Raw genomic sequence first — 56,051 nt, 5'->3', positions numbered from 1 at the left:
GATGGAGTCGAGGTCGATGGTGTCGATGACACGCTCGTAGTCGACGATCGCTGCACCGGCGATATCAATGCCCAGGTTCTTCTGCGCCTTCATCACCGCGATCCACAGGCGGCGCTCCATGAGGATCTTGTCCTCAGGGCTCCAGATAGCAGTGAGTTCAGCGGAGGCGTAGCGGTTCGCCAGGACATTCGAGATCTTCTTTTTGTCAGCCACGGCAACCAGTATCCCATAACCAATTCCCACAGTGACTACTGTGCGGAAGTGGTGCCCGACCCCGGTAATCACGACTGGTTCGCGATCATCGGTGACAACGTCGGAGACCTCGACCGATTCAGCACGCACCGGCAGGGAAAGCCACGCTATCCTTACCTCATGAAAGTCCTTCGCGCACTTGGCGCGATCCTGGTTCCGGCGGTCGCCGTCGGCTTGTCCCTCAGCTCCTGCTCTTCTGATTCCGGAGACGACTCGACCTCCGGTTCACCGGACTCAACAACCTCGTCACAGGCATTTCCCCTGACGGTGGACCACTTCCGCGGGGCCACCGAGATCCCCGAAGCGCCCCAGCGCATAATCGCCCTCGACAACGCCTACCTGGACTACGTGGTGGACCTGGGCGGCACGGTGGTCGGTGTCTCCGATATCGGTGCCGAGCTGGTCCCGACCTACCTTGACGACGACCAGGCAGAACGCGCCGCGGATGTCGAATCTGTGGGGAACATCGCGGAACCGCAGCTGGAGAAGATCGCGGCTCTGCAACCTGATCTGATCCTGTCCTCCGACGTGCGGCACAAGGAGTACTACGACCAGCTCACGGAGATCGCCCCCACCGTGTTCAGCGAAGACACCGGAGACACCTGGCAGGAGAACTACCTGTTGACCGGCGAGGCACTGGGGAAGAAGGAGCAGGCCGAACAACGACTGACCGAGATCCGTGATCGCGCCAGCCGTATCGGCGACCGGATCCGGGACGAGGGCACGGACGATGTACCGGAAGTCAGCGTCGTGCGGATCAAGGACGAGAACACGATCAGGCTGTACGGCGAAGACACGTTCTCCGGCTCAGTGCTCGCGATGGCCGGTCTGCCGCGTCCCGAGAACCAGGAGTCCGGGTACCCGGGGCAGGATTTCGGAATGTACGTGGTCTCACGGGAGAACCTCGATGAGGCGGACGCCGACCTGATCCTCGTGTCTGTTCCGGAAGAAGGCACAGCGAAGGCAAAGGAGTGGTCGGCGATCTCTGACGCCGTTCTCCAGACATCCACCTGGACATCCTTCGACGGACGCAAGGTCGACGTGGATGAAGGGACCTGGATGACCTCGGTCAGCCCGATCGGGGCAGATCACATCCTCACCGATGTGGCTGACATCTTCGACGTCGACGGTGAGTGACTGTTCTCGGGGCAACCCGCCGGGTCACTCGCGGATGAAACCGTCGTACTGACTGACCCTGGTGACCTCTTCACCGTTACGTAGCACGAGCTGTAGGCCGTGTTCCGGTTCCCACTCACACTCGTTTTCGGTGATGACGAACCATTCATCCGTCTCGTCGTCCAGTTCGACGGTCGCCGAGGTCCCGAGCGTCACGAAGTTCCAGACATCATCCGGATCGGCAATCTCCGGGATGCCGTAGTCCGCACGCTCCTCGGCAGAGAACTCCTCCGCCATCTCACGGTAATTCGCGAAAACCTCTGGAGTGGAACCTTTCAGGGCAGACTCCGGCAGCGACCGGTAGTTCGACAGGCACGTCGCGACGTCGTCGAGGTCGACGTCCTCGTCGTCGTGGATGACGGTGAACTCGACATCGTCGCCCACCACGTCAACGCTCAGCGTCGCAGTCCACTCGTCGTCACTGTCGCTGAACTGGCCGTGTCCCGGAATCTCGATCGTCATGCCGCAACCCTAACGTGTCTCACCGTCCCGCCTGACACACCGGGCACCAGTAGATCTTGCGCGCAGCCATCTCCCCCAGTTCAACGGGAGTCCCGCACACGAGGCAGGGCAGCCCGGCGCGTCGGTACACGTACACTTCTCCGCCGTGGTCATCTTTACGCGGTTCGCGCCCCATCGCTTCGGGGGTGTGCTCGTCACGCACCGTGTCGATCCGTCCGTGTTCCAGGCCGTAGTCCATGAGCACGACCATGTCCTGCCAGATGTCCTCCAGCTCTCCCTCTGTCACCGACGTTCCGGGAAGGTTCGGATTGATACCGGCACGGAACAACGCCTCAGTGCGGTAGATGCTGCCGACGCCGGCGTACATCGACTGGTCCATCAACAACGCGCCGATCGGTTTCGATGACCGTCGGGTACGGGTGAACGCCCGCTCCCGCTTCTCCTCGTTGAGGGCCCCGTCCTCCGACGGTCCGCCGACGGGACGCAGGGGGTCGACGCCCAACTTCCCCAACGCCGTGTCCTCCTCGGATGGCCCGATGATGACACAGCGCTGCGGACCCCGCAGATCTGCCGCGACAGATCCGTTGTCGATCCGCAGACGCACCTGACCGCGGGGTTCCGCGAACGGCTCCAGCACGAACGTACCGATGAGACCGAGATGGATGTGGATGATCCGTGCATCCGGCGCTGTCGTGTCACCGAAGTGCAGGAAGAGGTGCTTTCCCCACGCCTCCGCGCCCGAGAAAGCCGCACCGTCGAGGGACGCCGCTTCTGTCGCGAAGCGCCCCTGCGGTGACGAAACGTTGACCGGCGCTCCGGCGAACTGCGCGTTCAGCTCGCGGGCGAGACGGTGGATCACATGACCTTCAGGCATCAGTCCTCATCCGGGTCATTACCGCGGATCCTGTCGACCTGACGGTCAACGAGGTCGAGCAAGATATTAGGTTCTTCGACGCCACTGGCGTTGACCCGGAACACCACGTCGTCTACTCGACCCACGACGACAGACGCAGGATTGTCACCGCTCGGTGAATCGGAATCATTGACCACAGTGATGACGTGGACGTCTTCCGCACCGAGGACGTCAGCATCAGAGACGTCGGTTTGATAGGTCACTTCGGGGCTGTCCGGGTCCAGGTCAGAACTCTGCGTGAAGGACGCGCATTCGGCCAGGTCGTCCGGCAGGGCCATACCAGTGTTCTCCGGATCAGTGGAGATCATCGCATTGATCACGCCCGGATCATTCTCGTCCTGAGGCAGGAACTCGACCGCAGCCGCGGTGTCGGGATTGTCCTGGAGTGTCGCGAGGATACTCACGGCACGGGGAGCCAGTGCACCACATTGTTCAGGTTCGGTTCTGGTCGACCCTGCGATATTCCGGAGTTCATCGGCGGTCGCATCTTCGCCGTTTTCGAGGACGTCGGCGACATTGTTCCACTCGTAACCGGCGGGTGTGTCGGAGTCCGTCAGAATCATGTCCCTGGGGTCATCCGACACCGCGCTACCCGAGGTGTCTCCACTGCCGTCACTACTGGTGGTGTCCTCCGAGCCTGCATCGTCCGAGGAGCAGGCGGCCGCTCCGAGAAGAAGTCCTGCAGCAGTGAGCGCGGCACATGTACGGCGGAGAGTCTTGTCAGTCATTCATCCAGCCTATCCGGTTCAGTGCGCCGGAAACGCGATACGTCCCTCGACCGCTGCCAGACCGATGTCGGTACGAAAGTGTCCACCCGGCAACGAGATCCTGCCCAACTCGTCGTAGGCGGCAGCCCGGGCGTCCTCCAGTGTGACGCCCTTACCGATCACGTTGAGCACCCGTCCGCCGGCGGACACCAGCGCCCCGTCCTTCTCCGCGACGCCGGCAGCACGGATCCCGCGGGCTTCATCCCCGGCGGCGGCACCGGAAATCTCCACCCCGGTGACCGGAGACGCCGGGTAGTTCTCCGCAGCGAGCACCACCGTGACCGCGTACCCGTCCTGCCATTCGAGCGGCGCGAGCTCATCCAGTGTCCCGGTGGCCACCGCCTCGAGCACCCCGCCCAGCGGCGTCGTCAGAAGATCGAGGACAGCCTGCGTCTCGGGGTCCCCGAAACGACAGTTGAACTCCACGACGGCAGGACCGTCCGCACCCCAGGCCAACCCCGCGTACAACAGACCGGAGAACGGGCAGCCCTCCTTCACCATCTGGGCGGCAACCGGCGCAACCACGTCGTCGACGATGGTCTGCACACCGTTCTCCGGCAACCACGGCAGCGGGGTGTAGGCACCCATGCCTCCGGTGTTCGGGCCTTCGTCATTGTCACCGACACGCTTATGGTCCTGGGCGGGGAGCAACGGAACCACGGTTTCGCCGTCCACCAGGCAGAACAGTGAGACTTCAGGACCGTCAAGGAAGCTCTCCAGCAGCACCGGATTCCCGGCCGCATGGACGTGGTGGACGTGCTCGAGAGCTGCGTCGCGGTCCGGAGTGACGACGACGCCCTTACCACCGGCCAGTCCGTCGTCCTTCACGACCCAGATGGGGCCGAATCGGTCGATGGCAGCGCTGATGTCGTCCTCCGTGGCACCGGGGAGCAGCGACTCGGCGTGCGCGGTCTTCACACCCGCTGCCGCCATGATCTCCTTGGCGAATGCCTTGGACCCCTCGATCCGGGCTGCAGAGGCCGACGGGCCGAACACGGCGAAACCTGCGTCACGCAGGGCATCAGCCACACCGGCGACCAAGGGGATCTCCGGGCCGATGACGACCAGGTCGGCAGAAAGCTCCCGGGCGAGGGCGACGACGGCGTCGGGGTCGTCCCCCTTCGTCCCGGGGTGAAGTGCCGCTACCCCGGCAAGGCCGGGATTACCGGGTGCGACGTGCACCTCGCTGACCTCCGGGTCAGTGGACAGTGAGTAGGCCAGGGCGTGTTCGCGGGCTCCGTTGCCGATGACGAGTGTGCGCATGGCTGAACAGTTTAGCCGCTACCATCGACAGCATGGCTTCCGTATTCAGCAGTATCATCTCCGGCGACCTCCCGGGCCGCTTCGTCTACCGGGACGAGACCGTCGCCGCGTTCCTCACCATCGAACCTGTGGCCTACGGGCACACACTGGTCGTGCCGGTGGAGGAGGTCGACAAGTGGACCGACCTGGACCCTGCACTGTGGGCGCATCTCAATGAGATCGCCCAGCATGTCGGTGCGGCGATCGTGGAGGAGTTCGACGTCCCCCGCGCCGGCTACCTGATCGCCGGTTTCGAGGTCCCACACGCCCATATCCACGTCTTCCCCGCCTCGGACATGTCGGGCTACGACCTGTCCAACGCTCTCGGCATGAACGACACCGACCCGGAGAAGATGGACGACGCTGCCGAGAAGATCCGGTCGGGTCTACGGTCCCGTGGAGTCGACGTTAGCGACAGCTGATGGAGGAGGAGATCGAATCCATCGCCAAGGCCATCGCCGAGGCGGAGTCCGAGGCACAGCAGGTGCAGCAGGAGCAGTTCCAGGAAGCTCCCGGCAAGATGATCCTCAACCAGCTGTCGCAGTTCACCGACGGTGTGCGAAACACCCTGGAATTCCCGTCTCGACTCTTGCCCCGGACGCCGCAGCTGCCGGGAGGAACAACCACGCTGCCGATCGGAGCCCGCCAGTACACGGTCGGCTTCGTCGACGACCTGTGGCACGCGCGCCCCACCGACGAGCGGCCGTACCCGGTCGTGCTGCTGCATGGCACGATCTCCTCGAAGAACGCGTGGCAGAACCTGGTGGTATCGCTCAGGGACAGGGGGTGGGTGGTGTTCGCCCCCGACTACGGTATCCACGGCACGCAGGACGTCCTGACCTCCGCACGGGACATCGCCGCGTACCTCGACCAGGTTTTCGCGGCAACCGGGGCAGAGAAGATCGACATCGTCGGGCACTCCCAGGGTGGACTGCTCGCGCGGTACTGGATCAACGAGATGGGCGGCGCCGACCGGATCCACCACCTGGTGTCGCTGTCCGCCCCTCACCACGGGACGACAGTCCGGGGGCTGCTGGCGTCGGTGATCACTGCCAGCGAGACGACGGTCCGGGTGGCGGAGGCGGTGGTCAGCAAGATGATGGGCCCGGCAGGCATGCAGCAGGTCGTCGGAGCGCCACTGATCGAGACGATGACGACCGGCCCTGAGACCCGGCCGGGGATCCGGTACTCATGCCTGGCGACGCGCAATGACACCACCGTCGTCCCGTTCGAGACCGCGTTCCTCACGCCGGATTCGGGGGACGGCCCCGGGGGACCTGCGCGGGTGTGGAACGCTTTCCTGCAGGATCACGGGGTGAGCCGGGTGCGGCACGACGAGATGCCTGCTCACCCGGAAGTGCAGGATCTTGTGGTGAAGATCCTCGAGGAAGGGCTGCGGGACTGAACACCACGTCGGGACGAAGTTCCCGGAACCCCGGACTTGTGTTGATCTGACACCCTTCGACCGACACAAGCGTGGGGCCTCAAGAGGTGAAGCACTCCTCGGCGGTCCGTAACGTCTCGATCTCTCCTTACCCCCTTGCTTACTGAGTAAGTTACCGAGTAATGTTCGATGAACTTACCGAGTAAGCAACACCTTCTCAGCCGAGGAAGACACCATGTCCATCAAGTTCGCCCTGCTCTGCCTCTTAGCCGAGCAACCCCGGAGTGTGGGGAAGCTGAAGTCCGACTTCGAGGTCCGCACGCGGGAGACCTGGCCCGTCAACGTCGGGCAGGTCTATCAGACGATCCAACGTCTCGCCCGGGACGGCCTCATCGAGGTGACCGGGTCCGACACCGGTGCGTCCGGACGCCACACAGAGATCTACGCCGTCACCGACACGGGCCGCTCCGAACTCGCCACGTGGTGGCGCTCCCCCGTCCTGCCTCCCCCCAACGACCGGGATGACCTGGTGATCAAGACAGCCATGGCAGCGTCCACGTCCGGCCCCCTGCCGGACGGCATGGACTTCGCGTCGGTCCTGCACAACCAGCGACTGGCCGTCCTCGACGAACTGCGCACGCTCACCAGGAAGAAATCAGAGGTCCCACCGTCCACTGCGGCCGACAGGCTGCAGCTCGAGCGCCGGATCTTCGATCTCGAATCCCAGATCCGCTGGCTCGACCAGATAGAAGCTCTGCCACCCGCCACAGAAACCGAGGAGAACTGAGACCATGACCCGCCCCAACAACACCTCTCCCCTGTCTCCCCGGCGTCTGTCCGGCAATGAGTCCGTGGACGCGACAACGTCCGCCGCGGCTCTGCACCTCGACCAGGTCAGCCGGATCCACCAGGACGGCCCCACCACCGTCACCGCACTCGACCGCGTCACGCTGACCATCGAACCTGGTGAGCTGGTTGCGGTGATGGGCCCGTCGGGATCCGGAAAATCGACGTTGCTCAACGTCGCCGGCACGCTGGACACCGCCAGCGATGGACGCGTCCTTGTCGCCGGGGTGGATGTCTCGCACCTCTCCGCGCAGGCCCGTGCGGAGGTACGACGAACCCATGTGGGCTACGTCTTCCAGGACTACAACCTGATCCCGACACTTACCGTGGCGGAGAACGTCTCACTGCCGATGGAGCTCAACGGCACGAAGAGGAAGGACGCCCGGGCCGCGGCGCTCAATGCTCTGGAAGAAATCGACCTCAGCGACCTTGCCGACCGGTTCCCGTCGGAGGTCTCGGGCGGTCAACAGCAGCGCGTCGCCGTAGCACGGGCCTTGATCGGCGACAGGCACCTTTTCCTCGCCGACGAACCCACCGGCGCCCTGGACTCGGTGACTGCCGAATCCGTCATGTCGCTGCTACGAAACCGGGTTACCGACGGCGCCGCAGGGCTGCTGGTCACCCATGAGCCCCGCTTCGCCGCGTGGGCTGACCGCACCGTGCACCTGCGCGACGGCCGGATCATGGAGTGATCATCATGTTGAACACCTTTTCCCGACTCCGGGTCGCCCTACGTCTCGCCCGGCGCGACCTGGCCGCCCACAAGATCCGCACCGTCGTGGCCTTGCTGCTCTTCGCTCTGCCGGTGTCGTTGGTCGTGGGTTTTGTCTCCTTCACTCTGGGGTACGACCAGGCACTCCAGAACTCCCCCTTGAACTCCGTGGGGAGTGTCTCCCTTGATTCCGACAGGGGCCGCCCCTCCGAAGATCCCCTGACCCAGGAGACGGTCTCTTCTCAGAATGACGACCTCACCGAAGCCATCGGTGACCTGGCACACTCGCTGTCCCCCGGTGTCCTGCAACGGTCGTCGATGACCAACGGCGACCGTAGCGTCGACCTCAACGTCATCACGCTCAGTGATTCAAAAGACAGGACGGGGCCGAGCATCGAACCTGGCACGGTCCTTCTCAACGACGACGCCGCCTACCTGTTGGGCGTCGATGACGGCGACACGATCTCCGTCGACGGCACCGAGCTGACGGTGAGAGCGGGCGGCGACTACCGGGGTTCCGTGGTCAGCAGCGACGACGTGCCAGTGAACCAGTGGGCGATGGATATCACCTGGTACTTCCCGGCGGACAAGGACGCTGCACAGAGCATCGTCGACGCAATCCGCGATGTCGACGGTGAGCGTATCAACACAACCAGCATCTACGACCCCCGCTATTCGGGGTCAACCTACTTCGGCGGTGACACGGTGATCGCCTTCTTCAGCTTCCTTGTTCTGGGCATCGTCCTGGTCTCCGCGGTGATCACCCCCGTGTTCGCGGTCGCAGCCCGTCGTCAACGCCGTGCGATGGGACTGCTCAGCGCCACCGGCGCGGCACCGCGCGACCTGCGGCTGATCATGCTCGCAGAAGGTCTCCTCGTCGGTCTCCTCGGCACCTGTCTCGGACTTATTCTGTCTACCGGTGTCGCCGCAGCATTCTTCGCTGTGACCGGTCTGAACGGCTTCCACTGGTCGTGGATTGCAGCTGTCTCCGTCGCACTCGTCGCCCTGATCTGCGGGGTGACGTCCGCCCTGGTGCCCGCGGTCAGGGCCGGACGGGAAGATCCCGTCCAGGCGCTCGCCGACGGTGGAAGCGAACGCATGACCGGATTCCGGTGGCGCATGCTCATCGGCCTGCTGTTCCTCATTCCCGGTGTCCTCCTCGCCCTAACCTCAGAACGGGACACGATGACTCTGGGGATCACCCTGTGCGGGATCGGCGTGGTGCTCAGCAGCAGTTTGATCGTGTGGTTGTTGTCCAGGCTCGGTAATGTACTTCCAACCGCCGGACGCCTGGCCGTGCGCGACAGTCTCCGTAACAATCACCGGACCATCCCGGCCGTCGCCGCCATCGCCGGCGCGACGTTCCTGGCTACCGTTGTGCTGGCACACCCGTACAACGTCGGCACTGAATCGTCCTTCCGCGACAACGTCGTAGTGATGAGTACAACTCGGGGAGGTGACGAGACATCCTACGCACCTGAGATCGAGCAAATGTCCAGCCGGTTGAACGCAGAATCACACCACCCTCTCACAGAAGTTCAGGACGTTACTTCGGACGGCAGTACCTACAATGCGAGCCTGCACACTCCGCCACATCCTGCGCCCGGGCTCGTCCATACTGAGTGGGCCACTCTGCGAGTGACCGATGGTGACATCTTCACCGCCTATGACGGCGCGGATGACAGCGCTGTCATGCAGGCTTCGAACGCGCTGGCTGACGGCAAAGTCGTAGTTTCAGACCCGGAACTCGTCGACGACGGGGAGGTGCTCATCGAGCTACGGGAGTACGACCCCTACTACGGGTACGCGCCCGATCACACCGGCGAAGATCCTGGACCCGCCGACGAAACACTTCGTATCCCGGCGGTCGTCATTCCGGGACTGGCAGGAACCGGGGCACTCGACGGAGCTGCGCTGGCCCCCGACACAGCCGAATCGCTCGGCCTGGACGTGAGCTACCGCGGAACTGTGTTCCTTCTCGATTCACCGGTCACCATGTTCGAAGCCGCCGCCGTGGCAACGAATCTTTGGCCCGTGGTCGCAAACTATTTCTCGGTGGATACGCCAGCGGTCGACGGTGACCGTGCGCTGTTGGTATCCACGACCATCGTCCTGAGTTGGGTGCTGACTCTGGGGACAGTCCTACTCGTCGTACTACTCGCCGCCACGGAATCCCGCCGGGACATGGCGACGATCACCGCCGTGGGAGCACCGCCGGGGCTACTCCGCCGTTTCGCCGCCACCCAGGCGGTATTCATCGCGACAGCAGGCACGGTCGTGGGGGTGGTGATCGGAATCCTCCCGAGATTCAGCCAGACGGTGAGCACCATGACCAGCACCTCGTTCAGCACCGGCTTCCTCACCCCCTCCCAGTGGCTCGCACTCGGCCTGACTGCTGTGGTCGGTCCGGTTCTGGCCTGGATTGCCGGATCTGTCATCGGTGCGGTCACTTCCCGCGACCGCTCACCGGTCCGTCGGCGCTGACACGTGCGTTCCAGGTTGGTCCTGGAGCCCAGAACCAACCAGGAGTGCACGTCCCAGCAGATCGGTGCGAAAATAGGACCATGCGACAGACACGTCCACCACTCGTCGGCCGTCTTCTGGACCGGCTCCCGCAGCCAGCCTCGCCCTGGAGAGACACCGAGCACACCGAGCACACCAGCACGACGGACGGACACACCAGGACCCGGCCGATCGTCCTGGTGCACGGAACCGCCGGCAGCCGGGACAACTTCGAGAAGATTGTGCCCGTGCTCCGTGAGACCGGGCGCCCGGTCTTGTCCGTCTCCTACGGGCACCGCGGTACCCGGGGGCTGCGCGACTCGCTCGGTGAGGTCGTCGACCAACTCGCCGAGATCACCGGGCGTGTCGGAGCAGTGGATCTGGTGGGACATTCCCAGGGCGGGCTCCTCGCACTCGCCGCAACCGGGTTTCTCGAGGACCGTACGAGTGGCGGCAACGACCACAACGACGACAACACCGTGGTACGCCACGTCGTCGGTCTCGCAGCGGACTTCCGCGGAGTGGGGCGGCCGTGGTTCCGTCCACCGGAGTCGCGGATACTCCACCGCATCGACCAGGCTTTTCTCCCGGCACTCGCAGACCAGCTCACCGGGTCCCCCGCCCTGGACGACGTCCTCCGTCATACGGTGCACACGGACGTGCCGGTCACCCAGATCATCACCCGGGGAGACCGGATCGTCCCGGAGACACGTGCCCGCGCACTCGTGACCTCTGATCCGTTGACCGGCCTTCCTGCCCACCCGGGGCCAGTGCAGGTCGTCACGATCCAGGACCGTTTTCCGGACGCCCGGATCAGCCATGCGGTGATCCCCCACCACCGCGTGGTCGGCACCCTCATCGCCGAAGCCCTCGCCGCGAATGTCACCCGCCCCAGGAATCGCGACCAGACTTCCGTCCGTCGTCCCCAGGATCCGTAGCCTCCCCGGGTATATCGGGTGCATCGGCCGCCTCGGCTGCATCGCTGTCCGACGCGCCGACGTCACCGGACTCGAACTCCGCGTCCGATTCCGCGTCCGATTCCTCGTCGAGTTCCTCGTCCTGCTCCTCGTCATCCCGCCACACCGGCAGCAGGATCCGGAAGGTCGTGCCTTCGCCCAGTTCGCTCTCCACGGTGATCGTGCCGTTGTGCAGCTCGATCAGACGCTTGACGATAGACAGGCCCAGACCCGAGCCGCCCGAGGCCCGGGACCGTGACACGTCCGCCCGGTAGAACCGTTCGAAGAGATGCGGGACATCGTCGGCGGAGATACCGTCGCCGTCGTCGATGACCTCGACGGCGACCATGTCGTCGTCCGGCCGGCTCAACCGGACAGTGACCGTGGCGTCCTCCCCGGCGTGCCGCATCGCATTGGTCACGAGGTTGCCGACGACCTGGTGCAGGCGGGCGCTGTCACCGACGGTCACGGGCACCGACCGGGTCTCGTTACGCACGCTCACCGACCGTCCCGGGAAACCGACCCGGGCGTTCTCCGCAGCGGACAGGCAGATCTCCAGCATGTCCACCGGATCCTCACGCATGGGCCGCCCCTCGTCCATGCGCACGAGGGTGAGCAGGTCCTCCACCAGCAGACTCATCCGTCCTGCTTCGGCGGAGATCCTGTCGATGACCATGTCCGGGTTGTCGGTGGCACCGGACCGGTACAGGTCGGCGTAGCCGCGCACACTGGTCAGCGGGGTCCGTAGCTCGTGGGAGGCGTCGCCGATGAAACGGCGCATCGACGCCTCGGCCTCCCGGGCCTGCCGCTCCGAATCATTGACCGCGATGAACGCCCCCTGGATCTGGGCGAGCATCCGGTTCAGCGCGACGGACAGACGCCCCACCTCCGTCTTCGGCGACCAGTTCGGGACGCGCTGGTCCAGATGACCGCGGGCGATCCGTCCTGCTGTCTGCTCCACCTGGTACAGCGGTTGCAGGGCGCGTCGGACCAGGAAGAGACTGGCCGCGGTGACCGAGGCGAGGATCAGCAGACTGATGATGATGAGCATCGTCGTCATGCCGCTCATGATCTTCGACTCGCCGTCCATCGGCAGCGCGAAGACGGTGACCCCGCCGTCCTCGTTGGTCACCGCCGCCGCGCGCCACGGCGCCGGCGAGGCGGAGTACGTCGCCGCCGGGACAGTGACCGGACGAGTCGGCTCGGTGATCGACGAGACGTCCGGCAGGGAGTCGTTGACGCTGTTCGGACCGGTGGTCTGGCACGCGTCGCCCGGCAGACCCCAGTACATCTTGGACGGAGGACGCTGCAGGCGCAGGTCATGGGACTGGTAGGTGTTGCGGCACGGGGACTCGGTGACACTCGCCGCCCAGGTCGCACTGTCCTTGAGCTGTTCATCGACCCGCTCGGTAAGGAACCGCTGCATCATGCCGGTCACCACCGTGCCTGACACGGTGAGCCCCAGCGCCGTGAGCACCGCGATCACCAGCACCAGGGACACCCGGAGCGGGTAATGGGACAGAAAAACCCCCGGGTACTGTCGGCTCGCCCGCCGGGCGCCGGCTGTCATCCTGCCCGAACCCGCCATCAGCTACGCGGCAGCCTCAGGACGTACCCCACACCGCGCACGGTGTGGATCAACCGCGGATCCTGGGTGTCGATCTTGCGGCGCAGGTAGGAGACGTAGGATTCGACGACATTGCCGTCACCGCCGAAATCGTACTCCCACACGGCGTCGAGGATCCGGGACTTCGGCACCACGACCTCGGAGTTGACGAGCAGGTAGCGCAGCAACTTGAACTCGGTCGGAGACAGGTCCACGACCTTGCCCGCCTTGGTGACCTCGTGCATGTCGTCGTTGAGGGTGATGTCGGCGTAGGTGATCAGCGAGGAGTCGTCGTCCTCCGCGGGCTGTACCCGACGCAGGATCACCCGCAGCCGGGTGATCACCTCCTCCAGGGCGAAAGGTTTGGTGACGTAGTCGTCCGCCCCGATCGTCAGGCCGTGGATCCGGTCGTCCACGCCGTCCTTGGCGGTGAGGAACAGCACGGGTGCCTCATGCCCGTCCTCCCGCAGCTTGTTGAGCAGCGTGAAACCGTCCATGCCGGGCATCATCACATCGAGGATGAACGCGTCGGGACGGAAGGTCTTGGCGATCTCGCGGGCCGTCGCACCGTCTGCGGCGGTCTTGACCTCGAAGTCCTGGAACTCCAGACGAGCCTTGATCAGGTCGGCGATATTGGCCTCGTCGTCGACGACGAGGACCTTCACCGGCTGTGCGGCGTGCGCACCGTGCGCACCATGGGCGCTGTGGGCACCGTGACCGGAGTTACTGGAATTGTTCGACAGAGGCACGTTCATATCTCCCTAGTCTGCCCCGGAAAACCGGGTTTTTCATGCTGGGCACATCCAGAGTACCTGTGACTTCAGTAGGCTTTCGATGATCACCACCCGACACGCACCCGAATACACGCCCGGGTAAAAGTGGCTCGACAACGTTGCCAGGGGATAGGATAGCTCCCGTGAACATTCGGAGAACACCTGCACACCACAGCGGCCCCACCCGCACCATCCGTCGTCGGGTCGCCGCGCTCGGCATCGCAGCGGTCGCAGCCGTCGGCATCGGCGGAGCGGGCATCGCCCCGGCCACCGCCGCGCCGAGCATCCCCAACCTGCCCGCCGCCGGCGACATCGCCCTGCCCGGACCGGACGAGATCAACGACATGGTCCGCGACGGTGTCCTTGACGCGCACGACGCAGCACTGCTGCAGGCCGGCAAGGTTCCTGAGCAGTTCCGCGACGCCTATGAAAAGGGCGTCCGGGACCTGGCCGACCTCGTCGCCCCCGGCGCGGTCCAGGACCGTCAGGATGAGCGCGACGCCGCCGACCGTGCTGCCGCTGCCGCCCGTGCCGAGCGCGAGGCACGCGCCGCCGCCGAGCAGCGTCGGGCCAGCACCAGCAACACCCCGTGCCCGGCATCCGCCCGCGTGTGCGTCGACATCGACGGCAAGCGCACCTGGCTGCAGCAGAACGGCGACACCTCCTACGGTCCGGTGAGCATGTCCCCGGGCAAGCCGGGCCAGGACACCCCACGTGGCAACTTCACCGTGCAGTACAAGGTGAAGGACGAGATCAGCCGCGAGTTCAACAACGCTCCGATGCCCTACGCCGTCTACTTCACCAACAACGGCCACGCCTTCCACCAGGGCACCCTGGACACCCAGTCCGCCGGTTGCGTCCGGATGAACAACCAGGACGCGATCACCTACTTCAACGCCCTCAACCCGGGCGACCAGGTGTTCATCTACTGATGACCGGTTCCGTGTCCCCGGAACAGTCCCCGGAACTGCGCTACCGTCCTGCCGTCGACGGCGACCGGGACTTCCTGCGGGCCCTCTACATCCTCACCGACCAGTGGGGTGACGAGGAGCAGCCCGTCAGCGAGGGGATCGACGAGGAACTCGAGGCGTATGTGGACCGGTGGACTCCGGACCAGCCGGCGGTCATCCTCGACGACCTCAGCAGCGGGACGCCGACGCCGGTCGGCGGCGCCTGGCTGCGTACCTTCACCTCTGACGCGCCGGGGGCGGGTTTCGTCTCCGACGACATCCCGGAGGTCGCCATCGCGCTGCGTCCGGAGTTCTCCGGGCACGGACGTGGCACGGCCCTGATGTCCGAGATGCTGGAGACCGCCCGCGCCGCAGGCTTCCCCGGTGTCTCCCTCGCCGTGGACCTGGGCAATGACCGCGCCCGCCACGTCTACGCCAAGCTCGGCTTCGTCGACAGCACCGTCAACGGTGGTCTCGACCCGAGCGGGCACTGCCACGTGATGGTCCACCGCTTCGACTGATCCTGGTCACTGCGTTCTCCGCACTGATCAGGCACATCGGCACCCCTACCCCGGGCGTGGTCGTCGACCCCGCGTAGTACAGGTTCGACACCGCCCGCGACCGGTTGGTCCCGCGCATGAACGCCGACTGCGTCAGCGTGTGTGCCAGACCCAACGCCCACCCGCGCCAGGAGTTGTAGCGTTCGGCGAAGTCCGCCGGGCCCAGCGTCCTGCGGACGACCACCCGGTCAACCAGATCGGGCACCCCCGCCCGCTGCGCGATCATGTCCAGCGTCGCATCGGCGATGGCGTCGATGTCGCTGCTGTCCATCGACGGGTCACAGGCTGCCGGGATAAGGACGAAGAGATTCTCGTGCCCCGCCGGTGCCGCGTCCGGGTCGGTCGCCGAGGTCCGGGAGACGTACACCGACCGCGACGCTCTGCGCCCGGGCCCACCCGGGACAGTGTCGAACACCGCGGCGAAGTCGGGCGTCCAGTCCTCACTGAAGATCAGGGTGTGGTGCGCGAGCTCGGGGAGTTCGCCCTCCACCCCGAGCATCACCACCACCGCGCCGACACCGGGATCCGCACCACGCCAGCGCCGTTCCGGGTAGGTCCGCAGCCCGCGCGGGAGCAGTCCGGTCTCGGTGTGATGCAGGTCAGCGGCACTGACGACCACGTCCGCAGGATGAACGCCTCGCCGTCAGACGTTCTGACATTCACCCCCCGAGCCTGCGCGGAGGACACCGCGGCGACGGCGCGGCCCACCCCCGGTATCTGCCGCACGGGGTTCGCCCGGTCACGGTCGGTGACGATTCCGGTGACGTCCGCGCCGGTCCGTACATCCACCCCGTTGTCGACGGCCAACCGACGCAGTGACTCCACCACCGCAGCGAAACCGCCCGTGGGGTACTTGACCCCCTGGACCAGGTCGGTGAAACTCATCAGCTGGTACAGGGCGGGAGTCTGCGACGGCCGCGACGAAAGGAACACCGCCGGGTAGCTGAGGATCTGGCGCAGACGACGGTCCTGGAACCTCCGGTTGACCAGGCCTTCCAGCGAGCCCGCGAGGAGCCGGACCAACCGCGGCGCGCGCCGCGCCACCTCGGGCCCGAGGAACGGGGCAGGTGAGGTGAAGTCGGTGTAGAGGAACCGGTCCACGGCAATGCGGTAGGTGTCTCCGGCTTCCGCGAGATAACGCCTGATCTCCTCACCTGCCCCGGGTTCCAGCGACTCGAAGAGTTCGGCGACCGCGTCCTCCCCCACCGGCACATCCACCGGGTCCAGTCCCTCGGCAAGCAGCCGGTACCCCGGCGACAGCTCCTTGAGGTCCAACTGCTCCCCGGTGGAGGTACCCATCAACGAGAAGAAACGGTCGAAGGCTTCGGGCATCAGGTACCAACTGGGACCGGTGTCCCACCGGAACCCCGGCGCGTCGTCGACGGTGAGGGTGCCCGCACGTCCTCCCACCGTGGTCCCACGTTCCAGCAGAGTGACCTCATAACCACGCCGCGCCAGCAGCCCGGCAGTGGACAGACCCGCGACGCCGGCGCCGATGACCACGGCCCGTCGCCCGCCGGTCATCGTCGACCCCTGGTGATCTCCCGCACGGTCAGCGCCGCCTTGACCGGGGCGGGGACCCGGACCCGGGTGTGTCGGAGCTGGTGCGGTGGAGTGCGACGCAACCGTGCGGACAGTTCCTCGTAGAGTGCCGCCGCGGCTGCCACCCCCACCCGGCAGCCCGCCGGCAGTGACGGGACGCGGAGACGCCCAGCGGCGATGCCCGCGTCCACCTCGTCCAGGACGCGGTCGCGGATCTCCGCCGTCAGCGGACCGTCCTGCAGGTCCGGCAGGTAGCAGCGCCCCAGCTCATCCCGGTCGTCGCCGAGGTCCCGCAGGAAGTTGACCTTCTGGAACGCCGCACCCAACGCCGCGGCACCCTCCGCCAGCCAGGCACGCTGTGCGGCGGGCACCGGGTCCGCGTGGGCGAGGAAGATGTCGAGGCACATCAGGCCGATGACCTCCGCCGAGCCGTGGATGTAGCGGGCCAGGCTCTCCTCGTCGTGGACGTCCCGGACGATGTCGCTGCGCATCGAGGCGAAGAAGTCCCTCATGTGCGACGGGTCGATCCGGCACCGCACCGACGTGGCCGCCCACGCGTGCAGCACCAGGTCGGTGTGGAACCCTTTCTCCGGTGCCGCGAGCACCTGAGCCTCGTAGGCGTCCAGGACCGCGCGGAGGTCGGCGTGTCCCGCGGCTGCGCCGTCGACGATTTCATCGGCGATACGCACCACGGCGTAGAGGTTGCGGACATCCTCCCGGACGCCGTCCGGCAGCAGGCGCGTGGCCAGGGAGAACGACGTGGAGTAACGGCCGATCACGGTGGCGGAGACGCGCTCGGCGAGATCCGCGTACATCCCGGCGGGGGTACTGCGGCGGCGAGGACTGCGAGTGTTCATCGACAGACAGCGTACCCGTACACACCCGTGTGCCCGGTATGTTCACCGAGGCAATAGTCTGTGGGGTATGGCCACCACGACACGGGACGACACCGCCCGACTCACCGGCATCTACCGCGGCCCCACCCTCGCCTGGGCGTTCTGGGACTGGGGATCCGCCGCCTTCAACGCGGTGCTGGTGACCTTCATCTTCTCCGTCTACCTCACCGACTCGGTGGGGGACTCCATCGACGGCGGCTTCGGCGACGGCATCAGCCCGGCAACCTGGTACGGCTGGGCGATGGCCCTCGGCGGGGTGACGATCGCGCTGATCGCGCCGGTGATGGGACGCCGCTCCGACGCGCGCGGGACACGCCGCAGGTCGGTGACGCTGTGGACCCTGGTCACCGTCGGGCTGATGCTCAGCCTGGTCGGCATCGGCGACGACGCGCCCGGGTACTTCTGGGCCGGCATCGTCATCATGGGTGTGGCGTCGGTGACCTTCGAGTTCGCCGAGGTCAGCTACTTCGCCATGCTCTCGCAGGTCTCCACCCGGGAGAACGTCGGACGGGTGTCCGGCTTCGGGTGGTCGATGGGGTACTTCGGCGGCATCGTCCTGCTGCTGGTCTGCTACCTCGGCTTCATCGCCGGGGAGGGAGACACCCGCGGGCTGCTCGGCGTCCCGGTGGAGGACGGGTGGAACGTGCGCATCGTCGCCGTCATCGCCGCGGTCTGGTTCCTGGTCTCGGCGATCCCGGTGATGCGCAGGGTCCCGGAGAACACCCCGGACCCCAGTGCCGCGACGTCGTCGGTGAAGGAGTCCTACCTCGGACTGTTCCGTGACATCGCCTCCCTGTGGCGTACCGACCGGTCGGCGGTGTGGTTCCTCATCGCCTCGGCGGTGTTCCGCGACGGGTTGGCCGGGGTGTTCACCTTCGGTGCCGTACTGGCGGTCTCGGTGTACGGGCTGAGCCCGGCCGATGTGCTCCTCTTCGGCGTGGCCGCCAATGTCGTCTCCGCGATCGGCGCACTGGCCTGCGGTTACCTCGACGACAGGATCGGCCCGAAACCGGTGATCATGGTGTCGCTGATCCTGCTGGTGGTCGATGCGTTCGTCCTGTTCTTCGTGGACGGTCCGGCCATGTTCTGGATCTTCGGCCTGTTGCTGTGCATGTTCGTCGGGCCCGCACAGAGCGCCTCGCGCTCGTACCTGACGCGGATCTGCCCGGAAGGTCGTGAAGGCCAGATGTTCGGCCTGTACGCCACCACCGGACGCAGTGTGAGCTGGATGGCCCCGGCGGCTTCGCGGTGTTCACCGGCCTGACCGGTGATGACCGCTTCGGGATCATCGGCATCGCCGTGGTGCTGCTCGCCGGACTGCTGCTGCTCACCAGGTCGAGGGGTACCAATACCCCCACCCGGTAATGTACGGTAAGCCTCAACTTACTTCTAGGAGGCTTACCGTGAGCAAGGGGTTCCAAGGCGCCGTCCTGCACGGCCTCGGCGCGAAAGACCACGTCCTGACCGTGACAGACACCGAATGGCGTACCAGCAACATGCTGCGCGTCACCTTCCGGTCCGACACGATCCTCTCCTCCGACGGGGAGCGCCCGCGGCATGGATGAGGGCCTGGTTCCCCGACCCGGACGGCGGCTCCAAACAGTTCCAGCGCGGGTACACCTTCGCCGAGACCGACCCCGCCACCGGACGCCTGGCCGTCGACTTCGTGATCCACCACCCGATGGGGCCCGCGTCCTGGTGGGCCCAGAACTGCCGTCCCGGTGACACCATAGAGGCGACCCGTTACGGAGAGACGGACTTCGCCCTCCTCGATCCCCCACCCGCCGGCTACCTCCTGCTCGGCGACCTCGCGTCCTACCCGGCGATCACCCAGCTGGCCGCGGCCGTCCCTGCCGAAGTACCCGTGGTGGTCTACCTCGAGAAGCACAGCGACGCCGACGAGGAGGCGCCCCTGCCCGAGGGCCCGAACATCACCTCGGCCTGGGTGGAATCCTTCCCGGACGGCCAGGGCCTCGCCCAGGCCATCAGCGGCGGAGACTGGGAAGGCTGGTACGCGTGGGTCACCGGCGAGGTCACCGCCACCCGGCACGCCAAGACCGTGCTGCAACGCGACGCCCACCTGAACCGCGGCACCCTGCACGCCCAGGGGTACTGGGTGGCCGGGCGAGCCATGGGAAAGTCCCGCGTGCTCCAGGAGGCGGCCGAAGCAGCTGCCCCGGCAGCCGCTGACACCCCGGACGTTCCGGCGGCAGCGGAGACAGCGGCGGCAGCGACGGCAGCAACGTCCGGCCCGACACCGCAGAAGAAGCCCTCCGCCGGTGTCCTCGCCCCGGCGAAGGTGCCGATGATCATCGCCGGGGTGTTCCAGACCCTGCTGTCGGTCCTGGGCATCGTCCCCTTCATCCTCTTCGCCGAACTCTGCCGCCAGCTCCTCGACGGCGCCGACCGTGACACCGTGCTGGGCACCGGGATAGCCGCCCTGGTGGTCATGGCCGCCTCCGCGCTGGGAACCACGCTGCTGATGCTGGCGATGCACCTCTACGACGCCAGCTACTCCGCAGCACTACGCCGACGACTGATGGACAAGCTCGCCAGACTGCCCCTGGGGTGGTTCACCGGCAGACGGAGCTCCGACGTCCGCACCCTCGTCGCCGACGACGTCGCCGGAATGCACTACATCGTCACCCACGCCGTCCCCGATCTCGTCGCCGCCGTCGTCACACCGCTGGCCGCACTGATCTACCTCTTCACCGTCGACTGGCGCCTGGCGCTGGTCCTTCTCCTGCCGATCGCGGCGTTCATCGCCGTCATGGTGACGATCCAGAGCCGGGAACGCGACCGGGTGGTCATCTCCCAGCGCAACATCTCCACCGTCACCGGACAGTCGCAGGCCTTTCTCGCGAACCGCGACATCTCCCGGGTGTTCGGCGAGAAGAGCATCGTCGACCTGCCCGGCACCCTGCGCCAGGTCGGCGCCTTCGTCGACAAGCTCCAGAAGGACACCGGCGCAGCGAAGATCATCGCCGTGATGATCAACCGGCCCACCACCGTGCTCGGGCTCCTGGTCGTCGCCACCTGGTTGCTCATGATCCCCGGGTGGGTCAGCGTGTCCGACGCGATCCCCTTCCTGGTTCTCGGCCCGTCCTTCGGCGCCCAGCTGGTGGCGATCAGCGGCGGGATCGGAAATCTCCTGGTGTCACTGGACGGACGCGCCGGCCTCGACCTGGCCTTGACCACCCCGGAGCTGCCGGGACCGGCCAACCGTCCCGCCCCGGCCGGCCATGTCGTCTTCGACCGCGTCCGCTTCGGCTACTCCCCCGACCGTGAGGTCCTCCCGTCCTTCTCCCTCACCCTCGAACGCGGGACGGTCACCGCCGTGGTCGGCCCGTCGGGGGCCGGAAAGTCGACGGTCGGCGCGCTCCTCGCCAGACTGTGGGACCCCCAGAGCGGTTCCGTCAGCATCGACGGCACCGACGTCCGCGACATGACCCAGGACGAGCTCTACGCCACCGTCACCATCCTGCTGCAGGACGTGCAGCTGATCCACACCACGATCCGCGACAACATCGCGCTCACCGCACCCGACGCCACCGACGAACAGGTGGTCGCCGCGGCACGTGCGGCGAACATCCACGACACGATCCTGGAACTGCCCGAGGGCTACGACACCGTCGTCAGCGGCGACAGGCTCTCCGGTGGGGAGCGCCAACGCATCGGCATCGCCCGGGCGCTGCTCGCCGACACACCCGTCGTCGTCCTGGACGAAGCCACCGCCCCCGCCGACCCCGACAGTGAATGGGCCATCCTGACCGCCCTGGACACCCTGCTGAAGGGACGCACCGTCCTGATGATCGCGCACCGGCTGCACACCGTCGCCGACGCCGACCGCATCGTCGTGATGGACCATGGACGCATCACCGAGAGCGGTCGCCACGACGAACTCATCGCCGCCGACGGCGCCTACGCCGCGCTGTGGGACGCCCACCAGACCAGCACACACCCAACACCGGAGGCCCGCTGATGCTCACCAGGATCCGTACGATCAGCGGCGGCGGCCGCGACTTCCGCCTGTTCGTCCTGCTCACCGTCCTGTCCGCCGTCATTCAGGCGGCCGCGGTACTCGTCCTGTTCCCCCTGCTCGACGACCTGTTCGGTGGCACACCGCTCGACGCGTGGCCGTGGGTACTGGCCATGGTCGCACTGATCGGTGTGGCCTGGGCCCTCGACATCCTCGCCGCGCACAAGGGGTTGGCCGTCGGCCTGTCCCTGATGCACGCCATCCAACGCCACACCCCCGCCGCCATCCTGTCCTGGCCCACGCCGGCGATCCCCCGGTCGAAGGCTGCACGGCTACGCACCCTGCTGGCCACCGGGGCCGTCGAGGTGACCTCGGCACCGGTCCTCATGGTCGGCCCCGTGGTCACCGCCGTGGTGTTCACCGTCGCCCTCGGCGTCGGACTGCTCTTCTTCGCCGTTCCCCCTGCTGTGGTGACCCTGGTCGGCGGGGTGCTGATGATGCTCGCCCTGGTGCTGTCGAGCCGACTCGTCACCCGGGCCGACGAGGAGTTCGCCGCCGCCAACGAGAACCTCGACGACCGTCTCATCGACTACGCCCGGGCCCAGCCGTCGCTACGGACCGCGCGCCGGGTCTCTGCGGGGGCACGCCTGGTTGACGAGGCGCTGGCGTCCGCACGTCGGCGGACGTTGCGCCTGCTGTTCTGGCAGGTGCCCGGCGAGATCCTGTTCAGTGTGGTGCTCCAGGCCGTCCTCATCGGCTACGGACTCACCGTGTGGCTGGCCTTCGACAACGGCACCCTCAGCGCGGCCTCCGCGGCCGTGACCGTGATCGTGATGCTGCGCGTCGTCGAACAGGTCACCGGCCTCTCCCGACTGTCGGTCGGGATCCAGTCGCTGAACCGGACGCTGGCCGAGGCCGCAGAGGTGGTGACCACCCCGGTGTCCACCCCGTCTGCCGCGTCCCCGACCCCGCCGCAGGTCGACGTGACCGACGTGGACGTGCACTTCCCCGACGGCACCTGTGGGCTCGACGGTGTGAACCTTGACCTGCGCCCCGGGACCGTGACCGTGGTCGTCGGACGGTCCGGTTCCGGGAAGTCGACGCTGCTGCGCACCCTCGCGGGGCTGGCGACCCCCTCGTCCGGGTCAGTGTCACTGGACGGGGCCGCGGCGGGGAGTCCCGAGCTGCGCGGCAATGCCACGGTCGTGTTCCAGCAGACTGCGTTGGGTGCGGGGACGGTGAAAGACAACCTGCTGGCCGTCAACCCCGACCTGACTCAGGCGGACCTGGAGCGGTTGGCCGACGCATCCGGACTGCGCGGTGTCCTCGAGGAGATCCCCACCGGCTGGGACACCCCCGTCGGGGAGCTGGGCGACCACCTCTCCGGTGGGGAACGCCAGCGGGTCGGCATCGCCCGTGCCCTGGCGAAACCGTCCCATCTGCTGTTGGTGGACGAGGCGACCTCCGCGCTCGACGCCCACAACGAGGCCGCGGTGGTCGAGTCCATCCGCGCGATCCGTGAGGACTACACCACCGTCATCGTGACGCACCGGCCGTCGACGCTGTCGATCGCCGACACCGTCGTCGTGCTCGACAACGGCCGGATCATAGAACAGGGCACGCCCGCCGAGCTCGAGGCGGCGGGAGGCAGCTTCGCCCACCTCCTCGAGGAGTGGCGGAACTCGGCGTCCTGGCGGGTCGGCGGGCGCTGAAAGGACGCTGAAGGGGCTTGAGGGGAGGACCGACATGCGAGCGTGCCGGATTCCCCCGGACGGTGGCAGCATCGGGTCGATTCCGGCATGCTCCCACGCACCGACACCTATGATGGAGCCTGGAGACGGCAGGGGGTCGTCTCCGGAACCACAGGGGGGACACGCATGGCGCCGACCATCGCACGCTTCTGGACGACGCGGGACCTCCGCGCCGTCGGAAAGACGCACAATGACATCGCCGGGGCGGTACGCAGGGGCGAGATATTCCGCGTCACCCGCGACCTCTACTCCACCGAAGAACCCGATGACCTGGTCAAGCTCAAGGCACTTTCCTGGGCACGCCCGGGACTGGTCTACACAGGGGACACCGCCGCCTTCCTGCACGGTCTCGCGCCGATGCGCTGGCCCGCCCACGGGCGCGTGCCGAGAACCAGAAGCCGCGACGGCGGTGAACTGCTCACATTGACCGGTGCGGTGACCCGACGCACGTGCCGACGGTGGGGTGTGACAACCCTGACGCCACTGGAAACCGCGGCAACCGCCGGCTCCGTGGCTTTAGCGGCGCGACGGGCGCTGCTGGAACGCGCCTACTCCGGTGTGAAGGGAAATGACCGACTCGCCGTCGACATCGCAGCCCTCCCACCGTCGGTACGGGCGAAAGCTACCGCCCTGACGGACGGCCTCATCACCGGAGCTGCCAGCGAACTGGAACTGAAGGCCGTCCGCGCCATCGTCACCGCACTCGACGGACTGGATGTCGAGGTACAGGTCAACGGGATGATCCGTGGTTACCGTTTCGACATCGTCATTCCGGAGGCACGGGTATGCATCGAGATCGACAGCCATCGCTATCACTCTGCCCTCAGGGCACGACAGGAGGACTTCATCAAGGACCGCTGGAAAGGCAATGCCGCGGCCCGGTGGGGGTGGACGCTGCTGCGGTATCCGGATGCGAGCATCGACCATGCGCTGGATGAAGTCACGGAGGAGGTCAGGGACACCGTCGTATTCAACCTGGATAACCCGAGGACAAGAAAGATGCGGCAGCATGAGTTACCCACGGATCGGGAGGTGTGGCTGTGGCACCGGCTCTTACGCGCACGGGTCGAAGATGGCTGAGGCTGGAGCTGACTAGAGCATCAGCTGCATCAGCGTCATGTCGAGCCACCGGCCGAACTTCGTGCCGACCTGGCGGACCGTCCCGCACTCCTCGAACCCGACCTTGGCGTGCAGGCGGATCGAGGCTGTGTTGCCGCCTTCAATCGCGGCGACCATCACATGCTTGCCGTCGTCCCTGGCATGCTCGATGAGCGCCTGCATCAGTGCGGTGCCCACTCCCCCGGCGCGTCGGGTGCCGTCGACGTAGATCGAGTTCTCCACGGTGTGCCGGAAGCCGTCGTAGTGCCGGAACTCACCGTAGGTCGCGTAGCCGAGCAGCGCCCCGTCAGCGTCCTCGGCGACGAGGGCGCAGGTCCCGGGGACCTGGTAGCCCTGCAGCCAGGAACGGCGGTTCTCCTCGTCGACGATGTCGTCGTTCCACACCGCGACGGTGTTCGCCACGGCGTCATTGTAGATGGCGGTGATCGCGGGGATGTCGGCGTCGGACGCCGCACGGATGTTGATCTCAGTCACACAGGAGAGACTACTTCTTCGGCGCGGCAATCAGCGCGCCGGCGATCGCCGCGATGAAGAGGTCCTTCGACAGACCGGTCCCGGCCTCGGACGGACGGATCCCGTCCTTCCTGGTCATCTGGTCATTGCGGAAGTAGATGGAGAGGAAGCCCGCGTTGATCGCTCCCAGTGCCAGGCCGGCCAGACGGTTCGAGACGACCGGGGTCAGCAGGGATGCGCCGACGCCGATCTCCGAGTAGGAGACGACCTTGCTGAACGTGTCCGGGTCGAGCTTGGTCACCTGGGGAACACCGGTGGCGGCGAACTGCTGCAGGCCTGCGGCTGCCTCGGTGGGCATCTTCAGCTTGCCGATACCGGACTGCAGGAAGTAGGCACCGCTGATGCCGCGGAGGAGAGTGGTCGAGAGGCTCATGGAAATCCTTTGGAAGGCTGATTGATCATGTAGTTGATATGACAACTTCTTGCCCGGTTGACTGTACTCCTCCCCGGCATCGCTCGCACGACCACCGGACGTCCCTGCACACCACACCACACATACCCCCGAACAGGTGGAACGTTCATATTCGGCGCGATGTTCCCCTGAAAAACAGCTATCTTCGTGACAAGCAGGGGCACAGATTCCCCTGCACTGACACCATTCCGGAGGAACCCCATGTCATTCATCGTCCAGATCCAGGAAATCGTGTGGGGCCCGATCCGGGACCTCTACGTGGAATTCACCGCCGGACTTCCCGTCTTCAACGTCCCGCCGCTGGGTTCCTCCTTCGGTGACATCAGCGTTGACCTCGGATCCTCCGGGCTCGGCTCCACGTTCGGGGACGCCAACCTGGGTTCCTCCTTCGGGGACGCCAACCTGGGTTCCACTGACTTCGGCCCCAGCTTCGGTTCCAGCAACGGTGACCAGAACCTCGGTTCCTCAGGACTCCAGCTGCCGCCCCTCGGTTCCTGAGAAGCTCCGGTGGTGACAGGTGACGTCAGGTGATGTCAGGTGATGTCGCCGGGTGTCACTCCCCGGTGACATCACTGACTTTTCCTGAACCACCGAAGATCCAGGAGACGAGAATCGCTCCCGGGTCCACGACACCCTGGGACGCCGCACCGACGTAGCTGGCACGGCCTTTCTTCGCGACCATCTCGCGTGTCCCCTTGGCACCCTCGGCCGCTGCGGCGTGGCAGGCCTCCAGCGCATCGCTGAAATCGGTGTGCTCCGCGTCGAATTTCGCGGCAGCGTCTGCGGCGGGGATCAGGGCGTCGATCAGCGTATTGTCCCCCTGCTCCGCTCCGCCGAGATCCGTGATGGCCCGGTGTGCAGCCTCGAGCCCGGAGGCAAGCCCGGCAACCGGGGAATCCGCCTGCCCCATGGCGGTACCGAGCTCACGGAACAGTGTGCCGAGCACCGCACCCGAGGTACCTCCCGCGCGGATCAGCAGACGGTGTCCGAGAGCCTCCAGTACCTCGGCGTCCGTCCCCCGCAACGGGAGGGAGAGTCCGCCGAAAGCGGCGTCCATGTTCTGACCGAAGTCCCCGTCACCGGCGAGACGGTCGAGCTCGGTGAGGTCGTCGGTGGCACCCTGCACACGCCCGACGAAGTCGCTGAGCCACCGGTTCTCCTCACCGGAGTCCGGCAGATCATCATCGAAGTCCGTCGCTGCCGGGACATACTCCAGGGGCGCGCCGTGACCGCCGAGAACGCGGGGCCATCCCGGCGCTTCCGTCGGGGCGTCAAGGAGTTCCACCAGTTCGTCCATGGCGTCGCCCACCGAGGTCAGCGTGAGGGACACTCCCGCCATGTTCACCGACGTGGTGTACGTCCCCACCATCGCTCGGCGGACCGTCACGCCTCTATCGGCGAGTTGCCGTAGGACGGAGCCGAAGACCAGGGACAGTTCCAGCGGAGTCGTCCCGCCGAGGCCGTTGACGAGGCAGACCACCTCGGAACCGTCATGCAGTGCCAGGGCCTCACCGATGCCGTCCAGGAGCCGGGCGACGACCTCGTCGGCGGTCTCCACATCGACACGGTCGACACCGCGCTCACCGTGAATCCCTACGCCGACCTCCATCTTCCCGTCCGGAAGATCGAAGGTGTCGCGCCCGCTCGTCGGAAGGTGCCCGGGGGCCAGGGCCACCGCCATGCTGCGCGAGCTGTCCGCCACCCACTGACCGATGTCGGCGACCCGGTCGATGCTGTCGCCACGGTGCGCCGCGGCGCCGGTGGCTTTCTCCACGAGGATCGTGGCGCCGGTCCCCCGTCGCCCCGGACCGTCCCCACCGTTGCCGTCGTCACCATCAGCGAGGTCGGTCGCCACGTCGTCGTCGACGAGCACCGCCCTGGTGGCGACGTCGTCGAGCGCCTGCCTGGCGACGGTGAAGTTCATGACGTCGCCGGTGTAGTTCTTCACCACATGCACCACCCCCGCGCCCTGGTCGGCCCAGCGCGTCGCCTCGGCGATCTGCACGGCATTCGGCGAGGTGAACAACAGTCCCGGGCAGACCGCCGCGAGCATGCCGGCGCCGATGAACCCGGCGTGCATCGGTTCATGTCCGGAACCGCCACCGGAGATGACGGACACCGCCGGTTCACCGGACGCGGTGGTCACCGCGGAAGCCCGACCGATGAAGCCGCTGTCGTGCCATTCTGCGTCCGGATGGGAGGCGATAAACCCGCCAAGGGCCTCCGAGAGGAAGTCTGAGGGGTTGTTGCGGAAGGAGCGGAGAGGAATCTGCTGGGAGTCAGAGTCAGACATGTCCGCCGAGTGTAGCCGTGTATCACCGGAGCCTCCGGCCGTGACTGACGTCGTCACGATCGCCGGAAGACGCCTAGGGTGGAGGCCGCTCATCGACCCTCACCAAAGGATGGACGCATGACTGACAAATTGTTCACCAGCCCCGCCCGCTATGTCCAGGGCATCGACCTCATCGACCGGGCCGCCGGGTATCTCCGCCCCCTCGGCACGTCACCGCTGATCATCGCCGACGACGTCGTGTGGGGGATCGCCGGGGAGAAGCTGCAGGAGTCGCTCAGCTCGGACGGGCTCGACCCGGCACACGAGATCTTCGGCGGTGAAGCCTCCATGACCGAGATCGACCGGATCACGGAGAAGGCACGGTCCGGCGGGAACGACATCATCATCGGTCTGGGCGGGGGAAAGACCATCGACACCGCCCGCGCGGTGGCCGACCACGCGTCCCTGCCCGTCGCGGTGTTCCCCACGGCGGTCTCCGCGGACGCCCCCACCGCCCGGGTGTCAGTGATCTACACCGACGACGGTGTCTTCGACTCCTACCTGTTCTACGACCGCAACCCGGACCTCATCGCCATCGACACCCGCGTGATCGCGAACGCTCCGGTCCGGACGCTGCGTTCCGGCATCGGTGACGCTCTCGCCACCTCCGTCGAGGCATGCGCGGTCAACCGGGCGAACTCCCGTCGGATGGACGACACCGCACGTCCCACCCTGGCCGGACTGGCACTGGCCGAGAAATGCGAGGAGACGCTGTTCGCCTTTGCGCACCAGGCGCTCCGGGACAATGAGGCGCACGTGGTCAGCCGCGCGCTGGAGAACATCTGTGAGGCCAACACACTCCTGTCGGGCCTGGGCTTCGAGAACGGTGGCCTGGCTGCGGTGCACGCCATCCACAACGGCTTCACGGCACTGGACGGCGACATCCACCACATGACCCACGGCGAGAAGGTCGCCTTCGGTATCGGGGTGCAGCTCATGCTGGAAGGAGCGTCCGAGAGTGAGGCCGACCGGTACATCGGGTTCCTGCAGTCCGTCGGCCTCCCGACGACCTTGGCGGAGATCCACTTGACGGACGCCAGTGACGATGACCTGCGTCGGATCGCCGAGCTGGCCTGCTCCGACGGCGAGACGCTAAAGCAGATGCCCGGCGAGTACACCACCACCGATGTCGTCGAGGCGATCAAGGCCGCCGATCTCTACGCCCGCGGGCTGAAGGAGCGCACGGGGCTCTCCTGACGCGCCGGTCCGTCCTTCTTCCGGGCGGGGACGAGTTCCCACCGGGTCGCGCACCGCCAGACCCACTCGACGGGCCCGTACCGGAAGAAGTGCAGCCACACGGCGCTGGCGAGGACCTGTACGACCAGGATCCCGACAGTTGCCACCGGCAGCCACCAGAGATTGGTCAACTGTGTGTCCGGGACGACGTGGAGAAGGATCTGCACGACTGCGGAAGCGGCGAGGTAGTTGGTCAGTGCCGTGCGTCCCAGGACGGAGAACGGGGTGCTGACCACGGTGTCCCTGCTACCACAGGCCCGCCAGAGCAGTGACAGCCCGGTGACGACAGCCACTGCGGTGAACAACCCGGCGAAACCTCCCACACGGTCGAGGGCGTCCGGGTCCGGGAGGACGTCAGCGTTCATCATCGAGTTCTGGAGGATGCTGAGCACCACCCCTGCCACGGCCGACGCCGCGGACACGACGGCGGCGGTGACGACGTCCCGCCGTCGCGTCGATTCGAACCACTGCGGGAGCCCGAACTGGGCGGCGCCGAAACCGGTGACCATCAGTGTCGCCGCGATCAGGGGGCTGTTGCCCCACATCCAGTAGGCCACCAGTGTCCCGACGACGCCGAACGCCAGCACCGGGCCCCTGGGGAGGAACAGGGCCGGCACGACCAGAACCAGTGCGATGACCGCGTACATCGTGAGAATGTCCCCGCTGTACAGCAGGAACAGGTTCAACAGCCCGATGGGTAACAGGGTCGCGAAGCGGCGGACCATCAGCCAGCGGGCCGCACGGACCGGCATCCTGCGCTGCGTGGAGCTGTAGAGCAGCCACGCGCTGACCCCGAAAAGAAGGGCGAAGATCGGCACGAAGCGGCCCTGGATCACCACATCGTAGAAGCGTAGGACGGGGTGATGCAGGTCAGCGTTCTCCGTCCAGCGGTAGAGCAGGTCGCGGAGGTTGACGAAGAGAATGCCACACAGTGCGACGCCACGCAGGACGTCAAGGAAACCGTAGCGTCCGACGGTGATGGCAGGCCCGCTGTCCTGTCCTGCGCGTGGACCGGTCCGGGGTGAGGTTGCTGCCGTGGTCACAGAAGTCTCCTGACGGGGATGAAGTGGCTGAATCATCCAGAAGACTATTGCTCGCCGACCCCTCCGGCATCGGTCTACGGACTGATCCTCGCCGGATCTCTGTCTCCACCCGGGGTATGACCACAGGGCCCGGCAACCAGGGCAGTCGCCGTCGAGGAAAACTCCCCACCGAGGTTTCCTGTCACGACAGCCCGACTACCCTGACGTACATGGACACGTTACGCAGACACCACATCGCCGCATTCGCTGCCCTCGGTTGTACTGCCGTCCTGCTGACCGGGTGCACACAGCAGGACGAGACGCCGGCCGAGACCGAGACGGTGATGAACACCGTGACGAACACCGTCGAAAACACCCAGGCACAGGACGACGGCGCATCGTCGGAGGCGCCTGCCGACCCCTCCGGTGACGCCACGACCGATGCCTGCGAGGACGAATCAGTGGATAACCCGCTGACCGGGGAGGAACCTATTCCGGCGCATTTCGCGGAGTCACCGGAGAGCACGGGCTACTTCCACTACGAGGCGCCGTCCGAAGCACCCGACGCCTGTATGCCGCTGTCCTGGGTGGTGCTGAACGGCGGCAACGGTACAGCCGAGAGCTCGAACGGCACCGCCGGAAGTAGCCGTCAGACCATTGCGCTCTTTGCAGAGGGCGAGCTCGTCACCGATCCTGCCCCGATTCTCGCCCGGCGTATCGAGTCAGTCGATCGTATCGACGACAGCACAGTGCGGGTGAACTACGCCTTCTTCGGTGACGCACCTGCAGCGGCGGACAAGAACATCCCAGGTTCGGCGACTTTCCATTGGGACGGCAGCAGCGTAGAGGTCAGTGACAATACGATTCCCGTTGAACTCAATGAATCTGCGGAGACGCTGGACCTCGGGGCTGTGACATAGGAGCTCAGAAAGAGGCGCCATCGGCCCGGGCGGTACAGCGATAATGACGAATAGAGCAGGAAGGAAGACATGCCTAGAATCCTGATTGTCGTCGCTGAGCTCGTCATCGCTGTAACGCTCATCGTGCTGTTGAATGTCAGGGACGGATCAGCCACCACAGATGACGTGACGCGGTGGCTGGATCGCGGCGCAACTTGGTCCGTCTATGCTTTTCTTGTCACCTTGGGGCTGATCTTCATACGGAGAAGATACGTGTGGATCGAGACGATAATTGTCGTCATCACCGTGCCTGTCACAGTATGGGCGTTGACGCCTACACCGGGCCCCGACTTCGGCAGGGGGTTCGTGCTGATGCTCATCCCCGGGATCATGATCGGGTCAGCAGTGTCGCTGCTCTACAAGACCGGTTCTCTTGCGCTGTCGTGGGCCGATAGAGGGCGGGCGTCTTAGCGCGACCCGAGGAGTCAGCTCTGTGGCTCGATGCTCGGCTCCCCGTACGACATGAGGGCCAACAGAACGAAAAGGCCAAAGAGCACTGGGAGCGCGATGAGCACGCACAGCACTGTCCGCTTGAACGGCGTATCTGGATGTGCGACGGACGCTGCGATCAAAGACAGGACGTACAGCCCCAACGCCCACCAACCATGCCCGGTAAACAGCGCAACAATGCTGGCAATGAACGGCACGCAGAACCACAACGGATTCTTCGACTGCCACTGATTCACCGGAGTTGCGTTGGCCATCATACCTTGCACGCTACATGAACCCGCAGATTATTCTTCAAACTCACCGCGCTGGTATAGCGCGTACCACATCACCAGCATCACGCCATACCCCACCACAGCAGCGGCCACGGCAAGCAAGAGGGCAGCAATAATCGGCCCATCGAACAGGACAGCCACGACTGCCCCAATCATGATTCCGAGTACTCCCGACATCCGAGAATGGAGCCGGGCGAACTTCGCACGGCGTGGGTCGGGGTCATTGGGCCGCAGTTTGAAGAATTCCCGGAATGTCATAGTTCCGACGATACAGGTCGCACACCGCAAGCCTTCGAAAGAGGGATGTCACGCCTCGACCAGAAGCATGTAGCCAGCCATGAACAACAGCATGACCCCGCCCACGGCTTTGATGACTGCAAGACCCCGGGGTGCCCGCATAATCCAACCACGTGCCGCAGAAGCACACATCACCCAGAATGAATCCACTACCGGACCAATCGCCAGCGGGATCAACGCCAACCAGATCAGTGCCGGGTACGCTGCCGCATCCGCAGGAAGAAATCCGGGCACGATGGTGCCGAACAAGATCGGACCCTTGGGTTCGTGACTCCGACAACGAAACCACTGAAAAAGGCACGTCGGTACCTCGTGGAGACCATCACCGTTTCCTGATCCTGCTCTGCACCGGACCATTCACGACGCGCCTCCCGCAGGTACACGGCGGCGAGGATGGCAAGGACTGTCACACCAACGAGGACAAGCGTGGCCTGAAGCCAGTCCGTGCGCTGGAGCAGTTCACCCAGGACCAGTACCACGGCTGCTCCAATAGCCGCGAAGCCGAGGGTGTTGCCGATTACGCTGAGAAAAGCGGCACGGCGACCCGAGGCGAGTGTTTGGCCGACGATGTACAGGTTGCTGGGGCCGGGTACGGCTATCAGGACAAAGACGGTCACGGCGAGTGAAAGCGCAGCGCTGGTCATGCGGGAGATCTCCGAAAATCAGGGAGCTACATGGCGCAAGGGGTTGTTACACGCGCCATCGCCACGCACCCGACAGGCCAACGTCTGAGGCAGGGGTGTAGGAGTCCCGGAAGTCCATGACAGTCAGCGTAACCGATCACACTTTCTCGTGTTCCTCGAATCGCTGAAGCGAGTCCCTCTACCAATGTGGATTTTACCTGCACTTTCGTTAGGGGTGAGGTCATCTCGGCCGGTAAAATTCAAGGCATCAGAGCACCCGAATAAGGAGCGATCATCATGCCCGAAGTCCTCTAATTCAATCCCGAAAGTCAGTACAAGCTCCGCCTCACGGACGGCGGTGATTGGGCACCCGCCGAGATCACCAGCGGTGCCGTTCACCAGGCGAAAAGTCTCCGGTACTCGGTGACCCCTGAATGGCACGGAGAGGCCCCGGAAACGGCCGAGGGCGTGACCGTCGAGCCGCTTTCCGATGGGAGCTGGGGAGTCTTCAAGGGCGGTGAGCAGATCGGCGCGATGTCGGACAAGGACGTAAAGCCGCTGGAGCCCGGGAGCGTAGATATGCCTCCCTTGATCAGCGGTCGGAACATCGACAAGGCGCTGAAAGATTTCGATCCAAAGGAGCCCGGCGTGGGGCCCCACCAGCTCGGCGGGACCGAATTCTTCCCGCGAACCGGGGATTTCGAGGCGGACGAGCAGATCCGATCCTATGAGGACAGCCACCTGAAGAACGTCAACCAGCTCCTCGATGCACCCGCCTCTTCTTTCATGGAGGGGCCGATCCTTCACAACTTGGCGGCCACTGAAGACGCGGGGGAAAAGGCTGCGGAGGGGCTCTCCGACGTGCGCAGCTCGCTCGAAAAGCTCTACGGTGAGGGCATCGGTGACCCCACGATGGACCAGCGCATGACAGAGGTCGCAGGCACGCTCTCTACCCTCACCGAAACGGGCGAGGCGGTGCAGCGCCTCGGGCAGGGTCTCGCACGCAACGGCGATGCCTACAACTCGATTTCCAGCAGCCTGGCGGCGGGCGTCCAGGATGGTTTCTCCCAGATCAAGGCGTACGCCGAAAAGCATGATCGGTGGGAGTCCTCGGGAAGCTCCGCCGCCGAGCCGCGCCCGAATTTCGATTTCATCACGAGCGAGCTGGAGGAGGCGGTGGGCGACGTCCGGGACACGCTGGAGGGGACCATCTCGGCCGAAACCATGCTGGCGAGCGCCACGCTGGACCCGCCACCGGTGACTACGACGCAAGTTGGAATGAAGGCGGTTCACCCCGGCGGCTCCGCCTGCCGGTGGCGAGACACCCGCTCCCGCCCCCCGCACCTGCTGGCGGATCCACCCCGCAGCAGGGCGGCAGCACCCCCGCCGCTTCCTCCCCGGCATCCGGGTCCACTGAGGAGAGCAGCAGCAAGAGCGGTGGCCCCTCCCGCGAGGCCGCGGAGAAGCTGGCAGGTCTGATCAGCGGGAGCAGCGGAGGGGCGGCCCCGCAGATGCCGAGCTTCCAGCACGCCCCGCAGCAGCAGCCTTTCCCCATGCCGAATCTCGACCCCGGCGCGGCGGCTCAGGCGATGCCGGCCGGGCCGGTGAGCACTCCGAGCGCTGGGCTCATTGAGACGACGGATCCTTATGAAGCTCTCCTGAATCCCGCGACCCACCTCACGAGAGATTTCGAAGCGGGCGACATGTCGCAGACCCGGGAGGGCAACGCCTCCGGCCGCGACGCAGCGATGATCCGTCCTTACACGGCCGAGGCAAGGTCTGCTGATGCCATGCTTACCTCCCCGCCCGCCGCGGGACCGTGCGCTGCGACGCCGCGGCCCACGGCTCTGGGTGCGGACATGAAACCTCTCGACAAGGACGGCGACGGCAAGGTGGATCCCGACTCGGTGCCTGCCACGGCGTAAAATCAGGAGGAAGTGGACACCGCAGTGATGATCGATGGTGAAGAGCACCAGGTGAAGATTTCGGATCCCCGCTTGTTGGAGATGATGAACCTGGTGGGAGAAGCAACCGAAGAAGAGCCGCTGGAAATCCTCGACGCGGCGGCCGAGGCCGGCATCGAGCTGGAGAGCTACGGCGAGATGCTGGAGGAACCTACGCAGGCGCGCGCCGGGGATGCGGTGATCAGCACCAAGGGCAGCGGGTTCTACCTGGGCAAGGGTGAGGTTCTTCTGGAAAGCGGCGAGGTCGTGCCCCTGAGCGAGGTTCTGGAACTGCGGCCCCCGCAGAGCGGGATCTTCCGCCTGGAGCTGCCCGAGCTGCCCGACGACGTGGACCACAGTGACGGCGGGGACCAGGAGCCCGAGGACACCGCCGAGCCGTCCGAGGGTGGTGAAGCACCGCCCGCTGAGGATGGTGCGTCGGCGGAGGGTGAGCCTGCTGAGCCCGCAGCCCCGGCGGAGGGCGGCGCGGCACGGGAGCCTGCACCGGAGGTGGCCCCGGAGGTGCTGCCCGACGCTGGTTTCGAGGCGGGCGCGATGCCGAATCCGGCTATCGCGCCGGAGTTCGAGGACCTCGACGGTGATGCCGTTCCCGACGACAACAACGCGAACGGCATGGTCGATGAGCTGGAACCACTGCCCGAGGCCCCGGTAGCGGAGGAACCTGCACCCGCGCCGGAGGCTCCCGAGCCGGTGGAGGAAGCACCGGCCCCTGCTCCTGAGGACCAGGAGCCCGAGCCCGAGCAGTCTCCCGAGCCCATCTTCGAGGGGAGCGCGAGCCTGGACCTCGATTCGGCTGGCCTCCGGGCCACGGGCGAGGCCACCGCACGGATCTCCGACGTGCCTTTTGAGGGCGAGGCTCTGGGCAGCCAGGAACGGCGCTAACCGTCCCGCAGCGGGGCGGCGTCAGATACGCTGACACTTCCCGCCCCGCCCTGCTAGGAAAGGACCGAGATGGAAGCGTTGCCTGGCGCTGGCCTCGGAGGCGTTTACCTGTTCGCGATGCTCATGGCGACCGTCTTTCTGCGCCTCCTAAGCCGCGCGAACTTCTTCACGGTCACCATCACCGCGAAGACGTACCTGCGCGGCAGCATCCTTGTGACGCTGGCCCTCTGCATCGTCGTGCCCCTTATCGATGACACTTTCGTGGCGACGGGTTCCTGGTTGATCTTCTTCCTGACAGGTTTCCATGCCGTCGTGTTTGCGACGTCGTACCTGGAGCCGTTCAACCGGCGAACTCCGGACGGAGAACACCGCGACTGACCCCCCTCCCAACCCCCGCCATGTCCGTTGGAACCTGGAGGGGGTTTCGCATTCGCTACAGAACGGCTAGAAGGGAGCCATGATAGAGGAGACCCCCGATGTGAACCTGGCGAACACCCGCGCGATCATCTCTGCCAAGCTCGAACTGATTCAGGACGAACATGCCGAATTCGAGCTCACCCCTGTTGCCTTATGGCTGGGCGAGGGCTGTATTTTCCACGTCGTCCTCCGCGCAGTACACGCCGCGGGCGAGGCGCTCATCGGGTACGAAGTGGGCGCCCGCCCGCTGCTCGATCATGACCGCCTAACCGAGGCAGAGCTGGCGATGATGCTGGTGTGGGACTACATGGCCGGGGACAACATCCCGGGCCAGGTGCACGAAGCAGCCGCGGGCCAGATCCGCTGGACAGCGCCCCGGTTCACAGACAATCAACCGCGCACCCTCGCTGAGGTGGGCGAGATTCCGGGTGCCTGGGTCAGCACGGACTGACCCCTCACCCAGGGGGACACGGAAACCTCGTTCGTTAGCGCCCAACCATCGACGTTCGCGCGCTGATCGTCCCGCTGCTCTTTTTTGCGGTCACCGGCGGCGACTGTTCTTGAGGAACTCTCGAACGGGAACCGACAGCGCCAAGAGGCTGGCACCCCAGGCGCCCATCGCGAGCAACCACACCGGCAACCGGCGCCACGAGCGGCTGCCCAGGCTATCGGTCCAGCTGTATCCACCGGCCAGTAACACCAGAGGCGCCGCGCACCAGAGCCCCATACCCGCGATGAGAAGAAGCCACCTTGGGATGTTCGGGATAGCTGAGGTTGTCGACGTGTCCCACCGATCAAACACCGGCAGCGCTGTAAGCCCCATAAGAGCCATACCCCCGGACAGCAGCATTCCAACGCCTGCCTCTGAGGCAAATGGGGAGTGCCCCGTCAAAAACCCGACCAGCGAATACAAGAAGATCGCAGCACAGAATAACCACGCACATATGATTCCCCAGGAAATCTTTCCCCCATCTTTGCTGTGCCTGCTGCGCGCCATAGGAATCATAGTAGCGACTGGATTTCTTCGTGATCCAAGTTAGTGAGGTTGTGCACCTCATCTTCTTACCCAGTGGTGGCGCTGGTGACCCAGATCGCCGCGCTTACGACCCTGCTGAGGCGCCACTAACGGGAGGACGTCCGGATGGTTCACCGGATTCCCGGCGACGGGCGCCCCGTTGCCGTGGCCTTGGGTGCTTTCACGGGTAGTGGAGAGGGGTTTCAGGGCCGGAAAATGGCGTACAGGAGCGGCGTAGTGGGATTCGATGGTGGGGTGCCCACCGCCGAGAGCGGCGGGTTGGATGCGTGTTCCCGCTTTGCCGGACACCGCCGCGGCGGGGTAACAGAGCGCTTCTACATACTTCCCGAGCTGGTGGACGTGGCGTCGATTCTGTAATGCCGCTGGGCGGCAGGAGCGAAGCAAAACCAGCGGTAAATTAGCGACCCCGGCGATCAAGTCTCCGGGACCTTGTGCATCTATGCAGGTAGTTGAGCTGGAGACGAGACTTGAACTCGCAACCTACGGTTTACAAGACCGTTGCGCTACCGATTGCGCCACTCCAGCGGAAACCGACGGCATCAGCGCCGCCCACGGTGTCGCCACCGGGTTTCAGCCGACGACTCTATCAGCAGCGCAGCCCCCTGATCGAATCAGGATCATCTACCGTAGAGTGTGGCCGGGAAGAACGACCGACAGCACCAGGCTGGTGAGAGAACGGGGAGTCGAGTGAGCGGTGAGTACAGCGGCGACGACCGGGGCGACAACAAGCGCCTCACGTCACTGAGGAACAAGGTGTCCGCCATGCTGTTCAGCGGAAACAGGTCGACCATCGACACGATCCGCACCGCTCCGCCTCCCTCCCCACTGGCCCCGGTCGACCTCACCGACACCGCCCAGGTCCATCTGGTGATGGACACCGCCGCACGCATCGGGGACCTCCTCCTGTCCGCCGGGACGGGCAACACGGACGCCAAGGCCCAGGTCAAGGCGGTCACCTCGGCTTACGGCCTCTACGGCTGCCACGTCGACATCACCCTGAACACCATCACCATCTACTCGTCGTCGACGGATTCGACGACCCCGATCAGCACCTTCCGGGTGGTGCACGCGCTCAACAGCGACTTCTCGCGTCTCACCGAAGTCGACCGCCTGATCCGGTCCATCGTCAACGGCGCCACCGAACTCGAACTCACCCGCAAGATCCTCACCGACATCGAGACCAGTCCCCCGCCCTACCGCATCCGGTGGGCGACGCTGGCGTGGGGCGGGTTCGCCGGCGCGGTGGCACTGATGCTCGGCGGCGAGCCTCTCGTCGCCCTCATCGCCACGATCACGTCGATCATCATCATGGCCACGAACGTGTGGCTGGCGTCGAAGTCCCTGCCGTTGTTCTTCCAGAACCTCACCGGCGGCATCATCGCGACCATCCCCGCCGCCCTCACGTTCAGCTTCGCCCGGGCGCTGGACCACTACCTGTCACCGTCACTGGTGATCGCGTCCTGCATCGTCGCCATGCTCGCCGGGTTGACCCTGGTCCAGGCCCTGCAGGACGGTGTCACCGGCGCACCGGTCACGTCCTCGGCACGGTTCTTCGAGACGGTGCTGATGACCGGAGGCATCATCTCCGGCATCGCCATGGGCCTGATGCTGACCAGCCGGTTGGGCATCACCCTGCCGCCGATCGACACCTCCAGCACCCAGGGGACGTTCGGCGGTGCCGCCGTACAGATCCTCGGCGGGGTCGGGGCGGCGATGTTCTTCGCCATCGCCTCGTTCTGCGAGCGCCGGGCGCTGGTGGTCGCCACGTTCACCGCGCTGGTGGCCTACTCGTTGTACCGGTTCCTGCAGGTCCAGCTGGACACCGGGGATGTGACCGCCGCGGGCATCACGGCCACCTTCGTCGGTCTGGCCGGTGGCCTGCTGTCCCGCCGCTACCTGATTCCGCCGCAGATCACCGCAATCGTCGGCATCACCCCCCTGCTGCCCGGCCTCGCCCTGTACCGCGGGATGTACTCGATGCTGACCGACCAGTTCGTCGTCGGAATCTCGAACCTGGGTATCGCACTGGCCACGGCCACCGCCCTGGCGGCCGGCGTGGTCCTCGGCGAGTGGATCGCCCGTCGCCTGCGTCGCCCCCGGATCCTGTATCGGTACAACGACCTGCGCCGTCCTCCGGCACGTCGGTCCCGCGGACGCCGCCCGGGCGGATCGGTCACGCCGCCGATGCACTGGAATGTCCTGCGCCAGCGACGTGGGGGAACACCATGGCTCCCCGACCCCCGCCGTTCCCACCAGAGACAGCGGGACCGGGAAAGTGCGCGGGACGGTTCGGGGAGTTAGACTGAACTCTTACGCCGTATCGTCTTGTAAGGGAGCAATCAGTGCCGCCGAAGGTCAGCGACAACCACACCACCAGCGCAGAATCCCTGCACACCGTGGAAGAGGAGACCGCGAAGGCCGCGCAGCGGATCGTCGCCACCTACGCCGATGATTTCCTCGACGCCGCCACGCTGATGTGCATGCTCGGCGTCGAGCCGGAGGGGCTCATCCACCGCAAGGTCGCCGCGGACGCCGCCGCCGAAGAAGAGGCGAAGAACCCCAAGGCTGCGAAGAAGGCCACGAAGAAGGCCGCAGCCAAGAAAACGACCAAGAAGGCACCGGCGAAGAAGGCCGCAGCCAAGAAAACCACGGCGACGAAGAGCACGAAGTCTGCAGCCGCGAAGAAGACCACCGGCGAGTAGTCTGGCGACCACATACCCGAGAACACCGACCCTCGAGCACCCTAAGGGGAGACGACGCCGTGACTGCCGGAGATGACCGAACATACGACGCCCACGGAGAGTCGTCGGCGGGGACTGTTCCCACAAGTGACATGGTCGTGGTCGCCAACCGGCTGCCGGTGGACCGGTCCGTCGACCGGGAGGGGAGGGTGACCTGGTCGCCCAGCCCCGGCGGGTTGGTCACCGCCCTGCGTCCCGTCCTGGAGAGCAGCCAGGGCAGCTGGGTCGGGTGGCCCGGTGCCACGGCGGACTCCCCGGAGGAGGAAGTCCACGTCTCGGATCTCCCGGAGATGGACGGCGGCATCTCGCTGGTGCCGGTCAACATCACGACCTCGGAGTTCCAGACCTACTACGAGGGGTTCTCGAACGACACACTATGGCCGCTCTACCATGACCTGATCGTCCACCCGGAGTTCCACCGGTCGTGGTGGCGCGCCTACCGCACCGTCAACGAACGTTTCGCCCGGGCCGCCGCAGAGGCCGCCGCGCCCGGTGCCACGGTCTGGGTGCAGGACTACCAGCTCCACCTGGTCCCCGGTCTGCTCCGCGAACTGCGACCGGACCTGAAGATCGGTTTCTTCCTGCACATCCCCTTCCCCGCCCCGGAACTGTTCCGTCAGCTCCCGTGGCGTTGGGACGTCCTGCAGGGCACGCTCGGCGCCGACCTCATCGGACTGCACACCCCCGATTCAGCCTGGAACTTCCTCTACACGCTGCGCGCACTCGGCGGGGACGTGACCTTCGCCAAGGTCGGCGAAGGTGACGCCTGCGGCGCGGACGGCGAGGGGACGTTCACCGACGACGGTGCAGCCGGCACCGACGAGTCCGGCGTGTCCTACATCCGCGGTGCCCGCCTGCCACGGCGGGATGCCGTCGCCGGAACCGTGCGCACCGAGGACGGCCGCGAGGTCAAGGTCGGTGTGTTCCCGATCTCCATCGACACCGAGGGCGTCCAGTCCAAGGCCACGGCCCCGGAGACGGTGTCTGCGGCGAGTGCCCTGCGTCGACGCGTGGGCTCGCCGAAGATCCTCCTCGCCGGGGTGGACCGGCTGGACTACACCAAGGGCATCCATCAGCGGCTCAAGGCTCTGGAGCAGCTGCTCAGCCAGGGGCTGCTTAATCCGGACGAGGTCTGTCTCATCCAGGTCGCGACCCCGTCCCGGGAACGCCTCGACTCCTACGCCCGGACCCGCGAAGACGTGGAGCGCACGGTGTCGCGTATCAACGGCGCCTACGGCAGTCTGGGGCACACCGTGGTGCACTACTCCCACGCGAGCATGCCGTTCGCCCAGCTGGTCTCCCTCTACGCCGCAGCGGACGTGATGCTGGTGACCGCGTTGAAGGACGGGATGAACCTCGTCGCCAAGGAGTACGTGGCCAGTCATTCCGACGGCTCCGGGGCCCTGGTGCTCAGTGAGTTCACCGGTGCGGCGACCCAGCTCCCCAACGCCTACCTGTGCAACCCCTACGACGTGGAGTCCACCGCCGCCGCGATCATGAAGGCCATCGATTCGCCGGACGACGACAAACAGGCCCGCATGCAGGAGATGTGGGAGGAGGTCCGGTCCCACGACGTGCATGGTTGGGCCCGTCGCTTCCTCGCCGTGCTGGACCCCGGCGTGCTCGACGGCGCCGACCCAGACACCGGCGTAGGCACCGACTCCGACCCCGACTCCGACGCAGGCACGGTGGACGAGTGAGCCAGCGCCTGACACGCGGGGCCCTACGGACAGCACTCGGTGGCGTCGTCCTGACCGGAAGCGTCCTGCTCGCCTCCTGCGGGTCCGACATCCCCGGCGAGCTGGCGGACATACGCTGGCAGGTCGGCCGTGTGGAGGACGCCGATCTCGCCGACTCCGGCACCGCGGTGGCCTCCTCGCTGTCCCAGACCGACCAGGCCCGTACGTGGCTTGCGCTGGGCGGAAGTACGGTCACCGGGGCGGCTGGATGCATGTCGCTGAGCGGCGACGTCGAGTGGCTCGACAACGACCGGGTCCGTTTCCCCGGATTCAGCGCCCGTGACATCAGTGGTGAATCCGGTGGCACCGAGTGCCTGCCGAATGACTCCTCGCTGGCCGAGCGTCTCGTGGCCCTTCTGGGCGAGGGTGCCGCTGATCGCGAAGGTGGCGAAGGTGGCGAAGGTGACGGGGAGGCTCCCACGCTGCGGTGGAGCACCCCCAGCGAGGACGAACTCCGGCTGACCCGCACCGATGACGACCCGTCGAACTGGCAGACCGGGCGATTCGTCGAGTTCCTCGCGACGCCCTGACGTGGCGCCGCTACGCTGGACGGCATGACCGACGACTCCGTCACCACCGGCCCCCTGCCCACCGTCTCCACCGACGACGTCCAGTACCTCGCTGAGGTCCCGCACCTGCTCGTCGCCCTCGACTTCGACGGCACCCTCGCCGGATTCTCCACCGACCCGCTGTCCGTCCGGATGGTTCCCGGGGCGCGCGATGCCCTCGACCGACTCGCCACCTGTGCGGGCACCACCGTGATGCTGCTCTCCGGACGCAACCTCGAGATCCTCGAACCCGTCGCCGAGGTCACCGCCGTGGCCTCTCCTTCCCCCGGTGACATCCTGCTGGTCGGGAGCCACGGTGCCGAACCGGCCGACGCCACCAGCTCCGGTCTCGACGATGACCAACGTGCCCTGCTCTCCACACTCGCGGGGATGGCCGATGACTTCGCCACCCGGGATTCCGGGATGTGGGTGGAGCGTAAACCGTTCGCGGTCGGTCTGCATATCCGTGGAGCCGCAGACCGGCGGACCGGTCTGACCGCCTACGAGGAGTTCCGCCTCGCCGCCCAGAAACTCGACGGTGTCACCGTGACCCCGGGCAAGGACATCGTCGAGGTGTCCGTGTCACCGGTCACCAAAGGCAGCTACCTCGAGGCGTACATCGACCGGACGCAGCCGGACGCCGTCGTCTTCGCCGGGGACGACGTCACCGACGAGACAGCCCTGCGCGTTCTCGACCAGCAGGGGCTCACACCTGCCGGGGACGGGGGGCACCCGGGCCGTCCCGACGTAGGCATCCGGATCGGCGACGGCGAGACCGCCGCCCACCGACGTCTCTCTGACCCGGAAGCGATGGCTGAGACCCTCGCACGTCTCGCCGAGGCCCGGCTTCTCCGCCAGGGAGACCGCGAGGGCGGGGTCGTCGACGCCGCGTCGGTGGCCGCGGTCAGCGAGCTGCGGGAGGACCGACAGTCCGCCCCGGAAGGAAACGCGTCGGGAGAATGATCCGTGACTCCGGCTCCGCCCATTCGGTCGCGGGTTCCCGGCGCGTGGCTTCGGTGTTCCGGCCGATCAGTGCGGCGAGTACGTTGCCACTGGTGAACCCCTTCTCACGGTTGGGCTGTTCCACGGTCGCGAGACCGCGGAACCGCGCACGCGCGATGCCGTCGAACCCGACCACCGACAGATCACCGGGTACGTCGATACCCGCGTCGTCGGCGTAGTCGAGCACCCCGAGAGCCTGGCTGTCCGTGGTGCAGATGACCGCCGTGAGATCGGGGTAGTTCTCCAGCAGTTCGGCGGCCGCGCTGCGGGCGGTGTCGGGGTTGTTGATGTGGCGCTCGATGACCGGGACGTCCTCCCTGCTGATCCCGGCGTCCTCCAGCACTGCCAGTGCTCCGAGGACACGGCCCCTCTGGACGTGCATCTGCGCCTTGTCCAGTCGCCCGGCGCTCACCGGCCCGTTGTTCGGACGGCGGTCGAGGCGGATGCACAGGATGCCGACATGACGGTGGCCGGCGTCCACCAGTGCCTGTGCGGCCGGGCGGATCGCCTCACGGTCGTCGATGCCGACGAAGTTGACGCCGTGGTCGTCGGCGGGCTGGTCACAGATCACCGTGGGGACGTTGCGGCTGGTCACCGAGGTGAGGAAAGGATCGTCCGCGGCCACAGAGTAGACGATGAAGCCGTCCACGACCGCCTGGTTCACCAGGGACGCGGGACGGTCCTCCTCGGCGGTCTCTGCGCCCGCCGGGATCAGCAGCATTGAAGTGTCCATGCCCACGCATGCCTCGGAGACCCCTGACATGAACTCCAGGGACGCCTGGTCTTCGAAAGCGTAGGTCATGTCGTCGGTGAGCAGCACACCGATGGCACCGGCGCGACGGGTCCGCAGGGAGCGGGCCGTCGGGTCCGGACCGGAGTAACCCATCCGCTCGGCGGTGCGCATGATGCGCTCGCGCAGGTCGACAGAGAGCTGCTCCGGACGGTTGTACGCGTTGGATACCGTTGTCCTGGAGACACCCAGTTCCGCGGCGATGGAGGCCAGGGTGCCCCTCCGGCCCTGTCTGCCTTGCCGACCCTGGTTACTGGAGCGATTCACGACGACCATGGTAGTCGACGGTTCCGGCCGTGACTGACGTAACCCTAATTGGCAAGCGTTACCAACAAGGACTACTGTCGTCCTCATGTCACGACGTCGATCCGCCACCCGTACCGCCGCCGCCCTGTCGCTGGCCGGGGCCACCGCCCTGACTCTCGGCCTCACCGCCTGTGCAGGCGGTGCAGACAGTGCGTCCGCCGACAACGGCGGCATCCGTATCGTCGCGTCCACCTCCACCTGGGGCGACATCGCCCAACAGGTCATCGACGATGCGGCGGATGTTGACGGCGCCACCGACACCGACGACATCACGGTGGACACCATCCTCTCGGGAACCGACGACGACCCCCACGAGTACGAGGCCACCGCCCGGGACATCTCCACCATCCGGGACGCCGACATCGTCGTCGGCAACGGGGCCGGTTACGACAACTGGCTCACCGACAACGCCGGGGACGATGCCGAGGTCATCACCGCCGCCCCGGTTGCTGAGGGGCACGATCACGGCGATCACAGTACTGACAGCGACCATGCCCAGGACGCCGACCACGCCGACCACGATCACGGCAGCGGCATCCTCGAAGGCGAGGACAATCCGCATGTCTGGTTCGACATGGACCGCGTCACCGAGTTCGCCGACAGTCTCGCCGCCCACCTCAACAGCCTCGACGACAGCTTCCCGGCGGAAGCCACCGGTGTCCACGAGATGACCGACGGGTTCCGCCAGCGGATCGCCGAGCTTCCCCACTCCCACGTCGTGCTCACCGAGCCCGTGGCGGGTCTCCTGCTCCGCGGCTCAGAGGTCCACGACGTCACACCGGAAGGATTCGCCCGGGCCGTCCTGAACGAAGGTGAGCCGTCCGTGGCCGATCTCTCGGCGACCCGCGATCTCATCACCGACGGCGAGGCGGACGCGTTGATCACCAACACCCAGTCCGAGAGCCAGGCGTCCCGCCAGCTCACCGACGCCGCCGAGGACAAGGACGTGGCGGTCGTCAACGTCACTGAGACCCCGGACAACGACGAGGACTTCGCCGACTACGTCGACGCCGCGATCACCGACCTCGAGGATGCGCTCAGCTAGATGTCCCTCCTGACCTTCACCGGCGCCAGCGTCGACCCCCTCTGGCACGACCTCACCCTGAGTGTCGAACCCGGAGAGTTCCTCACCGTCCTCGGCCCCAACGGGGTGGGGAAGTCCACCCTGCTCAATGCCGTCCTAGGGACCCGTCCCCTGTCATCCGGCAGTGTCAGCGCACCCGACCGGATCGGCTTCATCCCCCAGCAACGCATGTTCGACACCGATCTGCCGATCCGGGTCCGTGACCTTGTGGGACTGTCCATCGAGCACGGGACGATGTCACGGCGACGTCCCCGCCGCTCCACCATCGACGCGGCGCTCGCCGAGGTCGGCGCGTCAGGTCTGGCAGACCGCCGGGTGGGTACGCTCTCCGGTGGTCAACAGCAACTCGTCAGGCAGGCCCAGGCCATGGCCACCGACCCTGAACTCCTCCTCTGTGACGAGCCGTTGCTCAGTCTCGACCTGTCGGCCCAACGGGCCGCGGTAGAGCTACTCGACCGACGTGGACGGGAGTACGGCACCGCCGTCATCTTCGTCACCCACAGCATCAACCCGGTTCTGTCGGTGACCGACCGGGTGCTCTACCTCGGCCCGGACGGACACGTCACCGGTGCCGTGGACGAGGTCATGACCGGCCCGGTGCTCTCCCGGCTCTACGGCACCGACGTGGACGTCGCCGAAGTCAACGGACGGATGGTGGTCGTGTGAGCACCTGGGACCTGCTGCAGGTCGACTTCGTCCAGAACGCCCTGATGGCTTCGCTGCTCCTCGGCCTGGTCTCCGGTGCTCTTGCTCCGCTGATCGTGATGCGCAAGATGAGTTTCGCCGCCCACGCCACCGGGGAGCTGGCGCTGATGGGTGCCGCAGCCGCACTGTTGTTCGGGGTCAGTGTGACCACGGGCGCGGTTCTCGGCGCTGTGCTGGCGGCCGTCGTACTCGCCCTGCTCGGGCTGAAGGAACAGGACGCCACCGTCGGCGTCGTCCTCGCCTTCGGCATGGGCCTGTCTGTCCTGTTCATCTACCTGTACCCGGGCCGGACATCGGAGGCCTACGCGCTGCTCACCGGACAGATCGTGGGCGTCTCCGGCGCGTCCCTGGGCATCCTGGCGTTGATGGCGGTCCTGGTCGTCGGGGCCGTCGCCGTACTGTGGCGGCCGCTGTTGTTCGCCACCGTCGACCCGGTCATGGCGGCGGCGTCGGGTGTGCCGGTGAAACTGCTGGCCGCGGCATTCGCTGTGCTCATCGGTATCGTCGCTTCCCAGGGAGTCCAGATCGTCGGGGCCCTGCTGCTGCTCGCCCTGTTGATCACCCCGGGCGCTGCGGCTGTACGGGTGACCTCGAACCCGCTGCTGGCAGTCGTACTGTCCGCGCTGTTCGCGACCACCTCCGCCGCTGGCGGGCTCATACTCTCCCTGGAGCCGGGGCTGCCGGTCAGCCCCTTCGTCACCTCGATCAGTTTCGCGATCTACCTTGCCTGCCGCGCCATCGGCTGGGCCCGTGGCCGCCGGGTGATCCGCGATGAATCACGGCAGCGGCACAGCCAGCCCGAGCTCCCCGCCGATCCGCATCACTCACAGAGCGTGAGTTGATCCCGTAGCGCCGGAGGGACACCGTCCTGCTCCAGGCGTCCGGCGTCGTAACAGGGGTAACCGGTACCGGGGGTCGTGTCGTCCGGCAGGTACTCCACCCACATGCCACCTGTCCATGCGAGGTTCCGGAGGTGGTCGGTCTGCCACTGCCCGGCGCGCATCCAGGCACCGTCGCAGTAGATGAGCACGTCGAGGGCCTCCATGCCCTCCGTGCGATGCAGGGACTCGAGACTGCAGGGCTCTGGGACGGGGTCGGTTTCCGGGGCCGGTTCGGTTTCAGATTCGGGGTCGGGTTCGGGTTCGGGGACAGCGGAGTGCTCTGGGACCATCGTCTCGGTGACGGTGGCGGGGCTGGTGCCGTCCACCGCAGAGTACGTCCCCTCTCCCCCGTCCCCTGAGCAGGCCACAATTCCCAGGCAGAGCGTAGCCACGGTTGCTGAGGCGGACGCCGACCGGACTATCCGGCGTGCGCGTCCCTGTACCTGTGCGGTCGTATCTCGTGTCGTGGATATGGTGGTAGATGTGGTGGACATGGCGCCCCTCCTCCGGGCTTGTACCTGTCCCATCGTCGACCCCACGCCCCACGTCACACATGCATATACCCGCATGACAGCCTGAGCCCTCAGGTCAGCGTCCGTCCCCGATTCCGACCTGAGCCCTCAACCTCCCCCTCCGGGGAGCTTCACCCCACGCGACGCTGGCGGGCGAACTCGCTGAGCACCACGCCCGCCGCAACGGAGGCGTTGAGGGACTCGACCCGGCCTGCCATCGGGATCGACAGGATGTCGTCACAGGTCTCCCCCACCAGACGCGAGAGCCCCTTCCCTTCGGACCCCACCACGACAACCACGGGGGTGGTCCCGTCATAGGTGTCGAGGGTGTGCTGACCGCCGGCGTCGAGCCCCACAACCTGGTACCCGGACTGCTGGAACTGCTTCAGTGAGCGCACCAGGTTCGTCGCACGGGCGACCGGCAGCCGTGCTGCCGTGCCGGCGGAGGTCCGCCATGCCACAGCGGTCACCGAGGCTGACCGACGCTCCGGGATGACCACGCCGTGCCCTCCGAATGCCGCAACCGAACGGATCACCGCACCCAGGTTGCGGGGATCAGTGATGTTGTCCAGCACCACGATCATCCCCGGCCGACCCGAGGTCTGCACTGCATCGATCAGGTCCTCGACCTCGGCGTACTTGTACGGCGGCACCTGCAGGCCGATCCCCTGGTGCATGCCGTTGCCCGTCATCCGGTCCAGTTCGTCGCGACTGACCTCGAGCACGGCGATACCACGCTCGGCGCAGGTGTGGACCGCCTCCGAGAGCCGCTCGTCGTTGCCGGTGCCGACCGCGACATAGAGTGCGGTGGCCGGGGCGTCCGCCCGCAGGCACTCGATCACCGGGTTCCGTCCGACGACGAGTTCCGGCTGATTGTCGGTGTCCCGGGGGTTCTGGCGCCCGGAGTCGCGTCGCTCCTTGGTCTTCTTCGCCTTGTACTTCGCGTGGTAGACGCGGTCCTCCGCCTTCGGCGTCGGCCCCTTGCCGGCGAGCCCCCGTCGCCGGGTGCCGCCGGAGCCCTTGTCCGAGCCCTTGCGCGCCGTCTTACGTACCGCGCCGCGGCGCTTGTCGTTTCCTGCCATGGCGACCAGACTACCCTGCACGTTCGTCCTGTTCCCAACACCGCCGCCGCACGGTATCGTCTGCTGGTTATGACCCCTCCGGATCCCGTGGGCACACGCATGTCCCGTACCGAACGACTCGACTCCCTCCCGGTGACCCGCCGTCACGTGAAACTGCTGGGCGGCTCCGGTATCGGGTGGGCGTTGGACGCGATGGACGTGGGCCTCATCGGTTTCATCATGGCGGCGTTGACCACCCACTGGGGGCTGAGCCACACCGAAACATCCTGGTTGGCCTCCGCGGGCTTCGTCGGCATGGCGCTGGGTGCCACGTTCGGCGGGCTGCTCGCCGACCGCATCGGACGGCGCACTGTCTTCGCCGTCACGCTGCTGGTCTACGGACTCGCGACCGGGGCGTCCGCCCTTGCCGGTGGCCTGGCGGTCCTCATCGTCCTGCGTTTCGTGGTGGGTCTCGGACTCGGCGCCGAACTACCGGTGGCATCCACCCTGATCTCCGAATTCGCTCCGCGGAATGTCCGGGGGCGCATGGTCGTGATCCTGGAGGCATTCTGGGCCGTCGGTTGGCTGGCCGCAGCCGTCATCGGCGCGTTCGTGATCCCGGCGAGTGACAACGGGTGGCGGTGGGCGCTCGCCCTCGGAATGGTACCGGCCTTCTACGCCCTGTACGTCCGTATGAAACTCCCGGAATCGGTACGCTACCTGGAGTCGAAGGGGCGTCACGACGAGGCGGAACAGATCGTCACCGACTTCGAGGAATCCGATCCCGCCCGCCTGCCGTTCCAGACAGGGATGTCGGCGACGGAGCCGAGGCAGCCGACGCAACCGTCGGAGACTTTAGAACCTGCAGTGTCTGCAGTGTCTGCAGGCGGCGGTATCTGGTCATCGGCACTGCGTCGACGGACCGCTGCACTGTGGACGATCTGGTTCTGCATCAACCTCAGCTACTACGGCGCCTTCACCTGGATTCCTTCCATCCTGGTCGATCAGGGCTACACGCTGGTGAAGTCCTTCACGTTCACCCTGATCATCACACTGGCCCAGCTGCCGGGGTATGCGGTGGCCGCTTTCCTCATCGAGAAGTGGGGGCGTCGGAGCACCCTGTCCGTCTTCCTCGCCGGATCAGCGGTGGCCGCCGGGCTCTACGGTTTCGCGGGGGTGGGATGGCAGATCATCGCCGCCGGATGTCTGCTGTCTTTCTTCAACCTCGGGGCGTGGGGCGCACTGTATGCCATCGGCCCGGAGCTCTACCCGACGACGATGCGTGCCCGGGCACGGGGGCGGCGACCGGGTTCGGACGGATCGCCTCGATCCTCGCACCACTGATCGTGCCGCCCCTGCTGGTGTTCGGCGGTATGCCGGTCCTGTTCGCACTGTTCGGCACGGTATTCGCCGTCGCCGCGGCGGCTGCGCTGGCGCTGCCTGAGCTGAAGGGGACCAGCCTGGCGGAGCGGTAGGTCATTGGGAGGGCCCGTTGTTCGACACCGCCTCTCGTCCCTACATGAAGCAGGGACGAGACCGCGGCCGCAGTGATAGCATGTGTTATATGAGTACCCGTGAGACCATCCGTGAGCAGCTGCGCGAAGATGCAGCAGCCGCCGATGCTTTACGATCTCGGGCCGGAGAGCTCCTGGTCACGGCTGTCCGCTCCGGCAGCGCAGCTGGTCTCTCACAACGCGAAATCGCCGAAGCTGTAGGGCGCAGTCAGCCGGAGGTTTCTCGACTACTACGTTTCCACGGTCGTTCCCCACTAGGTCGGGCATTGCGACGTCACCGCAATGAAGTCGCGGCCGCTTTACGTGACGTCGGAGTCCGGAATCCGAGGGTGTTCGGAAGTGTCGCCAGAGGAGAGGACGACGAACGCTCTGACGTCGACCTTCTTGTCGAGATCCCCGAAGGTTTCGGTCTCTTTGACCTCACCCAGTTAGAGCTCAAGATATCGGCCATTGTCGGTGCTCCTGTCGACCTTGTTCCCGACAGATCCTTGCGACCGAACCTTCAGGACCAGGTACTCAACGAGGCAATCCCACTGTGAGCAGGAGTGACACCGAGCGGATATCCGATGCCCTGTCGCACATCGAAGCGATACACCGCCACCTGGCAAACAGAAGCGTCTCTCAGGAGACAGTCGCGGATGCAGTGGCAATGCGACTCTCTGCCGCGATCGAGTCCCTCCGGACGACTGACGGAAGCCTGGAGACTCGACTTTTCGGCGACGAGTGGCCTGCAATATGGGCGACTAGAAACCACATCGCTCAGCGAACAATCTTCCGATGTTCGAGAACGTGCTTCGCAATGAACTGAAAGGGTATGGCGAGGCGTGACGGTTCGGATCGGAGACAGTGCGGTGTCTCTGCCGCTACCCTAGTGACCAGGTCGCCCCCTCCGGGGTGTCGGTGACGACCACCCCGGCTTCCTTCAACCGGTCCCGCACCTCATCGGCGGTGGCGAAGTCCTTCTCCGCGCGGGCCGCAGCACGGCGGTCCAGCTCGGCACGCACCAGGACGTCCAACGCTGACGTCGCGCCGTCCGACGCCTCAGTGCCGATACCCAGCCCACGCCCCTGCGCAGACGGCCCTGACCATGTCGCCGACATCGGGTCGACACCGAGCACGCCAGCCATCGCCCGCACTGCACCGGCGATCTCCGTCAACCGCTCACGGTCGCCGGACTCGAGCACCTTGTTGCCCTCCCGCACGGCATCATGGATGACGGCCAGCGACTGCGGAACGGACAGGTCGTCGTCCAACGCCTCCTCGAACGACGGCAGCCAGGAACCTGTCTCCACCTCACCGAGGATCCCCACGGCGCGTGCCAGGAACTTCTCGATCCGACGGAAGCCTGCGGCCGCCTCCTGCAACGCAGACTCCGAATACTCCAGCATCGAGCGGTAGTGCGCGGAGCCCAGGTAGTAGCGCAACTCGATCGGACGGACCTGGGTGAGGATGTTCGGCACGGAGAGCACGTTGCCCAGGGACTTGGACATCTTCTCGCCCGACATCGTCACCCAGCCGTTGTGCAGCCACAGGCGGGCGAAGCCGTCTCCGGCGGCATGCGCCTGGGCCGCCTCGTTCTCGTGGTGGGGAAACTGCAGGTCCATGCCACCGGCGTGGATGTCGAACTCCGCACCGAGATACTTGCGCGACATCGCCGAGCACTCGATGTGCCAACCGGGACGTCCGTAGCCCCACGGGGTATCCCACCCCGGTTCCCCCGGTTTCGCCGACTTCCACATGGCGAAGTCGCGCGGGTCCTCCTTGCCGGGGGCGGCGTCCTCGCCCTGGTCCAGTTCATCGAGCTTCTGGTGCGACAGGAAACCGTACTCCGGAACCCGCGCCGTGCGGCAGTACACCGAACCGTCCTCCGTGGCGTAAGCGAGGTCGGCGTCGATGATGCGCTGGATATAGGCGATCATCTCCGGGACGTGGCCCGTGGCACGCGGTTCGACGGACGGCGGTGCCACTCCGAGCAGGTCATAGGCGCGGGAAAACTCACGTTCGTGAGTGGCGGCCCATTCCCACCAGGGACGGCCGTGCTCGGCGGACTTGGTGAGGATCTTGTCGTCGATGTCTGTAACATTGCGCACGAAAGCGACATCGAGCCCCTTGGCCTCGAGCCAGTTGCGCAGGATGTCGAACGCCACCCCGGAACGCACATGTCCGATGTGCGGGATGGACTGCACGGTCGCGCCACACAGGTAGACCGACGCATGTCCTTCCTGCAGCGGAACGAAGTCCTGGAGTTCACGGGTCGCGGTGTCGAAGAATCGCAGAGTCACAACTGACAGTCTAGACGGGAGAGACCCCATGAAACTTGCGACGGTCCGTATCGACGGCTCACGGTGCACGATCCAGGTGGACAGCGTCGACGACGCACCGGACGGGGGCTCGGTCACCGGACGCATCGTGGACCGTCGCGAGCTCGGTGCCCTGCTCACCGCCAATCCCACCGGTATCCGCAGCGCCGTGGAATCCGGCCTGCGGCGGGACGGCGACGAGGTCACCGTCCCCCTGACAGACCTCCTGCCGGTCATCCCCTCCCCCTCGAAGGTCTTCTGCGTCGGCTTGAACTACCGGGAGCACATCGAGGAGATGGGCCACCCGATCCCCGACCATCCGACCCTGTTCGTGAAGTACCCGTCCGCACTGACCGCCCCCTACGCGGAGGTCACGGTACCGGCGGGGATGACCGACAAGGCGGATTACGAAGGTGAACTCGCGGTGGTCATCGGCTCCCGGCTGGCCGGCGCCCGCGGTGGTGCGACCGCCGAGGAGGCCCGGGCGGCCATCGGCGGCTACGCCGTGATGAACGACTTCTCCCAACGCGACTGGCAGTACCGCACCCAGCAGTGGCTGCAGGGCAAGAATCTCGACCGGTCGTCCGCCTTCGGTCCGTGGCTGACGGTGGCGGACGACTACGACCCCGTGGCCGAGGGTGCCGTTCTCCGCACGTGGGTCAACGGCGATCTCCGGCAGGAACATTCCACGTCCGACCTGGTGTTCCCCCCGGTTGACCTGGTCCGGTACATCTCGAACTTCGCCACACTGGAGCCCGGTGACGTGATCGTCACGGGCACCCCGGAGGGGGTCGGCGCAGGTTCCGGCCGTTTCCTCGGTGACGGCGACGTGGTACGCATCGAGGTCGACGGCCTCGGTGCCGTGGAATCGACCATCCGGATGTGAACGCACTGCCCCTGGCGGGACCACGCTTTGATAGGGTCAGCTCAGTACGCTTATCCTGCCCTACGCACCCCCGGAGTACCTCATGACCCTTCGCACCACCCGCCCCACGCGCCGCGCAGCTGCCCTCGCCGCCACCGCTGTCCTCGCCCTGGGCCTCACCGCCTGCTCCAGCGACTCCGATGATTCTGCAGAGTCAACGGACTCAACGGAGTCAACGGACTCTGCCGACGCGACGACGACGGCAGCCGACGCAGCCTCCGAAGGCGCCGCATCCGACGGCGCCCTCTCGGTGGACAAGGCCGACGGTCTCACCGCAGGCGACACCGTCAAGGTCACGCTGGACGGACTGGACACCGAGCAGAACTACTACGTCGCTGTCGCCACGACCGACGGCGAGAGCAGCGACCCGTCGACCTACGCCGGCGAGATGAGGGACTGGGCGCGCGTCGTCCCCGAGGGCGAGGAGGGTGGCACCGCCACCTTCGACGCCGACGGCAACGCCGAGTTCGACCTGACGGTCCAGGCCACCAACGAGGACGGCACCGTGGACTGCACCACCGACTCATGCTCACTGAAGCTGGTCACCGACCACGCCTCGACTCCCCCGTTCTCGGACGTCGCGTCCGTCCCCGTGACCTTCGAGAAGTGACACGGTAGCTCCCGGGGTCATTCCCCGGGGACCAGCAACCCTCCCTCGTAGGCGAGGATCACCAGCTGGGCACGGTCATGTGCCTGGATCTTGGTCATGATCCTGTTGACGTGGGTCTTCGCCGTGTGCGGTGAGATGAAGAAGGTCTCCGCGATCTGCTGGTTCGACAGACCGCGCCCCACCAGTTGGAGCACCTCACGTTCCCTCTCCGTGAGCAGGGCCAGGCTCCGGGCCGCCTGCTGTGAGACCGCCGGGCGCGGTTCAGGGGACCGCACGTAGCGGGCAATCAGGCTACGGGTCGCCGTCGGCGACAGGAGAGCGTCACCGTCCGCGACGGCATGGACGGCGCGGATGATCTCCTCCGGTTCCGCACCCTTGCCGATGAACCCGCTGGCCCCCGCACGCAGAGCCGCGACCACGTACTCGTCCTCTTCGAATGTCGTCAGGATCAGTACCTTACTGTTGGCGTTCGCTGGGTCGGAACAGATGCGTTCGGTTGCTCGATGCCGTCGAGACGGGGCATACGGATGTCCATCAGGACGACGTCAGGGCGCAGGGAGACGGTCATCTCGGCGGCTTCCAGTCCATCCGTCGCGGCGCCGACGACCTCGGTGTCCGCTGCACTGGAGAGGATGTCCACCACCGCCTGACGGATGAGGGCCTGGTCGTCGACGACGAGCACGGTGGTCACGGATAGTCCTCCCGGTTCCTGGTGTGACTGGCGAGTGGTAGTTCAGCGGTGAGCGTGAATGTCCCGTCTGATTCTACGGTGGAGATCGTGCCGCCCACGGCGGCCACACGTTCCCGCAGGCCGGTGAGGCCCAGATTTCCCTGTGGGGCGTCGGGTTGGTTGCGCCCGGTCTCCGAGACCGGGTTGCGCACCTCCACCGTCACCGCGGCGTCCGCCCCTCCCCGGACGATGATGCCCAGGTGCGCCGACCCTCCGGAACCGTGCTTGTGTGCGTTGGTGAGCCCCTCCTGAACCACCCGGTACACCACTCGTCCGGTGGTCTCGTCGGTCGACGAGAGGTCGCCGTCGACTGTCCGGTCGACAGCGAGTCCCGCCTCGACGACCGAGCGCACCAGGGGATCGATGTCAGCGAGCCCGGGCTGCGGCAACTGAACGGTTGCCCCCTCTGCACCCGACCCGGCGTTGTCGTCGGCGCGCAGGTACCGCAGCAGCACCCCGATGTCCCCGAGAACCTCACGCGCAGCACCACGGATCGTAGCGAGTGATTCCCTGGCCTTCTCCGGCCGCGTGTCCAGTGAACTGGACGCCACACCGGCATTGAGACTGATCACCGAGATACGGTGGGCGACCGTGTCGTGCAGGTCCTGGGCGATGCGGAGTCTCTCCTCCGCCACCCGTCTGCTCGCTTCAGCCTCCCGGGTCTGCTCGGCGCGTTCGGCACGTTCGGTCGCCGCCCGGGTGTACTCACGCCGGGACCGGGCACTGTCCCCCAGAGCGGTGGCGACTGCGATACCTGCGGCGACCTGGAAGACCTGGGGATCCAACGCCATACGGTTGTCGGTGAACAGGCTCAACACCGCGACCACGGTCGCTCCGAGGGCGCCCAGGACCAGTGCAGTCCGTCTCGGCGCCGTGTTCGCCGCGGCGAACACGGCCACGACCGCCCCGATACCTGGTGCCAGGACGGGAGACCCGACGACGGCGGTGGCGAGATACACCACCAGACAGACGATGAACACAGGCACAGACCAGCGCCGACGCAGCGGCATCAGTGCCGCGGTCACCACCGCCAGCAGGGGGACGAAAAGCATCATGTGTTCGTCGGGGAATCCGGGACCTGATCCCGGGCCGGGCCCCGGGCCCAGGGGCAGCCCCAGGCCGGAACCAGGGGCTCCTCCCGGCGTCGGCACGACGACGGAGACGAGGATGAGGGCGATGATCGCCAGGTCCCCCGCCCACACCGGCAGCCACGCCGGACGCTCGCGTGGCTGACCTGAGTCCGGACGGGCCGGGGACGTCAGGCCTGTCGGTTCTGTCGGGACGGGCTGGCTCATTCGACCATTCTCCTTCATCTCTGTCATTCGTGTCCCTGCCGGTAGTGCTGTTACTGCTGGTGTGCCGCTTCACCGAAGTAGATCACACCGTGCGGGACATGCCGTGGTGTGCGGTCGACTCATCGGGTTCAGGTGTCTCAGGAAGCTGGACCGGTGGATCGTCCGGCTCACCGACCGGAACCGGTTCGACAATTCGGCGGCGGAGCGGGTGCCCGGAGGTACCGCCGACAACGACCCACCGTTCACGGAGCTCCTGGGTGGGTGGAGGGGCCGCCTCCCCGGATTCTTGGGACACGGAGCAGTCTTCGTCATCCATGTCCCGGTCCGGGGTGGCGACGGCACCGTCTGTGGTCAACGCGTCCCGTACGATCCGGCGCGGGTCATAGCGCTGCAGCTGCCTGTTCCACATCGTCGGGTCCATCGCATCGACGGGGAACCCGAGTTC

Annotated in this window: 57 protein-coding genes, 1 tRNA gene and 3 pseudogenes (2 of these 61 running past the window's edge); 37 read left to right on the top strand and 24 right to left on the bottom strand. The window is 66.3% G+C overall.

Features of this window, described 5'->3' with window-relative positions:
• Window positions 1-222 carry the beginning of an adenylosuccinate lyase gene (gene purB, locus BJF89_RS18110; RefSeq protein ID WP_187344740.1) on the bottom strand. It extends 1,218 nt beyond the left edge of the window, so the window shows 222 of its 1,440 coding nt (coding positions 1-222); the start codon lies at window positions 220-222; the stop codon falls past the left edge of the window.
• Between the two features lie 150 nt (window positions 223-372).
• On the opposite strand from purB, the gene BJF89_RS18105 reads away from it, so the two are divergent.
• Window positions 373-1,389, top strand: coding sequence for an ABC transporter substrate-binding protein (locus tag BJF89_RS18105; protein ID WP_075816460.1), 1,017 nt, complete (start codon window positions 373-375; stop codon window positions 1,387-1,389).
• A gap of 24 nt (window positions 1,390-1,413) precedes the next feature.
• Here BJF89_RS18105 and BJF89_RS18100 read toward each other — a convergent pair whose 3' ends face one another.
• The 4 genes from BJF89_RS18100 to purD are packed head-to-tail and all read right to left on the bottom strand — an operon-like array spanning window position 1,414 to window position 4,833.
• Window positions 1,414-1,890: a hypothetical protein gene (locus BJF89_RS18100; RefSeq protein ID WP_075816428.1), complete on the bottom strand. Its 477-nt coding sequence runs from the start codon at window positions 1,888-1,890 to the stop codon at window positions 1,414-1,416.
• 19 nt (window positions 1,891-1,909) lie between these two features.
• Window positions 1,910-2,764: an Fpg/Nei family DNA glycosylase gene (locus tag BJF89_RS18095; protein ID WP_075816427.1), complete on the bottom strand. Its 855-nt coding sequence runs from the start codon at window positions 2,762-2,764 to the stop codon at window positions 1,910-1,912.
• Window positions 2,764-3,531 carry a hypothetical protein gene (locus tag BJF89_RS18090; protein ID WP_075816426.1) on the bottom strand — a complete coding sequence of 256 codons (768 nt, stop codon included), beginning with the start codon at window positions 3,529-3,531 and terminating at the stop codon, window positions 2,764-2,766. The genes BJF89_RS18095 and BJF89_RS18090 overlap by 1 nt, the downstream gene beginning before the upstream one ends.
• A gap of 18 nt (window positions 3,532-3,549) precedes the next feature.
• A complete protein-coding gene (gene purD / locus BJF89_RS18085) occupies window positions 3,550-4,833 on the bottom strand; it encodes a phosphoribosylamine--glycine ligase (protein WP_075816425.1) in 1,284 nt (427 codons plus the stop codon).
• Between the two features lie 32 nt (window positions 4,834-4,865).
• On the opposite strand from purD, the gene BJF89_RS18080 reads away from it, so the two are divergent.
• The 6 genes from BJF89_RS18080 to BJF89_RS18055 all read left to right on the top strand — a co-directional run bounded on the left by BJF89_RS18080 (window position 4,866) and on the right by BJF89_RS18055 (window position 11,254).
• Window positions 4,866-5,294, top strand: a complete 429-nt coding sequence (locus tag BJF89_RS18080; protein ID WP_075816424.1) for an HIT family protein — start codon at window positions 4,866-4,868, stop codon at window positions 5,292-5,294.
• On the top strand, window positions 5,294-6,277 hold the full coding sequence (locus tag BJF89_RS18075; RefSeq protein WP_139312157.1) for a triacylglycerol lipase: 984 nt from the start codon (window positions 5,294-5,296) through the stop codon (window positions 6,275-6,277). Before BJF89_RS18080 ends, BJF89_RS18075 begins: the two co-directional genes overlap by 1 nt.
• A gap of 214 nt (window positions 6,278-6,491) precedes the next feature.
• Complete coding sequence (locus BJF89_RS18070; protein ID WP_075816423.1) at window positions 6,492-7,043, top strand: PadR family transcriptional regulator; 552 nt, start codon at window positions 6,492-6,494, stop codon at window positions 7,041-7,043.
• 4 nt (window positions 7,044-7,047) lie between these two features.
• The gene (locus tag BJF89_RS18065; RefSeq protein WP_083651126.1) at window positions 7,048-7,794 is read left to right on the top strand and encodes an ABC transporter ATP-binding protein; all 747 of its coding nucleotides are present in this window, start codon (window positions 7,048-7,050) and stop codon (window positions 7,792-7,794) included.
• A gap of 5 nt (window positions 7,795-7,799) precedes the next feature.
• Entirely contained in the window at window positions 7,800-10,298 is a 2,499-nt protein-coding gene (locus BJF89_RS18060; RefSeq protein ID WP_139312156.1) for an ABC transporter permease, read from the top strand.
• An 80-nt stretch (window positions 10,299-10,378) separates the two neighbouring features.
• Window positions 10,379-11,254: a triacylglycerol lipase gene (locus BJF89_RS18055; RefSeq protein WP_075816421.1), complete on the top strand. Its 876-nt coding sequence runs from the start codon at window positions 10,379-10,381 to the stop codon at window positions 11,252-11,254.
• Here BJF89_RS18055 and BJF89_RS18050 read toward each other — a convergent pair.
• Together BJF89_RS18050 and BJF89_RS18045 are read right to left on the bottom strand one after the other, a co-directional pair.
• Complete coding sequence (locus tag BJF89_RS18050; RefSeq protein WP_255372744.1) at window positions 11,199-12,842, bottom strand: cell wall metabolism sensor histidine kinase WalK; 1,644 nt, start codon at window positions 12,840-12,842, stop codon at window positions 11,199-11,201. The two genes, BJF89_RS18055 and BJF89_RS18050, sit on opposite strands and share 56 nt — an antisense overlap.
• A 17-nt stretch (window positions 12,843-12,859) precedes the next feature.
• Window positions 12,860-13,633 carry a response regulator transcription factor gene (locus BJF89_RS18045; RefSeq protein ID WP_083651124.1) on the bottom strand — a complete coding sequence of 258 codons (774 nt, stop codon included), beginning with the start codon at window positions 13,631-13,633 and terminating at the stop codon, window positions 12,860-12,862.
• 161 nt (window positions 13,634-13,794) lie between these two features.
• On the opposite strand from BJF89_RS18045, the gene BJF89_RS18040 reads away from it, so the two are divergent.
• On the top strand, window positions 13,795-14,583 hold the full coding sequence (locus BJF89_RS18040; RefSeq protein ID WP_083651122.1) for a L,D-transpeptidase: 789 nt from the start codon (window positions 13,795-13,797) through the stop codon (window positions 14,581-14,583).
• Window positions 14,583-15,122 (top strand): GNAT family N-acetyltransferase, encoded by a 540-nt coding sequence (locus tag BJF89_RS18035; RefSeq protein WP_075816419.1) that lies wholly within the window; start codon window positions 14,583-14,585, stop codon window positions 15,120-15,122. The genes BJF89_RS18040 and BJF89_RS18035 overlap by 1 nt, the downstream gene beginning before the upstream one ends.
• Here the strand turns inward: BJF89_RS18035 and crtI are convergent.
• Window positions 15,064-16,685: pseudogene (gene crtI / locus BJF89_RS19850) on the bottom strand (phytoene desaturase family protein). The gene BJF89_RS18035 and the pseudogene crtI sit on opposite strands and share 59 nt — an antisense overlap.
• Window positions 16,682-17,560, bottom strand: coding sequence for a squalene/phytoene synthase family protein (locus BJF89_RS18025; RefSeq protein WP_083651113.1), 879 nt, complete (start codon window positions 17,558-17,560; stop codon window positions 16,682-16,684). The pseudogene crtI and the gene BJF89_RS18025 overlap by 4 nt, the downstream one beginning before the upstream one ends.
• Before the next feature lie 67 nt (window positions 17,561-17,627).
• Between BJF89_RS18025 and BJF89_RS18020 the strand changes: the two are divergent.
• From BJF89_RS18020 to BJF89_RS18750, 5 genes and pseudogenes are all read left to right on the top strand, one after another.
• A pseudogene (locus tag BJF89_RS18020) lies at window positions 17,628-18,964 on the top strand (MFS transporter).
• A gap of 38 nt (window positions 18,965-19,002) precedes the next feature.
• Window positions 19,003-19,164: a hypothetical protein gene (locus BJF89_RS19845; protein ID WP_255372743.1), complete on the top strand. Its 162-nt coding sequence runs from the start codon at window positions 19,003-19,005 to the stop codon at window positions 19,162-19,164.
• On the top strand, window positions 19,161-21,581 hold the full coding sequence (locus BJF89_RS18015; protein WP_255372742.1) for an ATP-binding cassette domain-containing protein: 2,421 nt from the start codon (window positions 19,161-19,163) through the stop codon (window positions 21,579-21,581). Before BJF89_RS19845 ends, BJF89_RS18015 begins: the two co-directional genes overlap by 4 nt.
• Window positions 21,581-23,290 carry an ABC transporter ATP-binding protein gene (locus BJF89_RS18010; RefSeq protein ID WP_083651106.1) on the top strand — a complete coding sequence of 570 codons (1,710 nt, stop codon included), beginning with the start codon at window positions 21,581-21,583 and terminating at the stop codon, window positions 23,288-23,290. The genes BJF89_RS18015 and BJF89_RS18010 overlap by 1 nt, the downstream gene beginning before the upstream one ends.
• 165 nt (window positions 23,291-23,455) lie before the next feature.
• Window positions 23,456-24,409: a hypothetical protein gene (locus BJF89_RS18750; RefSeq protein ID WP_139312155.1), complete on the top strand. Its 954-nt coding sequence runs from the start codon at window positions 23,456-23,458 to the stop codon at window positions 24,407-24,409.
• 12 nt (window positions 24,410-24,421) lie between these two features.
• On the opposite strand, the gene BJF89_RS18000 is transcribed toward BJF89_RS18750, so the two are convergent.
• Together BJF89_RS18000 and BJF89_RS17995 are read right to left on the bottom strand one after the other, a co-directional pair.
• Window positions 24,422-24,922 (bottom strand): N-acetyltransferase family protein, encoded by a 501-nt coding sequence (locus BJF89_RS18000; protein WP_369803776.1) that lies wholly within the window; start codon window positions 24,920-24,922, stop codon window positions 24,422-24,424.
• A 10-nt stretch (window positions 24,923-24,932) separates the two neighbouring features.
• Entirely contained in the window at window positions 24,933-25,334 is a 402-nt protein-coding gene (locus tag BJF89_RS17995; protein ID WP_075816417.1) for a hypothetical protein, read from the bottom strand.
• Between the two features lie 240 nt (window positions 25,335-25,574).
• On the opposite strand from BJF89_RS17995, the gene BJF89_RS17990 reads away from it, so the two are divergent.
• Complete coding sequence (locus BJF89_RS17990) at window positions 25,575-25,871, top strand: hypothetical protein (protein WP_075816416.1); 297 nt, start codon at window positions 25,575-25,577, stop codon at window positions 25,869-25,871.
• Window positions 25,872-25,926: 55 nt separating this feature from the next.
• On the opposite strand, the gene BJF89_RS17985 is transcribed toward BJF89_RS17990, so the two are convergent.
• Window positions 25,927-27,666: a dihydroxyacetone kinase family protein gene (locus BJF89_RS17985; protein ID WP_075816415.1), complete on the bottom strand. Its 1,740-nt coding sequence runs from the start codon at window positions 27,664-27,666 to the stop codon at window positions 25,927-25,929.
• Window positions 27,667-27,783: 117 nt separating this feature from the next.
• Between BJF89_RS17985 and BJF89_RS17980 the strand changes: the two genes are divergently transcribed.
• On the top strand, window positions 27,784-28,902 hold the full coding sequence (locus BJF89_RS17980) for a glycerol dehydrogenase (protein ID WP_075816414.1): 1,119 nt from the start codon (window positions 27,784-27,786) through the stop codon (window positions 28,900-28,902).
• On the opposite strand, the gene BJF89_RS17975 is transcribed toward BJF89_RS17980, so the two are convergent.
• Window positions 28,863-29,984, bottom strand: a complete 1,122-nt coding sequence (locus BJF89_RS17975; RefSeq protein WP_075816413.1) for a DUF418 domain-containing protein — start codon at window positions 29,982-29,984, stop codon at window positions 28,863-28,865. The two genes, BJF89_RS17980 and BJF89_RS17975, sit on opposite strands and share 40 nt — an antisense overlap.
• 209 nt (window positions 29,985-30,193) lie before the next feature.
• Here BJF89_RS17975 and BJF89_RS17970 point away from each other — a divergent pair, with 209 nt between their 5' ends.
• Both BJF89_RS17970 and BJF89_RS17965 read left to right on the top strand, forming a co-directional pair.
• The gene (locus BJF89_RS17970) at window positions 30,194-30,883 is read left to right on the top strand and encodes an LppP/LprE family lipoprotein (protein WP_075816412.1); all 690 of its coding nucleotides are present in this window, start codon (window positions 30,194-30,196) and stop codon (window positions 30,881-30,883) included.
• A gap of 69 nt (window positions 30,884-30,952) precedes the next feature.
• Window positions 30,953-31,333 carry a hypothetical protein gene (locus BJF89_RS17965; protein ID WP_075816411.1) on the top strand — a complete coding sequence of 127 codons (381 nt, stop codon included), beginning with the start codon at window positions 30,953-30,955 and terminating at the stop codon, window positions 31,331-31,333.
• A gap of 14 nt (window positions 31,334-31,347) precedes the next feature.
• Here BJF89_RS17965 and BJF89_RS17960 read toward each other — a convergent pair whose 3' ends face one another.
• From BJF89_RS17960 to BJF89_RS17950, 3 genes are all read right to left on the bottom strand, one after another.
• Entirely contained in the window at window positions 31,348-31,629 is a 282-nt protein-coding gene (locus BJF89_RS17960; RefSeq protein ID WP_075816410.1) for a hypothetical protein, read from the bottom strand.
• A gap of 27 nt (window positions 31,630-31,656) precedes the next feature.
• Entirely contained in the window at window positions 31,657-31,902 is a 246-nt protein-coding gene (locus BJF89_RS17955) for a hypothetical protein (protein ID WP_075816409.1), read from the bottom strand.
• Window positions 31,903-32,129: 227 nt separating this feature from the next.
• Window positions 32,130-32,585: a LysE family translocator gene (locus BJF89_RS17950; RefSeq protein WP_075816408.1), complete on the bottom strand. Its 456-nt coding sequence runs from the start codon at window positions 32,583-32,585 to the stop codon at window positions 32,130-32,132.
• Window positions 32,586-33,032: 447 nt separating this feature from the next.
• Here BJF89_RS17950 and BJF89_RS17945 point away from each other — a divergent pair, with 447 nt between their 5' ends.
• From BJF89_RS17945 to BJF89_RS18965, 6 genes are all read left to right on the top strand, one after another.
• Window positions 33,033-34,043, top strand: coding sequence for a hypothetical protein (locus BJF89_RS17945; protein WP_139312154.1), 1,011 nt, complete (start codon window positions 33,033-33,035; stop codon window positions 34,041-34,043).
• Window positions 34,044-34,075: 32 nt separating this feature from the next.
• Window positions 34,076-34,489: a hypothetical protein gene (locus BJF89_RS17940; RefSeq protein WP_075816406.1), complete on the top strand. Its 414-nt coding sequence runs from the start codon at window positions 34,076-34,078 to the stop codon at window positions 34,487-34,489.
• A 12-nt stretch (window positions 34,490-34,501) separates the two neighbouring features.
• Window positions 34,502-35,410, top strand: a complete 909-nt coding sequence (locus BJF89_RS17935; protein ID WP_075816405.1) for a hypothetical protein — start codon at window positions 34,502-34,504, stop codon at window positions 35,408-35,410.
• Window positions 35,411-35,479: 69 nt separating this feature from the next.
• Window positions 35,480-35,788 carry a hypothetical protein gene (locus BJF89_RS17930; protein ID WP_075816404.1) on the top strand — a complete coding sequence of 103 codons (309 nt, stop codon included), beginning with the start codon at window positions 35,480-35,482 and terminating at the stop codon, window positions 35,786-35,788.
• 79 nt (window positions 35,789-35,867) lie between these two features.
• Window positions 35,868-36,278, top strand: coding sequence for a hypothetical protein (locus tag BJF89_RS17925; RefSeq protein WP_075816403.1), 411 nt, complete (start codon window positions 35,868-35,870; stop codon window positions 36,276-36,278).
• 801 nt (window positions 36,279-37,079) lie between these two features.
• Entirely contained in the window at window positions 37,080-37,220 is a 141-nt protein-coding gene (locus tag BJF89_RS18965) for a hypothetical protein (protein ID WP_158026098.1), read from the top strand.
• Between the two features lie 95 nt (window positions 37,221-37,315).
• On the opposite strand, the gene BJF89_RS17910 is transcribed toward BJF89_RS18965, so the two are convergent.
• Window positions 37,316-37,388 (bottom strand) — tRNA-Thr (locus BJF89_RS17910).
• A 162-nt stretch (window positions 37,389-37,550) separates the two neighbouring features.
• Between BJF89_RS17910 and BJF89_RS17905 the strand changes: the two genes are divergently transcribed.
• From BJF89_RS17905 to otsB, 5 genes are all read left to right on the top strand, one after another.
• A complete protein-coding gene (locus tag BJF89_RS17905) occupies window positions 37,551-39,164 on the top strand; it encodes a threonine/serine exporter ThrE family protein (protein WP_369803775.1) in 1,614 nt (537 codons plus the stop codon).
• Between the two features lie 41 nt (window positions 39,165-39,205).
• Window positions 39,206-39,565, top strand: a complete 360-nt coding sequence (locus tag BJF89_RS17900; RefSeq protein ID WP_075816400.1) for a hypothetical protein — start codon at window positions 39,206-39,208, stop codon at window positions 39,563-39,565.
• Between the two features lie 131 nt (window positions 39,566-39,696).
• The gene (locus tag BJF89_RS17895; protein ID WP_083651103.1) at window positions 39,697-41,304 is read left to right on the top strand and encodes a trehalose-6-phosphate synthase; all 1,608 of its coding nucleotides are present in this window, start codon (window positions 39,697-39,699) and stop codon (window positions 41,302-41,304) included.
• On the top strand, window positions 41,301-41,873 hold the full coding sequence (locus tag BJF89_RS18745) for a hypothetical protein (RefSeq protein ID WP_075816399.1): 573 nt from the start codon (window positions 41,301-41,303) through the stop codon (window positions 41,871-41,873). The genes BJF89_RS17895 and BJF89_RS18745 overlap by 4 nt, the downstream gene beginning before the upstream one ends.
• Window positions 41,874-41,897: 24 nt before the next feature.
• Window positions 41,898-42,854, top strand: coding sequence for a trehalose-phosphatase (gene otsB, locus BJF89_RS17885; protein ID WP_075816398.1), 957 nt, complete (start codon window positions 41,898-41,900; stop codon window positions 42,852-42,854).
• Here otsB and BJF89_RS17880 read toward each other — a convergent pair.
• Window positions 42,796-43,959, bottom strand: a complete 1,164-nt coding sequence (locus BJF89_RS17880) for a LacI family DNA-binding transcriptional regulator (protein WP_075816397.1) — start codon at window positions 43,957-43,959, stop codon at window positions 42,796-42,798. The genes otsB and BJF89_RS17880 overlap by 59 nt on opposite strands.
• Before the next feature lie 76 nt (window positions 43,960-44,035).
• On the opposite strand from BJF89_RS17880, the gene BJF89_RS17875 reads away from it, so the two are divergent.
• Genes BJF89_RS17875 through BJF89_RS17865 form a run of 3 tightly spaced genes read left to right on the top strand, consistent with a single transcriptional unit; the run spans window position 44,036 to window position 46,620 of the window.
• Window positions 44,036-45,034 (top strand): metal ABC transporter solute-binding protein, Zn/Mn family, encoded by a 999-nt coding sequence (locus tag BJF89_RS17875; protein WP_075816396.1) that lies wholly within the window; start codon window positions 44,036-44,038, stop codon window positions 45,032-45,034.
• Window positions 45,035-45,739 carry a metal ABC transporter ATP-binding protein gene (locus BJF89_RS17870; RefSeq protein ID WP_075816395.1) on the top strand — a complete coding sequence of 235 codons (705 nt, stop codon included), beginning with the start codon at window positions 45,035-45,037 and terminating at the stop codon, window positions 45,737-45,739.
• Between the two features lie 44 nt (window positions 45,740-45,783).
• On the top strand, window positions 45,784-46,620 hold the full coding sequence (locus BJF89_RS17865) for a metal ABC transporter permease (RefSeq protein ID WP_255372747.1): 837 nt from the start codon (window positions 45,784-45,786) through the stop codon (window positions 46,618-46,620).
• Here BJF89_RS17865 and BJF89_RS17860 read toward each other — a convergent pair.
• Together BJF89_RS17860 and rlmB are read right to left on the bottom strand one after the other, a co-directional pair.
• Entirely contained in the window at window positions 46,599-47,153 is a 555-nt protein-coding gene (locus tag BJF89_RS17860; RefSeq protein ID WP_139312153.1) for a hypothetical protein, read from the bottom strand. The genes BJF89_RS17865 and BJF89_RS17860 overlap by 22 nt on opposite strands.
• Window positions 47,154-47,302: 149 nt before the next feature.
• Window positions 47,303-48,253 (bottom strand): 23S rRNA (guanosine(2251)-2'-O)-methyltransferase RlmB, encoded by a 951-nt coding sequence (rlmB, locus tag BJF89_RS17855; protein WP_075816392.1) that lies wholly within the window; start codon window positions 48,251-48,253, stop codon window positions 47,303-47,305.
• 99 nt (window positions 48,254-48,352) lie between these two features.
• Between rlmB and BJF89_RS17850 the strand changes: the two genes are divergently transcribed.
• The 3 genes from BJF89_RS17850 to BJF89_RS17845 all read left to right on the top strand — a co-directional run bounded on the left by BJF89_RS17850 (window position 48,353) and on the right by BJF89_RS17845 (window position 50,285).
• A complete protein-coding gene (locus BJF89_RS17850) occupies window positions 48,353-49,576 on the top strand; it encodes an MFS transporter (RefSeq protein ID WP_369803774.1) in 1,224 nt (407 codons plus the stop codon).
• Window positions 49,577-49,578: 2 nt separating this feature from the next.
• Complete coding sequence (locus tag BJF89_RS20115) at window positions 49,579-49,707, top strand: hypothetical protein (protein ID WP_369803773.1); 129 nt, start codon at window positions 49,579-49,581, stop codon at window positions 49,705-49,707.
• An 89-nt stretch (window positions 49,708-49,796) separates the two neighbouring features.
• Complete coding sequence (locus BJF89_RS17845) at window positions 49,797-50,285, top strand: nucleotidyltransferase family protein (RefSeq protein WP_075816391.1); 489 nt, start codon at window positions 49,797-49,799, stop codon at window positions 50,283-50,285.
• A gap of 324 nt (window positions 50,286-50,609) precedes the next feature.
• Here the strand turns inward: BJF89_RS17845 and cysS are convergent, their stop codons facing one another.
• A complete protein-coding gene (gene cysS, locus BJF89_RS17840) occupies window positions 50,610-52,028 on the bottom strand; it encodes a cysteine--tRNA ligase (protein WP_187344737.1) in 1,419 nt (472 codons plus the stop codon).
• Between the two features lie 28 nt (window positions 52,029-52,056).
• On the opposite strand from cysS, the gene BJF89_RS17835 reads away from it, so the two are divergent.
• Both BJF89_RS17835 and BJF89_RS17830 read left to right on the top strand, forming a co-directional pair.
• Entirely contained in the window at window positions 52,057-52,932 is an 876-nt protein-coding gene (locus BJF89_RS17835) for a fumarylacetoacetate hydrolase family protein (RefSeq protein ID WP_075816389.1), read from the top strand.
• Between the two features lie 82 nt (window positions 52,933-53,014).
• Entirely contained in the window at window positions 53,015-53,581 is a 567-nt protein-coding gene (locus BJF89_RS17830; protein WP_075816388.1) for a hypothetical protein, read from the top strand.
• A 17-nt stretch (window positions 53,582-53,598) separates the two neighbouring features.
• Here the strand turns inward: BJF89_RS17830 and BJF89_RS17825 are convergent.
• The 3 genes and pseudogenes from BJF89_RS17825 to BJF89_RS17815 all read right to left on the bottom strand — a co-directional run.
• Window positions 53,599-54,272, bottom strand: a pseudogene (locus BJF89_RS17825) (response regulator).
• Entirely contained in the window at window positions 54,269-55,606 is a 1,338-nt protein-coding gene (locus BJF89_RS17820; protein WP_075816387.1) for a sensor histidine kinase, read from the bottom strand. The pseudogene BJF89_RS17825 and the gene BJF89_RS17820 overlap by 4 nt, the downstream one beginning before the upstream one ends.
• 82 nt (window positions 55,607-55,688) lie before the next feature.
• Window positions 55,689-56,051 carry the 3' portion of a hypothetical protein gene (locus BJF89_RS17815; protein ID WP_075816386.1) on the bottom strand. 156 nt of this gene lie beyond the right edge of the window, so 363 of the gene's 519 nt are visible here — the last part of the coding sequence; its start codon lies off the right edge, out of view — the gene reads right to left on this strand; the stop codon is at window positions 55,689-55,691.

The organism is Corynebacterium sp. CNJ-954 (assembly GCF_001942345.1).
Lineage (GTDB): Bacteria > Actinomycetota > Actinomycetes > Mycobacteriales > Mycobacteriaceae > Corynebacterium.
Note: the sequence above shows the minus strand (reverse complement) of the source record. Positions and strands in the feature narration are given on the sequence as shown.

Excerpts from the sequence above, each read along its gene's own strand:
- BJF89_RS18105 (WP_075816460.1), top strand. The coding sequence starts at position 373 with ATGAAAGTCCTTCGCGCACTTGGCGCGATCCTGGTTCCGGCGGTCGCC.
- BJF89_RS18100 (WP_075816428.1), bottom strand. The coding sequence starts at position 1,890 with ATGACGATCGAGATTCCGGGACACGGCCAGTTCAGCGACAGTGACGAC.
- BJF89_RS18095 (WP_075816427.1), bottom strand. The coding sequence starts at position 2,764 with ATGCCTGAAGGTCATGTGATCCACCGTCTCGCCCGCGAGCTGAACGCG.
- BJF89_RS18090 (WP_075816426.1), bottom strand. The coding sequence starts at position 3,531 with ATGACTGACAAGACTCTCCGCCGTACATGTGCCGCGCTCACTGCTGCA.
- purD (WP_075816425.1), bottom strand. The coding sequence starts at position 4,833 with ATGCGCACACTCGTCATCGGCAACGGAGCCCGCGAACACGCCCTGGCC.
- BJF89_RS18080 (WP_075816424.1), top strand. The coding sequence starts at position 4,866 with ATGGCTTCCGTATTCAGCAGTATCATCTCCGGCGACCTCCCGGGCCGC.
- BJF89_RS18075 (WP_139312157.1), top strand. The coding sequence starts at position 5,294 with ATGGAGGAGGAGATCGAATCCATCGCCAAGGCCATCGCCGAGGCGGAG.
- BJF89_RS18070 (WP_075816423.1), top strand. The coding sequence starts at position 6,492 with ATGTCCATCAAGTTCGCCCTGCTCTGCCTCTTAGCCGAGCAACCCCGG.
- BJF89_RS18065 (WP_083651126.1), top strand. The coding sequence starts at position 7,048 with ATGACCCGCCCCAACAACACCTCTCCCCTGTCTCCCCGGCGTCTGTCC.
- BJF89_RS18060 (WP_139312156.1), top strand. The coding sequence starts at position 7,800 with ATGTTGAACACCTTTTCCCGACTCCGGGTCGCCCTACGTCTCGCCCGG.
- BJF89_RS18055 (WP_075816421.1), top strand. The coding sequence starts at position 10,379 with ATGCGACAGACACGTCCACCACTCGTCGGCCGTCTTCTGGACCGGCTC.
- BJF89_RS18050 (WP_255372744.1), bottom strand. The coding sequence starts at position 12,842 with ATGACAGCCGGCGCCCGGCGGGCGAGCCGACAGTACCCGGGGGTTTTT.
- BJF89_RS18045 (WP_083651124.1), bottom strand. The coding sequence starts at position 13,633 with ATGAACGTGCCTCTGTCGAACAATTCCAGTAACTCCGGTCACGGTGCC.
- BJF89_RS18035 (WP_075816419.1), top strand. The coding sequence starts at position 14,583 with ATGACCGGTTCCGTGTCCCCGGAACAGTCCCCGGAACTGCGCTACCGT.
- BJF89_RS18025 (WP_083651113.1), bottom strand. The coding sequence starts at position 17,560 with ATGAACACTCGCAGTCCTCGCCGCCGCAGTACCCCCGCCGGGATGTAC.
- BJF89_RS18015 (WP_255372742.1), top strand. The coding sequence starts at position 19,161 with ATGAGGGCCTGGTTCCCCGACCCGGACGGCGGCTCCAAACAGTTCCAG.
- BJF89_RS18010 (WP_083651106.1), top strand. The coding sequence starts at position 21,581 with ATGCTCACCAGGATCCGTACGATCAGCGGCGGCGGCCGCGACTTCCGC.
- BJF89_RS18750 (WP_139312155.1), top strand. The coding sequence starts at position 23,456 with ATGGCGCCGACCATCGCACGCTTCTGGACGACGCGGGACCTCCGCGCC.
- BJF89_RS17995 (WP_075816417.1), bottom strand. The coding sequence starts at position 25,334 with ATGAGCCTCTCGACCACTCTCCTCCGCGGCATCAGCGGTGCCTACTTC.
- BJF89_RS17990 (WP_075816416.1), top strand. The coding sequence starts at position 25,575 with ATGTCATTCATCGTCCAGATCCAGGAAATCGTGTGGGGCCCGATCCGG.
- BJF89_RS17985 (WP_075816415.1), bottom strand. The coding sequence starts at position 27,666 with ATGTCTGACTCTGACTCCCAGCAGATTCCTCTCCGCTCCTTCCGCAAC.
- BJF89_RS17980 (WP_075816414.1), top strand. The coding sequence starts at position 27,784 with ATGACTGACAAATTGTTCACCAGCCCCGCCCGCTATGTCCAGGGCATC.
- BJF89_RS17970 (WP_075816412.1), top strand. The coding sequence starts at position 30,194 with ATGGACACGTTACGCAGACACCACATCGCCGCATTCGCTGCCCTCGGT.
- BJF89_RS17965 (WP_075816411.1), top strand. The coding sequence starts at position 30,953 with ATGCCTAGAATCCTGATTGTCGTCGCTGAGCTCGTCATCGCTGTAACG.
- BJF89_RS17960 (WP_075816410.1), bottom strand. The coding sequence starts at position 31,629 with ATGATGGCCAACGCAACTCCGGTGAATCAGTGGCAGTCGAAGAATCCG.
- BJF89_RS17955 (WP_075816409.1), bottom strand. The coding sequence starts at position 31,902 with ATGACATTCCGGGAATTCTTCAAACTGCGGCCCAATGACCCCGACCCA.
- BJF89_RS17950 (WP_075816408.1), bottom strand. The coding sequence starts at position 32,585 with ATGACCAGCGCTGCGCTTTCACTCGCCGTGACCGTCTTTGTCCTGATA.
- BJF89_RS17940 (WP_075816406.1), top strand. The coding sequence starts at position 34,076 with ATGCCGAGCTTCCAGCACGCCCCGCAGCAGCAGCCTTTCCCCATGCCG.
- BJF89_RS17930 (WP_075816404.1), top strand. The coding sequence starts at position 35,480 with ATGGAAGCGTTGCCTGGCGCTGGCCTCGGAGGCGTTTACCTGTTCGCG.
- BJF89_RS17925 (WP_075816403.1), top strand. The coding sequence starts at position 35,868 with ATGATAGAGGAGACCCCCGATGTGAACCTGGCGAACACCCGCGCGATC.
- BJF89_RS17895 (WP_083651103.1), top strand. The coding sequence starts at position 39,697 with ATGGTCGTGGTCGCCAACCGGCTGCCGGTGGACCGGTCCGTCGACCGG.
- otsB (WP_075816398.1), top strand. The coding sequence starts at position 41,898 with ATGACCGACGACTCCGTCACCACCGGCCCCCTGCCCACCGTCTCCACC.
- BJF89_RS17880 (WP_075816397.1), bottom strand. The coding sequence starts at position 43,959 with ATGGTCGTCGTGAATCGCTCCAGTAACCAGGGTCGGCAAGGCAGACAG.
- BJF89_RS17875 (WP_075816396.1), top strand. The coding sequence starts at position 44,036 with ATGTCACGACGTCGATCCGCCACCCGTACCGCCGCCGCCCTGTCGCTG.
- BJF89_RS17870 (WP_075816395.1), top strand. The coding sequence starts at position 45,035 with ATGTCCCTCCTGACCTTCACCGGCGCCAGCGTCGACCCCCTCTGGCAC.
- BJF89_RS17865 (WP_255372747.1), top strand. The coding sequence starts at position 45,784 with ATGGCTTCGCTGCTCCTCGGCCTGGTCTCCGGTGCTCTTGCTCCGCTG.
- BJF89_RS17860 (WP_139312153.1), bottom strand. The coding sequence starts at position 47,153 with ATGTCCACCACATCTACCACCATATCCACGACACGAGATACGACCGCA.
- rlmB (WP_075816392.1), bottom strand. The coding sequence starts at position 48,253 with ATGGCAGGAAACGACAAGCGCCGCGGCGCGGTACGTAAGACGGCGCGC.
- BJF89_RS17850 (WP_369803774.1), top strand. The coding sequence starts at position 48,353 with ATGTCCCGTACCGAACGACTCGACTCCCTCCCGGTGACCCGCCGTCAC.
- BJF89_RS17845 (WP_075816391.1), top strand. The coding sequence starts at position 49,797 with ATGAGTACCCGTGAGACCATCCGTGAGCAGCTGCGCGAAGATGCAGCA.
- BJF89_RS17835 (WP_075816389.1), top strand. The coding sequence starts at position 52,057 with ATGAAACTTGCGACGGTCCGTATCGACGGCTCACGGTGCACGATCCAG.
- BJF89_RS17830 (WP_075816388.1), top strand. The coding sequence starts at position 53,015 with ATGACCCTTCGCACCACCCGCCCCACGCGCCGCGCAGCTGCCCTCGCC.
- BJF89_RS17820 (WP_075816387.1), bottom strand. The coding sequence starts at position 55,606 with ATGAGCCAGCCCGTCCCGACAGAACCGACAGGCCTGACGTCCCCGGCC.